Below are 57,671 nucleotides of genomic sequence, written 5' to 3'. Positions count from 1 at the left end.
TACTACGTGAAGGCCATGATGGCGTCATCTTGACATTTGGAACAACAATTCCGATGGCATTGGAAGCCGCCAACATATTATTTGCTAAAGGGATTCATGTAAAAGTCATAAATGCAAGATTCATCAAGCCACTTGATACGGCAATGTTAGATACAATTTTTGCAACAGGAATGCCGATTATAACAGTTGAAGAGGCGGTTCTCGCTGGCGGTTTCGGCAGTGCTGTACTTGAATATGCACATGACACACTTCAGAACGTTGCCCCAATTAGACGGATGGGCATTCCAGATCAGTTCATTGAACATGGGAATGTTGACGAACTACTTGCAGAAATCGGTATGACTGCAGGTCATCTAGTTGAGAATATGGAATCATTTATTAAAATGCAAGCAGTGGAAAGGGAACAAGTATGACAAATCGTATACCGAAAGAGCGGGTAGATGTCCTTCTGGTCGCGCGTGGTCTCTTTGAAACAAGGGAACAAGCAAAGCGCTCCATTATGGCGGGCATCATCTTTACCGCTGAAACAAGGCTCGATAAACCAGGCGAAAAAATTTTTGCGGATGCACCTCTTGTAGTCAAAGGTTCGAAACTGAAGTATGTCAGTCGGGGTGGCCTGAAGCTCGAAAAAGCGCTTGAGCAGTTTGATGCTGACGTTAACGGCAAAATTGTGTTGGATATCGGGTCGTCAACGGGCGGTTTCACAGATTGTGCCCTTCAAAATGGCGCGTCACATTGCTACGCGCTTGATGTTGGGTACAATCAGCTGGCATGGAAAATACGTCAGGATCCGCGCGTAACTGTAATGGAAAGAACAAACTTTAGACACGCTACACCAGAACTTTTCACCGAGGGCATACCTCAATTTGCAACAATAGACGTATCCTTCATCTCATTGACGCTTATCCTACCTGCTTTAAAACGCATTCTTGCAGACGGTGGCGACGTCATGGTCCTTGTAAAGCCTCAATTTGAGGCTGGAAAAGGAAAAGTAGGGAAAAAAGGTGTTGTCCGGGAAAAATCCATTCATCTTGAAGTTTTAAGAAAAATCGCTGATGCATCTATACAAGAAGGTTTCAGTCTTCGCGGAATTTCATATTCTCCTGTCACTGGCGGGGAAGGGAATATTGAGTTTCTATTCCACCTGACTTCGGAAGATCATGCTTTGACATCATTTGACGATGTTTCATTCGACAATCTTGTCGAAGAAGCGTACAAGGAACTGCAATAGCACGCATTAATTTGCGTGCTATTCTTGTTGGATGAAATAATGGGTGGTACAGTATGAAGTAAGATATTATTATGGTATGGGAGTGATTAGTATGAATAAAGGGCATAGGCAAATTCGTATTCGTGATATTATCTCGAATTTTGAAATAGAAACACAAGATCAGCTCGTAGATAGCCTAAAAGCAGCGGGAGTGGACGTGACACAAGCGACCGTTTCACGTGATATAAAAGAAATGCATCTTATTAAGGTCCCTTTGTCTGATGGTAGCTATAAATACAGTTTGCCACCCGTACATAAGTACAATACAGAACAAAAACTTCACCGAATGCTAACTGATGCATTTGTCAGTATTGATGCAGCAGGTCATTTTATTGTTTTGAAAACGCTTCCTGGCAATGCACAAGCTGTCGGTTCTTTAATGGATCATCTCGGATGGGATGAAATTCTTGGAACGATTTGTGGCGATGATACGAGTTTGATTATTTGTCGTGATGAATCACTGACAGGAGTAGTGAAAGAAAAACTGTTGGCGATGCTCTGAAAGAGGTGAAAGCAATTGTTACGTGAAATCTCCATAAAAAACTTTGCAATCATTGAAAACCTTGAAATAACATTTGATGAAGGCCTAACCGTATTAACTGGAGAAACAGGCGCGGGAAAATCTATTATTATCGATGCTGTCCAACTACTTGCGGGTGGAAGAGGATCACAGGAATTTATCCGTCATGGAGCAACAAAAGCCGAACTGGAAGGGCTTTTCACTATTGAAGAAGAATCGCATCCTATTATTGCACAATTAGCTGAATTTGGTATTGATGCACAGGATGGCGTTGTTATATTGCGGCGCGATTTGAATTCAAATGGGAAAACGGTTTGCCGTGTCAATGGAAAGCTTGTGACGATCGCAATTTTGAGAGAAATTGGTTCACAGTTGATTGACATACATGGTCAACACGAAAATCAGGAATTAATGCATGAAAGAAGTCATATTCATTTACTCGATCATTTTGCGGGTGAAAAACTAGAGCATGCCTATGAAAACTATTTCGAGCTGTATGAAAGCTATCGAAAACTGAAACGGAAGCTTGAGAAGGCAGACGATAATGAGCAACAAGTTGCACAACGTATCGATTTGTATTCATTCCAGCTAAAAGAGATTAATGCAGCTGGACTCGTTATTGGTGAAGAGGACCAACTCGAAGCAGAAAAACAAAAGCTTCAAAACTTCAATCGCTTATTTGAGCGATTGAATACCGCATATGTGTCAATCAGTGGAGATACACATGCGCTTGACTGGGTCGGTTCTGCGATGAGTGATATGGAGGATGCAGCGTCGGTCGATAAAAGCTTGAAACTGCATGCTGAAACGATTGCAACAAGTTTCTATGCCTTACAAGATACTGCACACGAGCTCAAAAGTATACTTGATGATATGGAATTTGATCCTGCAAGACTCGAAGTAGTTGAAGAGCGCCTAGCACTCCACATCTCCTTGAAAAGGAAGTATGGCAAAACGATTGAAGACATTCTTTTGTATCGTGATAAAATCACAGAGGAACTTGAAAACTTAGTAAGTAGGGATGAACGTCTTTTTGCCGAGCAGGAAAAACTTGCGCAACTTCTCCAAGATCTTGAAATCGAAGCAGAAGAGTTATCAATTATCCGCCAAAATTCGTCTATTCAATTAGAAAATGCAATTATGGAACAACTGGAGCAACTTCATATGGGAAAAGCTTCTTTTAAAGTGGAAATTACTCGAAAAGCAGCAGGTACTTTCGATTCAAATGGATATGACGATGTGAACTTCTTGATCTCGACAAACGTTGGGGAACCGTTGAAACCACTTGTAAAAGTAGCGTCGGGCGGTGAAATTTCCCGTATAATGTTAGCGATAAAGACAATATTCTCTAAACATCAAGGAGTTACTTCACTTATTTTTGACGAAGTGGATACGGGTGTAAGCGGAAGAGTTGCACAAGCAATTGCGGAAAAAATAGCAATAATTGCAACAGATTCTCAGGTGCTTTGTATTTCTCATTTACCGCAAGTCGCCGCAATGGCGGATCACCATTACCTCATTAAAAAAAATGTAATAAGTGATAGGACGATGACGGAAATTCATGATGTCATCGAATCAGACAGGACTGAAGAATTGTCCAGGATGTTGTCTGGAGCTGAAACTACGCCATTAACATTAAAGCATGCGGAAGAATTGTTGAAATTGGCCGCAGAACGTAAGAAATCGTTTAGATAATCACTTAACGTGCATACTACATTATGCACGTTTTTTTATTTTTTTACTCATCGGTTACAAAATGCAATGAAATTAATGTACGTTCCACTTTTGCTTTATTTACCCTTTCATAACATTCCCCTGAACGGACATACCAACAGTATCTTATTAAGGGAGGTGAAATATGGGATGGAGTAGACAGTTTAAGTTGGCCGTTTCGTTTTCTGTGCTTTTACTTGTCATGCCATTCACTACAAATGCAGCATTTGCTAAAGATGGAACGCTGATACCGATGGGACAATCGATTGGTATTAAAATGGATTTGTCGGGAGTCTACATCACAAATGATGTCATGATCAGTAAAGATAACTGGTTGAAGGCAGGTGATCTAATCGGACAATTAGACGATGTAGCAGTCAGTACCCTTCATGAGTACGAAAAAGTATCATCCTCAATGCGAGACAAAAAAGAAATCGTATTGCACGTCATCAGAAACGAGGAAAGCAGTCAAATCCTAGCAGATGGCGAAGCGATGAAACGTCTCCTTCCATTCCTGAAAGATCGAACAGAAGGGACAGGTACCTTGACGTATGTCGATCCGGACAAAGGGACATACGGAGCGCTCGGTCATCAGATCATCGACAGTGCACTGAAATCACCACCTTCGTTTAAAACAGGAGCGATTTATCTTTCAGAAATCGATCAAATTAAAAAAAGCGTGCCCGGAATTCCAGGTTATAAAATTTCAACGATTGTCGATGATGATGATTTTTTAGGGACGATTCGAATAAACGGTCTTTATGGCATCTTCGGGTCGTGGAACAGCGACTATAAGGAAGTGTTAACCGAACCTTTAACGATTATGCAGCCAGCAGAAGTAAAAGAAGGCGCTGCTGAAATTTACACAACGATTAAAGGGACAAAAGTTGAATCCTTTTCAATTCGAATTATAGAAGTAGAACAAGACCAGTTCCATTTCGTTTTAACAGATCCCGAATTGCTCAAAGCAACCGGAGGAATTTTGCAAGGGATGAGTGGAAGTCCCGTTATCCAAAACGGGCAATTTGCAGGCGCGGTAACGCATATGTTTGTCGATGATCCTAAAAAAGGTGCAGCCCTATTTTTGGAGAAAATGCGTAGCGGGGAAAATTAATAAAAGGGCCAACTCGTATAATGAGTTGGCCCTTTTGTCCTGTCGTGTTAAGCTTAGCGAGAACGATTCGACAAACGTTGAGAAAAGAATAGAATTAGTCGAAGTTTAGGGAAACCATATGTCAGAAGTTTCATTTTTGCTAAATAAAAGAGGGTTACTCCACTATTCGTCGAAATTTCCCTTGTGTAGTTAAGAGAATGTTGCTAATGTTTAGGGAAAGAAGTCGTCATAAACGTACAAGGGGGAAATGGGAATGGATAAACTGAAAGTCGCGATTGCTGACGATAACAAGGAACTAGTGAGGACTATGATGACATATTTTGAAAGACATCCTGAAATCGAAGTCATTTGGACGGCGCATAACGGAAAAGTATGTCTGTCGATGTTGGAAGAAAAAAAGCCAGATGTCTTATTACTTGATATCATCATGCCACATCTTGATGGAATTGCGGTTTTGGAAACGTTGAGTGGAAATGCACAAACTGCCGATGTTCATATAATTATGTTGACGGCATTTGGGCAGGAAGATGTTATGACACAAGCGGCGAGTCTAGGAGCTTCCTATTTCATGCTTAAACCGTTTGAATTCGACCGACTTGCAAACCAGATATTCCAAGTAGCAGGAACAAGAAAACCAATAGTTCCGATAGCCCAAGCTAGCGGAGAGTATGCGCCAGGAACAGTAAGCCAAAAAGTGCTAGATACTACAATTACAGCAATTATTAAAGAGATTGGTGTACCCGCTCATATTAAAGGCTATGCGTTCATTCGTGAAGCGATTCAAATGGTTTATACGGACGTCGATTTGCTTGGTTCAGTGACGAAAGTACTTTATCCGGAGATCGCAAAAAAATACAATACGACAGCATCCCGTGTAGAGCGTGCAATTCGCCACGCAATCGAAGTCGCATGGAACCGTGGAAATTACGATGTCATTTCCAAAATGTTTGGCTACACTGTGCACCATTTGAAAAGCAAACCCACGAATTCTGAATTCATCGCGATGATCGCAGATAAAATCCGTCTTGAGCATATGGCGAGCTAATCGTTGCTATGAAAGCGTTTTATGTTATTTGAAACAGTGAATGGGCACTTTTATTATTATTAAACCGGTCATCATTCCTATGAAATTTACGTAATCTTTGCAACAAATTACCGAACCGTACGTGCCCGTAGTGTAGCACATATTTCTGCGGAATCGAAAATTGACCTATCGGCGTAAATGCGGACAGGTCGATTTTTACGTTTACAGGCATTACGACGCTGTTCTGACGACTCTAATCGATTTTAGATACTAGTGGTTGATAGGTATCCTGAACTGCCATGACATCGAGTCACCTGGCTCCAGGATTCTTAAAAGGAGGAAAAGGTAAACGATCCAGTAAAAGGCGAAAACTTCGTAACCGAGATGATTTTTCGCGAATTAGTGGAAGCAGTCGCAAAGAGGTTTGTGTTCCAAGTGTAAGAGATTGGCAAAAAACAACGTATTCTGACGTACTGGAACTTGGACAAAGTAACAGGTCCTTTGTATAGGGACATATAAATATTGAGGATATAACAGTTCAATTATAAGGCAGCTTAATAGAATAATCGGATATAGTGATGTCGTAGATTATAAAAATGTTATATAAAGATATATTAAGAAGTAATCACCAAGGCTTGCTAGTTATTTGTGACAAAGACCCTCATTATAACTTAGAGCAAGTTGAATAAATAAAAATAACTTAGAGCAAGTTGAACAAATAAAAAAAGAAAACTACTTTTTACATTGAGCTAATTCTAGGGGCAAACCATTCCTTAGAAAAAGTAGAAATTGACACATTGACCTCAATTTCTACTTTAACGAAAGTGATAGAAAAAATGAAACTCATAATATAAGTACATTTGGGCTAACTAAATGTTTAAAAATAAGAATTGAATCACTGTTTTTATATGGACTGAAAAAATAGTGAAAAAACAACCTATTTACTTTGGTACTAAATTATAAACAGAGAAGAGCCATAAGAGAAGATACAACAACTCATGAGAAATTATCCCATAGGTAGGTTCCTATATGCTTAATCGAGTGATAAACTAAGGTTGAAAATGACGATGCACCTGCATTCATAAATTAATATATCGTTGTCAGTGAGAGCATGAAAAGCCTATCAATTCCAACTTGAACATATGGCTAGCTGATTGAAAAACACCTAGTTATGGTAATAGCTACGCCTACTCTCCGAATCTATTTTCGTGTGGTAGGCTTTTTTAAACTAGAGATTAATTAATCTGACAAATAGGTTGAGGATGTTATATAATGGATAAAAGGGAAAGGATGAAGCGGCAGTGTTAGTTCAAAATGAGTTTTTCGATCTTTTAGTACAAGAGGAAAAAGTGATCTTGCGCACTAAGAAGAATGGTTTTCCACTTAAATCATTCGATTCAATTACGCGTGAACATCCACGATTAAAAATCAGTTCATTCCCGATATTAAGGAAAGCGCTTACTGAACTAGAGGCAGAACATATAATAGGCAATTGGATTCCAACTATAGAAATAGCTATTGCTGCTGATAAAATGATTGCTCAACTTTACATAAACGTGTCAACCAAGGAATTTGAAGAAAATAGACAATCAATCCTAAATCAGGCTGATAAAGTGCTTGATGATGCCGGAGTGATTTACGGCAGAACAACTTTGCAAGATGAGCCGTTTAAACCGGGTGAATCGATTATCGCAGCTGTAGGGAGAAAGCCACAAAAAGGTAAAGATGCAGTCGTATCATATATAGAAATACCTGAAAGAAGGCCGATGATCCGTGAAGACGGTTCTGCTGATTATTTTGAAATGAATTTCGTTACGCCTATCAAGCAAGGTGATTGGCTTGGCGAGAAAACATCGGCACAAGAGGGCATTGATGGTAAGGATGTTTTAGGTAACGATCTTCCTGCGCGGCGAGGGGATGATGTGAAACTTTACTTTGACAGGAAATCAGTGTCTGATGAACAAGAAGCGGACAAAGTAGTTCTGAGGGCGTCACACGGTGGGGCTTTGGAAAGCATTGACGGTATCATTAGTGTAGGGAAGCAGTTAATTGTCAGCGGGGATGTAGGACCTGAAACTGGCTCGATTAAATTTGACGGATCAGTTGTTGTATTAGGAACAGTCATTGCAGGATTTTCAGTAAATGCGACTGGAGATATTTCTGTAGAAGGTAATGAAGGTATCATAAATGCGAAGGAGATACAGTCATCTGAGGGAGACATCTACATAAAAGGTGGGATTTTCGGCGGTGGATTGACGATTGTCGAAGCGCGAGGTAATATTTTTGTTAAACACGCGAACAATTGCAAACTGTATGGAAAAGAAGTACATGTCGGTTTATATTTACTCGGCGCAGAAATTATCGCAGAATCTGTATTTATTGATAAAAACAAAGGTAAAATTATTGGTGGGAAAATTGAGGCACTTTATAAAATTGAATGTGCATTTGCGGGTAACAGTCATGAACGGAAGACAATCCTTAGTGCAAAAGGGATTGACAAGGAAGTAATGTATATGGAAATTCAAGAAATGGCTAAAAGTTTGAAAGAACGCCAAGGAATCATCGAAAAGCTTGAGCAACACGCTCTCCCATTTAGGAATAGTGGAAGTCTTCTGAAGGGGCCACAGGCAGAAGCCTTTGAAAAAATGTTGGAAACGATTGAATCGAATAGAGATGCCATAGTTGAACTAGATAAAGAAATTCAACTTGGGTTGCGTAAAATTAAGCAAGCAGTTCCCGCTCAAATTGAAGTGACAAGAGAAGCTTATCCAGGTACAATCATTCAAATTGGATTGAAATCGTCTACGCTTCATGTAGGTGCAAAAGGCATTTTTGAAATCGTAGATGGCGTCTTAAATGTCTAATCCTACAGTTTTTGCACATCGAGGCGCTTCTGGCATCTGCTTTGAAAATACAATGAAAGCATTTGAGAAGGCTGTCGATCAAGGTGCTGGCGGCATCGAGCTAGATGTCCAATTGACAGAAGATGGAGTGCCGTTTGTCATCCACGATCCAGGATTATCTAGGCTTGCTGGCATTCGGAAAATGATTTCATCCATGACAAGTACAGAGCTCATGAGAATTCGAGTGGGAAGAAGATATAGACGTTTATTCTGTGGTCATAGCATTCCGACATTGATAGAAGCGGTGTCATTTTGCGAAATGCATGATTTAGCACTTAATGTTGAATTGAAAGAAACGGTTTCGGATCGCCCTGAATTGATCAAAATGATTGTTGATATTGTTTCTGTTATGGGCAATGTTCATATTTCCTCATTTGATTATCGCTTACTTGAAGTGGTCAAAGAGGAAAGCGAACGAATGGAAACAGCCTTTCTTATTGGAAAGAAAAGCGTAGATTGGACTAATCTTAAACAGTATTCATGTGCAGATGGATTCCATTTTCACAAACGGTTGTTGAAAGAGCCCTTTTTGACCAATCTCCTTCAAACCGGGAAAAAGATTCGGGTTTATGGAATGACTGGAACAGAACCAATCACTCTTAATCCGCCTCCTTATATAGATGGCTGGATAACGGATTATCCAAATCGATTCAATAAATAAGCAAAAGGACCAAGACTGTTCAGTCTTGGTCCTTTTGCAATTCGCTCAAATAGATTGTAGACGATTGCTCTCAGTTACGATATACACTGTTACTTTTGTTTAAACCGTTCTTGCACGCGTCCTTTTCGTCGATCGCGACGTAATAAAAAGCCCGCAAAAAACCATAGACCTCCCGCGAACAATAATAAGCCTACAACGAATTGAAGCCAAATGAACGGAAATGGGTTAAATAATACGCCAAATATCGAATCTCGCATTAATTTTATACCGCCGGCCGCAAAAAGTCCGGGGATTAGCAAGACCATAAATGCTGCTAGACGTGCCATATACGACAACTCCTTACCGAATCTAATTTTACCTACTCTAATTTGATTGTCAAGAACAGCGCTTTCATGTATGATGAAATTGTAATTGCAAAAGATTGCATGGTTCAAAAAAGGAGAATGAACATCCTTGCAAAACGTTCTCATTGTCGGGGCGGGGACAGGCGGATCGATAATACTGGACCTTCTCCAAAATTTAGAATTCATGAATGTAAACGCAATCATTGATACTGATGAACATGCACCGGGAATAATACGTGCAAAAAAACAGGGCATCGCATATGGGATGGATTGGACAAGTTACCTGACCGACGATTTGCATATTATTTTCGATGTGACCGGTGACAAGTCTGTATTCGCTGAGCTATTAAAAGCGAGGCCTGCCCATACCGTACTTATACCTGGTTCCGTCGCAAATCTCCTTGTAAGGCTGCTTGAGGAGAACGATACATACATTAAGCGCATTCATATAGAAATGCATAAGCAGCGAATGATCTTTGATTCAATTGAAGAGGGCATGGTTGGAATCGACGAAGAAGGAACTGTTGATTTCTTCAATAAAAGTGCCTCTAAGATGATTGGTTTCCCAATTGAAGAGGCTTTTGGTCGGATGATTACGGATGTAATTCCGACGACAGAGCTTCCAAGGGTATTCGATTCAGGCGTGGCGGAATTGAATGAGGAACAGATTCTTGGAAATGGCTTGAAAATAGTTACTTCTCGTTATCCACTCTTTGATTCCGCCGGGAAAAAAGTCGGTGCATTCGCGGTGTTTAAAGATATTACGGAAGTAGTTGCGCTAGCGGAGGAAATCACAGATTTGAAAAAAGTGAAGACAATGCTGGAAGCAATCATACATTCGAGTGACGATGCCATCTCAGTCGTTGATGATAAGGGGAATGGTATCCTTGTCAATCCAGCCTATACACGGATTACGGGCCTTACTGAAGATGAAATAATAGGTAAGCCCGCGAATGCGGACATCAACGAAGGTGAAAGTATTCATATGAGAGTACTTAAGTCGAGAAAGCCGGTTCGTGGCGTCAATATGCGTATAGGTGAAAATAACAGGGAAGTAATTGTCAATGTTGCACCAATCATTGTCGATCACCAAGTGAAGGGTAGTGTTGGTGTCATTCATGACATCACTGAAATGCGCAACTTGATGAAAGAACTTGACCAGGCACGGACAATTATTAGGAAACTTGAATCAACCTATACATTCGATGATATCTTCGGCGGTTCGTCTGATATTGAAATTTCAATCGAGCAGGCCAAGTTAGCTGCCAAATCTGACATTCCAGTCCTTCTTCGAGGAGAAGCGGGAACTGGGAAAGAATTGTTTGCGCATGCCATTCACAGTGGCTCCGAACGACGGTTTAATAAGTTTATCCGTGTGAATTGTTCGGCAATGCATTCATCTAAATTGGAAGCGGAGCTATTTGGACAAGAATCTGAGGTTTCTCAAAGTGGGAATGGTAGCACTCAAGGCCTTTTTCAAGAGTCTGCACAGGGAACGTTATTCCTTGACGAAGTGGCTGACTTGCCGCTTGTGGTTCAGGCGAGGCTGCTTAACTATTTAAAAAGCGGAACAATCTTCAAAAATGGGGGGACCTATCCCGTTCATTTGTCCGTTCGTGTCATTGCAGCGTCTACGAAAAACTTAGAAAAGGCAATGCACGAAGGAGCGTTTATTGAAGAACTTTATTATGTGTTAAACCGACTCTCAATCCAAATTGCGCCGCTACGATCTCGGAAAAAAGATATTCCATCCATTATTGGGCACCTACTAGTAAGGTTAAATCAGGAATTCGGGATGAATATTGAGAAAATTACCGATGAAGCGCAAGAGCGTCTTAAGCAATATGACTGGCCAGGAAATGTACGTGAACTTGAAAATGTACTTAGCCGCGCCATGATTTACATGGAGTCGGGAGATGCCGTTATCGAATTGATAGATGTGGTTAAATCCCTATCATCTAGGGAAAACAAGGAAGAGGAACAGATTCTTCCTGAAAAAAGCACACTTACTTCGATTATGGATGAATACGAAAAAACCATACTTGAAACGGCTCTCCGTGAAAATACTGGTAACAAATCATTAACTGCCAATAGGCTTGGTATTTCACTGCGCTCACTTTATTATAAACTTGAGAAATTCAGCCTCATTTAATCGTCATGTAGTCAAAGGAGGAGAGACAATGGTTACACTTGACTCACTCATCAGTCTGGCCGCATCGAAGAACGGTCCGGTTGTTGCTGTCGCATCTGCAGCAGATCGAGAAGTGCTTGAAGCGGTTAGTATTGCTAGTGAAAAAGGCATTGCTTCATTCATGCTTTTCGCTGATGAAAGTCGTATCAGCGAGATGATTCAAACAAATTTCCCTTGGTTACTAGATAATGAAAAAATTAGTATCCATCATGCTGAAGACGATAGCTACGCAGCTGCACTCTCAGTGAAAGCGGTTTCAAGTGGACAAGCACATGTCCTGATGAAAGGGAACTTAGCAACATCTACCATCCTTAAGGCGGTGTTGAATGGCGACTATGGTTTACGCACAGGGAAAATACTGTCGCATGTCGCAGCGTTCGAAGTTGCCGGTTATGACCGTTTACTTTTCGTGACGGACGCGGCAATGAACATCGCACCTGACCTAGAAGCAAAAGCACAAATCATTCGTAATGCAGTTGCTACTGCGCATGCGTGTGGTGTGCTTGAACCAATCGTCGCTCCCTTGGCTGCTGTCGAAACGGTGAATCCGGCAATGACACCAACGACAGATGCCGCGTCGCTAGTAGTAATGAATCGACGTGGTCAAATCACTGGTTGCATTGTTGACGGTCCACTTGCCCTTGATAATGCAGTATCAGAGAAGGCTGCTGCGCAAAAAGGAATTACAGGGGAAACAGCTGGTAAAGCCGATATTCTTGTCGTTCCGAATATCGAAGCAGGCAATATTCTCTACAAATCACTTATGTACTTCGCCAACGCGAAAGTCGGTGCGATTATCCAAGGCGCCAAAGCACCAATCGTCCTTACATCAAGGGCGGACAGTGCCGAAAGTAAACTTTACTCACTAGCACTAGCAATTCTTTCGATAAAGTAAAAAACAAAAGCGTAAGCGCCTGTTCAGAGGCGACAGACATAAGACGGGCTGGCGAAGCGGCGTTCTTTGCCGCACAGCTTGACCAACTTATGACCCGAGTCTCTAGGCGCTGGAGTCTAGAAGTGAACACTCTATTGAATAAATTATCCACAGTACGAGATTTTTAGTTTCTTAAAAATAAAAATGAACGATACCCTTAGGAGGAATTTACAATGGAAATTTTCAAATATATGGAACATCAGGATTATGAACAACTTGTTATTTGTCAGGATAAAGCTTCAGGACTAAAAGCGATCATCGCTATTCATGATACGACACTCGGCCCGGCGCTTGGTGGAACACGTATGTGGACGTATGCAAGTGAAGAAGAAGCAATTGAAGACGCACTTCGCCTTGCGCGCGGTATGACTTACAAAAACGCGGCTGCTGGATTGAATCTTGGTGGCGGAAAAACAGTTATTATAGGGAATCCAAAAACAGACAAAAACGATGAAATGTTCCGTGCTTTCGGTCGTTATATTGAAGGATTGAACGGTCGTTATATCACTGCAGAAGATGTAGGAACAACTGAAGCGGATATGGACTTAATTAATCTTGAAACAGATTATGTTACAGGTACTTCTGCTGGAGCGGGTTCATCTGGTAATCCTTCGCCTGTTACTGCTTATGGTATTTATTACGGTATGAAGGCAGCAGCAAAAGAAGCATTTGGAGACGACTCGCTAGCGGGCAAAACAGTAGCGGTACAAGGTGTCGGAAACGTTGCTTACGCACTTTGTGAGTATTTGCACGAAGAAGGTGCAAAACTAATCATCACGGATATCAACGAAGAAGCAGTTCAGCGTGCAGTTGATGCATTCGGTGCAACAGCAGTCGGCATCAATGAAATTTACTCTCAAGAAGCAGATATCTTCGCACCATGTGCACTAGGTGCAATCATAAACGATGAGACGATTCCACAATTGAAAGCAAAAGTTATTGCAGGATCTGCTAACAATCAATTGAAAGAAACGCGTCACGGCGATTTAATCCATGAAATGGGTATTGTTTACGCACCTGACTACGTTATCAACTCGGGCGGCGTTATCAACGTTGCAGATGAGCTTGATGGTTATAACCGTGAACGTGCACTTAAACGCGTAGAAGGAATCTATGACGTAATCGGGAAAATTTTCGCAATCTCAAAACGTGATAATATCCCAACGTATGTTGCAGCTGACCGCATGGCGGAAGAGCGTATTGCACGTGTTGCTAATACAAGAAGCACTTTCCTACAAAACGAAAAAAGCGTACTTTCAAGACGCTAATAAAGAAAAGCGAAAGCGACCTGTTTAGACGCGACAGGCATAAGATAGACCGGCGAAACGACGTTCTTTGTCGTGCACAGGAGGGATGCAATTCAATCCCTCCCAGATAGCTTATGACCCGAGCGTCTGGTCGCAGTAGCTAGACATAAAGAAAAGAAAAGGCTGCATTGATATGGAAGGAGGACCTATTGTGCATGAGAATCACCATAGGATCCTAGTTATTAACCCAGGATCTACATCAACAAAAATAGGTGTCTTTGAAGGCGAAAGTCAACTGATGGAAAGTACGTTGAGGCATAGTTCAGAAGAAATTGCACAGTACCCTTCCATCATCGATCAATACAGTTTTCGTAAAGAGGCAATCCTTGAGTCACTTGAAAAAGAAGGCATTAACATCACTACACTAGCTGCCATTTGCGGTCGGGGCGGGCTTCTCCGTCCGATCGAAGGTGGTACTTACCCTGTTAACGAAGCGATGATACAAGACTTGAAAACAGGTTATTCAGGTCAACATGCATCGAACCTCGGGGGCATAATTGCGCATGAAATCGCAACCAGCCTAAACCTTCCCGCTTTCATCGTCGACCCCGTCGTCGTCGATGAACTTGCACCAATCGCGCGAATTTCTGGATTTTCGGCCATTAATCGAAAATCCATATTCCATGCGCTGAACCAAAAAGCGGTTGCAAGACGCTACGCAAAACAAGTCGGTAAAAAATACGACACACTCCGGTTGATTATCACCCATATGGGCGGGGGTATAACTGTCGGTGTACATGAATTCGGCAAAGTAATTGATGTAAACAATGGACTTCACGGAGATGGACCATTCAGCCCTGAACGTGCGGGAACCGTACCTGCGGGGGATCTCATCGAACTATGTTTTTCTGGAGAGTACTTCCGTCACGAAGTAATGAAAAAACTTGTTGGTCAAGGTGGTCTCGTTGGCTATCTCGGAACGAACGATGCTGTTCGCGTTGAACAACGAATTGAAGATGGTGATGAAAAAGCAAAACTAGTTTACGAGGCAATGGCCTACCAAGTTGCTAAGGAAATTGGTAGTGCGGCTGCTGTCCTTCACGGCCAAGTGGATGCGATTATCCTTACGGGTGGCCTTGCTTACGGCAAAGGATTTGTGAAGGATATTACATCCAGAATCGACTGGATAGCGGATATAGTTGTGTATGCTGGAGAAGATGAACTACAAGCACTTGCAGAAGGCGCACTCCGCGTTCTAACTGGTGAAGAAATAGCTAAAATCTACCCGTCTTGACGGGTCGTTGTGAGGGAGGCCATCTATAATGGCGAGGGAATATGATGTAGTTATTTTAGGAGGCGGAACGGGTGGCTATGTCGCTGCGATTCGCGCCGCTCAATTGGGACTGAAAACAGCACTTGTTGAAAAAGGGAAACTAGGCGGCACATGCTTGCACAAAGGGTGTATCCCGAGTAAAGCATTGTTAAAAAGTGCTGAAGTATTCGATACGGCAAAAAATCAGGCTGCAGAGTTTGGGGTAAATACAAAAGACGTATCACTGGATTTCAGTCGTGTACAAGCACGAAAAGACGGTATCGTTAAACAGCTACATGCTGGCGTGACTGCCCTAATGAAAAAAGGGAAAATCGACGTATTTGATGGACTTGGCAGAATGCTTGGACCATCAATCTTTTCGCCAATGCCGGGTACTATTTCGGTTGAAATGAACAATGGTGACGAAAACGAAATGCTCATCTTGAAAAACCTGATTATCGCAACAGGATCTAGACCACGTACATTACCCGGTTTGGAAATTGATGAAAATCAAGTCATGTCTTCTGATGGGGCGCTTTCTATGGAAGCACTTCCTAAGTCGATTATCATCGTTGGTGGTGGAGTCATCGGTATAGAATGGGCTTCTATGCTCAATGATTTCGGTGTCGAAGTCACTGTTCTCGAATATGCAGATCGAATTATTCCGACTGAAGACGATGACATCTCGAAAGAAATGAAAAAGCTATTGACGAAAAAAGGAATCACTTTTGTGACAAGTGCGAAAGTTCTCCCAGAAACCCTCGTTAAAAAAGAAGGAACTGTCACAATTTCTGCGGAAATGAATGGCGAAACGACGGCGTTCACAGCTGAAAAAATGCTTGTTTCTGTCGGTCGTCAAGCAAATGTCGAAGGAATTGGTCTGGACAATACGGAAATTGAAATCATCAATGGTTATATTAAAACAAGACCAACATTTCAAACAAAAGAACATCATATTTATGCAATTGGTGATGTTATTGGCGGGCTGCAACTAGCGCATGTTGCTTCTCACGAAGGAATTGCGGCTGTTGAACATATTGCAGGTCTAAAAAATGAAGCGATTGATTATACAAAAATATCGCGTTGCATTTATTCTAGTCCCGAAGCGTCAAGCGTCGGCATAACAGAGAAGCAAGCGAAAGAACAGGGCTTTGATGTCAAAGTCGGGAAATTCCCGTTTATGGCCATCGGAAAAGCACTTGTCAATGGAAATTCGGATGGTTTTGTAAAAATCATTGCCGATAAAAAGACAGACGATATTCTAGGTGTTCATATGATAGGTGCACACGTGACTGATTTGATATCCGAAGCAGGACTCGCGATGGTGCTCGATGCGACGCCGTGGGAAGTGGCAAGCACGATTCATCCACATCCATCGCTTTCTGAAGTAATGGGCGAAGCCGCTTTAGCCGTAGATGGCAAAGCAATTCATATGTAAAAAAGAGTCTCAATTAGTCTAAGACACAAGACTGCGAACCATAGAAGGGGGATTTTAGAAATGGCAAAAACGCGTCATGAAGAACTAGGTTTAACAAATGAAGATGCACTGCAAATTTTTGAAACGATGTTAATGGCTCGTCGTATTGATGAACGTATGTGGCTCCTTAACCGTGCAGGAAAGATTCCATTCGTTATTTCATGTCAGGGGCAGGAAGCAGCACAAGTTGGAGCAGCTTTCGCTCTTGATAAAGATAAAGACTGGATTGCACCATACTATCGGGATATGGGCGTTGTTCTACATTTTGGAATGACTCCGCAAGATTTGATGCTGTCCGCATTCGCAAAAGCAGAAGATCCGAACTCAGGTGGTCGTCAAATGCCTGGTCACTTCGGTCAGCGCAAAAATCGTATTTTGACAGGATCATCTCCTGTTACGACGCAACTACCGCACGCAGTTGGGGTAGCTCTTGCGGCGAAGATGAAGAAGGAAGATTTCATTACTTTCGTTACACTTGGGGAAGGTTCATCTAACCAAGGAGATTTCCACGAAGGCATGAACTTTGCAGGTGTCCATAAATTACCGACTGTTATCATGGTTGAAAATAATAAATATGCAATTTCAGTTCCTGTTGAAAAACAACTTGGCTGTGTTAATGTTTCCGACCGTGCAATCGGTTACGGAATGCCGGGTGTTACAGTTGATGGAACAGACCCACTTGAAGTATACAAAGTGGTCAAAGAAGCAGCAGATCGTGCACGACGTGGAGAAGGTCCAAGTCTTGTAGAGACAATCTGTTACCGATTGACGGCTCACTCATCAGACGATGATCAACGTCAATACCGTGATGCAGAAGAGCTTGAAAATGAAAAGAAACTTGACCCGATTCCAATGTTCGCAGCTTATTTGAAAGAAGTAGGCGCACTAACTGATGAACTTGAAAAAGAAATGGAAGAACGCATCATGAAAGAAGTGAACGAAGCGACCGATTATGCGGAAAGCGCTGCGTACGCTGAACCTGAATCTGCGATGCTCCATGTGTATGCTGAAGATGGGGGGAACGAATAATGGCTGTTATGTCTTATATCGATGCAATCACACTTGCAATGAAAGAAGAAATGGAACGAGACGACCGCGTTTTCGTTCTCGGAGAAGACGTTGGACGTAAAGGTGGAGTCTTTAAGGCTACGGCAGGTCTTTACGATCAATTCGGAGAATACCGCGCACTTGATACACCGCTTGCGGAATCTGCAATTGCAGGTGTCGGAATTGGTGCAGCAATGTACGGGTTACGTCCAATTGCTGAAATGCAGTTTGCTGATTTCATCATGCCGGCTGTGAACCAAATTGTTTCGGAAGCAGCAAAAATACGTTACCGTTCGAATAACGACTGGTCTTGTCCAATTGTTATTCGTGCACCATTCGGAGGCGGTATCCACGGGGCGCTGTATCACTCGCAGTCTGTCGAATCGATGTTCGCAAGCACACCGGGATTAAAAATCGTTATACCGTCAACGCCATATGATGCAAAAGGGCTTCTTAAAGCGGCAATCCGCGATGAAGATCCAGTATTATTCTTTGAACATAAACGCGCTTATCGTTTAATTAAAGGCGAAGTGCCTTTAGATGACTACGTATTGCCAATTGGCAAAGCAGATGTTAAACGTGAGGGCGATGATATTACAATCATCACTTACGGACTATGTGTCCATTTTGCATTGCAAGCCGCTGAACGTCTTGCAGAAGATGGAATTTCTACTCATATCCTTGACCTTCGGACTGTCTATCCACTTGACCAAGAAGCAATCATTGAAGCAGCTTCGAAAACAGGGAAAGTCCTCTTAGTTACTGAAGATAATAAAGAAGGAAGCATTATGGGAGAAGTTGCAGCAATAATTGCTGAAAACTGCCTGTTTGAACTTGATGCGCCAATTAAACGTCTTGCTGGACCAGATATTCCAGCGATGCCATATGCACCGACAATGGAGAAATTCTTCATGGTCAATCCAGACAAAGTAGAGAAGGCAGCGCGTGAACTCGCAGAATTTTAATCGGGAAGGAGGTCAATCAATTGGCTATTGAAAATATTTTAATGCCCCAACTCGGTGAAAGTGTGACAGAAGGCACAATCGAGAAATGGCTTGTCAAACCGGGCGATACAGTTAACAAATATGATTCACTTGCAGAAGTTAATACAGACAAAGTAACAGCAGAAGTACCTTCTTCATTTACAGGTGTCATCAAGGAATTGATCGCACAGGAGGGAGAGACGCTTGCAGTTGGAGCACTTGTTTGTACGATTGAAACTGAAGGTGGAGGAGTTGCGGAAGTCGTAGTAGAAGCGGTACCAGCTAAGGCAGAACCTGCAAAAGAAATGCCTGCTGCAGGTTCTCAAAAACCGGCTTCATCTTTGAATCGTGAAAAAGGAACGGCAGCAGGACGCTATTCTCCTGCAGTACTTCGTCTATCACAGGATAACGGCATTGATTTGTCACTTGTGGAAGGTTCAGGGAAAGAAGGACGCATCACGCGTAAAGATTTGCTTGCTATAATCGAGAGTGGCAACATTCCGACAGCAGCAGTAACTACTGAAGCGCCTGTTGTAGAAACAGCAGCTCCAACGTCGGTTACACAGGCGGCACCTGCACCGAAAGCAGCGGAGCCAGCCAATGTACCTGTTGCAGTAGGCGATATCGAAATCCCTGTTACAGGCGTGCGTCGTGCCATTGCTAGCAATATGCTGCGCTCAAAACACGAAGCGCCACACGCATGGATGATGATTGAAGTCGATGTTACGAGTCTTGTTCAATACCGCGATTCCTTGAAAAATGATTTCAAAAAGAAGGAAGGCTTCAACCTGACATACTTCGCATTCTTCGTGAAAGCAGTATCTCAAGCATTGAAAGAATTCCCTATGATGAACTCAATGTGGGCCGGCGACAAAATCATTCAGAAAAAAGATATCAATATTTCCATCGCAGTGGCGACGGAAGATTCCCTTTACGTTCCAGTCATCAATAATGCTGATGAAAAAACAATCAAAGGCATTGGGCGTGATATTCAGGAGCTTGCAGGTAAAGTGCGTTCAGGTAAACTGAAATCATCCGAAATGCAAGGTGGTACATTCACAGTGAATAATACCGGCTCATTCGGTTCTGTTCAGTCAATGGGTATCATCAACCACCCGCAAGCAGCAATACTACAAGTCGAATCAATCGTTAAACGTCCTGTTGTGATGGACGGCGGCATGATCGGTGTGCGTGATATGGTGAACTTATGTCTATCACTCGATCACCGCGTTCTTGACGGTCTTGTTTGCGGACAATTCCTCGCACGAGTGAAAGCGATACTCGAAAACGTAACTGCAGAAAATACATCCATTTACTGATCAAAATTGTAAACCCCAGTGCCGTAAAATATAGCGCTGGGGTTTATTTTATCTTTCAACAAAAGCGTTACTCGGGTAAACTAGTAATAGATTGATTATTTTGAGGAGGGAAGCGCAAAATATGACCATACATAACATGCAAACAACAACATTCGATAAAGCGGGATTTGAACAATGGAAAGAAGTCGCTGTCCAGTCATTGAAAGGAAAGCCTTTCGATTCGCTTATCACGAAAACGATTGAAGGGATTGACCTTCAGCCATTATATACGCAGGAAAGTCTTGCGAAACGTGCACAGCTAATTCGTGCGGCAAAAAAAGAGACAGGCTGGATTGTTGCACAGCAACAATATGCTACGGATGGACAACAGTTCGTCGCTGACCTGAAAAGTTCGATTGAACGTGGCAATGAAGCGATTGTTTGCGATGGGGCAAAAACACTTCACTGGGAAGAGTCTTCTCTCGCTGAAATCGCCCAACTTATGAAGCAATATCCGATTTTCATTACAAATATGAAGCATGATAACTCATTTCTGAAAGCGTTTTCCCTTGTCCCAGAAATGGATCGTTCCTCCGTTAACGGGGCAATTTCGGTCTCTGGTTGGACTCTTCCAGCAGGATACACAAACGTCCGGACAGCTAGCGCGGATATATGGGTTGCACATCACAAAGGCGCGGATGCAGTGACTGAACTTGCATTAGTCCTCGCATATGCAGCGGATCAAGCTTCAAAAGTGGACAATTTTAGTGATTTTGCCGATGACTTTTTTGTTCGATTTGCAGTTGATACGCATTTCTTTATGGAAATTTCAAAGTTCCGTGCGTTTCGTGTTCTTTGGCAAGCATTCAGTTCTGCGTATGGGGTAGCTGAAGCTCCATATGTACCAATCATTGCAACAACATCGTTGCGTTCTTACTCAAAACTAGATCCGTATGTCAACGTCTTGCGTGCAGGCAATGAAACATTTGCCGCAGTTCTTGGCGGCGCTGACGTTATTACAGTTCATCCACACAATATTATTACTGGACCGACAAGCAGTTCTGTACGTATGGCACGTAATATCCAACTTGTTATTAAAGAAGAAACTCATTCCGATAAAGTAATTGATCCTGCAGGCGGTTCTTATTTCATGGAAACCTTGACGTCTGAACTTGTTGATAAATCATGGACACTCTTTTTGGAAATACAGTCTACAGGCGGCTATGATGCATTCATTGCCAGTGACAAGTTCGGGAAATTACTTGAGCAACGTAGGGGCGATGTTTCGAAAGGGAAACAGTCGTTGATTGGTACAAATGTTTACGCTGAATTGACGGATACGAACTTTACTGATTGGGATGGCATTCAATTTGAAGGACGTCTTGCAGAACCTTTCGAAAAACTAGCTGCACTGCAAAAAGATAGTGCAACGCGAATTGCATTGCTGACGTTCGGCGAGTTAAAAGATTTCAAACCACGTGCAGATTTTGTCGGCGGCTTTTTAGCGACAGGCGGTATGCGCGCTGAATGGAGTCCAACATTCGATAATGCAGAACAAGCTGTTTCATGGCTTGCGGATGATAAGCCGGATTATGCAATTGTTTGTGCAACATCCAGCCTAACTGAAACGATAATGGAACAATTGCTAGCAGGACGCCCAGAAGGACTTGTCTTGGATGTGGCAGGAAAGTACGATTCTGCACTGTCAGAAACATGGCTTAATGCCGGTCTAAATGGCTTCATCTATGCGGGTCAAGATAAAGTAGGAAAACTAATAGCTATCAACGACAAATTGGAAGGGGCTGCGTCTGATGAACAAGCCTGATTTCAACAAAGTAGACTTGCGGCAGATTGCTAGCAGTTCGGCAAAAACAGTAACCCAGTCAGGGCAACTTTTTAGAACAAATGAAGGTATCGATGTTAAAACGCTCTATACCGGTAAAGACACGGAGAACCTATCCCATTTGACTGATTTACCTGGCATCGCACCAAATACTAGGGGTCCCTATCCGACAATGTTCGTTTCTAGACCGTGGACAGTCCGTCAATACGCCGGATTCTCAACTGCTGAGGAAAGCAATGCCTTTTACCGCCGAAATTTGGCAATGGGGCAAAAAGGATTATCTGTCGCATTCGACCTTGCGACTCACCGCGGCTATGACTCTGATCATCCACGTGTGACTGGGGATGTCGGAAAAGCAGGCGTTGCTATTGATTCGGTAGAGGATATGAAAATCCTATTTGATGGTATTCCGCTCGATCAGATGTCAGTATCTATGACAATGAACGGCGCGGTATTGCCAATTATGGCGTTTTATATCGTTGCGGCTGAAGAACAGGGAGTGTCACCTGAAAAACTTGCTGGTACCATCCAAAATGATATATTGAAGGAGTATATGGTGAGAAATACGTATATTTTCCCGCCAGAAATGTCGATGAAAATCATTGCGGATATTTTTGATTACACATCCACTAAAATGCCGAAATTTAACTCGATTTCAATTTCTGGCTATCATATGCAAGAAGCGGGCGCAACGGCGGATATCGAGCTTGCCTATACACTTGCGGATGGTCTTGAATATGTCAGGACAGGTTTGAAAGCAGGCATTGATATCGATTCATTCGCACCTAGACTATCGTTTTTCTGGGCGGTAGGCATGAATTACTTCATGGAAGTTGCCAAAATGCGCGCGGCACGGAAAATGTGGGCGCAAATGATGCAGACGTTTGAACCGAAAAATCCAAAGTCACTTGCGCTACGTACACATTCACAAACGTCAGGCTGGAGTTTGACGGAACAAGATCCGTTCAACAATATAACGCGAACATTAATAGAAGCAAATGCTGCAGCGATGGGGCATACACAGTCACTCCATACCAATGCGCTTGACGAAGCAATTGCATTGCCGACAGATTTCTCAGCACGGATTGCTCGGAATACGCAATTGTTCCTGCAAGAAGAGACGATGATGACCAAAGTGATTGATCCATGGGGCGGCTCATACTATGTTGAAAAATTGACAGATGAGTTGATGGATAAAGCTTGGGAATTAATCACAGAAATCGAGGAACTCGGCGGAATGGCGAAAGCGATTGAAACCGGCCTTCCCAAAATGAAAATCGAAGAAGCGGCCGCAAAACGTCAGGCTCAAATCGACTCCCGTGCAGAATCAATTATCGGTGTAAATAAATACCGTTTAGATACTGAAGATCCAATCGATATTTTGGACATTGACAATACGCTAGTACGCCAGAAACAAATCGATCGTATCAATCAGATGAAAGCAGACAGAGACGAAGCGAAAGTAACGACTATCTTAGCCGAGTTGACTGAAATTGCACGTAGTGGCGACGGTAATCTTTTAGCATGTGCCGTTAATGCAGCACGTGCACGCGCAACCATCGGTGAAATATCAGATGCGATTGAAAGTGTATCAGGTAGACATAAGGCGGTGATTCGTTCGGTGAGTGGCGTTTACAGTTCGAATTTCTCGAACACAGAAGAAATTGACGAAGTAAAAATGATGGCAGAAGATTTCCTTGGAAATGAAGGGCGTCGTCCACGTATCCTTATCGCAAAAATGGGACAAGACGGTCATGATCGCGGTGCAAAAGTAATCGCTTCCTCATTTGCAGATCTTGGTTTTGATGTAGACATCGGGCCATTATTTCAAACGCCAGAAGAAACGGCACTACAAGCCGCTGAAAATGATGTCCACGTCATCGGTGTAAGTTCACTTGCTGCGGGTCATAAAACGCTTGTTCCGACACTACGAGAAGAGCTTGCCAAAATTGGTCGAGAAGATATTCTTATTGTCGTCGGTGGGGTTATACCTGCGCAAGATTATGCATTCCTACGTGAAAATGGTGCTGCGGCAATTTTCGGTCCAGGAACCGTCATTCCGGTTGCAGCGCAAAAAGTCATTGAAGAAATCTATCGTAGGCTTGGCTATGAGGAAGTGGCGGATTGAAAGACAACAACCGTTTAACTGATGACAGTGCATTGAATGTGATGGGTGGGATTACTTCCTCACATGATGGTATGGCAGCAACGGCGCGGAAACGTTTTGTGAAAAAGGGCCGCGAAATCCCGGTTGAAGAGTTGTCGGAAAAGATATCAAATGGCTCCCGGCTTCATCTTGCAAAAGGGATTACGCTTCTCGAAAGTATTATTCTAGATGATAAAGTTGCCGGGCAGCAGCTGTTGCTCAATTTGCTTCCTAAAACGGGCAATAGCATCCGGATTGGCATCACCGGAGTTCCAGGTGCAGGGAAAAGCACGTTTATTGAAGCATTCGGCTTAATGCTAGCTAATGCAGGCCACAAAGTTGCCGTGCTTGCTATAGATCCAAGCTCAACTGTAACAGGCGGTAGTATCCTTGGTGATAAAACGCGGATGGAAGAACTTGCAAGGCATCCGAACGCGTTCATTCGCCCCTCACCGTCTGCAGGTACACTTGGTGGTGTTCACAAAAAATCGCGCGAGACGATGTTACTTTGTGAAGCGGCAGGTTATGACGTTATTTTAATAGAAACGGTCGGAGTCGGGCAAAGTGAAACGGTTGTCCGTGGAATGGTCGATTATTTCATGCTGCTGGTACTAACTGGTGCCGGAGATGAACTGCAAGGGATGAAAAAAGGGATTATGGAACTGGCAGACGGGGTTGTTGTTCACAAAGCTGACGGTGATAATTTAAGGTTGGCGAAGAAGACAGTACGGGAATACCGTCAGCTTCTTCACTTCCTCCAACCTGCATCACCCGGTTGGACTTCGACTGCACTTCCTGTTTCATCAATTAAAAATACAGGTCTTGAAGAAGTTTGGGAAATGATAGTATCATTTAAAGAGACAATGGATGGTAGCGGATTCTGGGAAGGGCGCAGGCAATCACAGACGAAAGATTGGTTCCGTTCCATGATTAATGATCGACTTATCGATAGTTTTTTTGCACAACCTGGGAAGAAAGAGGAAGTCGTAAAACTAGAGAAGGGGCTACTTGAGGGAAATCTTACTGTGACGGGCGCAGTCGATCGTTTGTTTGGATAAAGCTACAAGATATAAGAAGGACGTTTAATGGCATGAGATATTTTCGCTGTTCAAGTGGATGCCAAATAAAACGAATAAACGAACACGATACTATCCTATAAATAAACTACAATTGTATAATAATAAAATAAAGATCAGACATTTACACAAATGTCTGATCTTTTTTGTATATAAATGAATGGTTTGCGTTTATTCTTGCACTTCATACTAAAGTTTCGCTTCACGGTGAAAGTAGAACAATGTATTATCACATAAATCCCTCAACTATTTCATGAATTTTTTCGGGTTTTAAAAGTGTAGAGACAGATTCCTCAGTTTGCTGGGTAAGTGCAGAACCTGCAAGCCCCAATTGACAAGCCCGCAATAGTGATTCTTCGTTCATAAGCCCATATATTGCGCATGAAGAAAATGCATCACTAGCCCCTGTGACATCTACAACTTCAGTTTTGAAAGGGGATAAATGCCCAGATTCTTGTGGTGAAGAATAATAAACTCCATGATCATTAAGCGTGATAATAACTTTTTGTACGCCGCGTAGTCTAATCTTTTCACAGACAGTTTGGCAATCCTCAAACGAAGTAATTTTCAACTCAGCAAGTATTTCTGCTTCTTCTTGATTGAGGAGCAATAGTTCTACTCCTTCAAGTTGAAAAGGAAGTTTTTGCGCCTTGGCTGAAGATATAGGATCAATGTACAAGGGAATATTTTCATCCCTGCAACGTTTAATTAAATAACTTATGCAATCCTTAGAAATATTAGTATCCAAAAAAACGGCTTGTGAGGCCACTATATAGGACCATTTCTCTTCGATCATAGAAATCGTTATTTTTTCGTAGATGTTCATATCGGCCATAGAGACAATCATTTCACCATTAACATCCAATAAAGTGGTATAAGTACCTGTTCGTTCTGTCTGCAATACCCATACTTGACTGACATCTACTCCTTGGCTTTTCGTTTCCCTCAGTATCCAGTTACCTTCCTTGTCGTCTCCCACAGAAGTCATAAGAGAAGTGTTATACCCAAGCCGACTTAAATTTTCGGCAAAGTTTCGTGCCACACCACCACAAACTTCAGTTGTTTCAACAGGATTGGATGAATACAAATGCACTTTTTGATTCGATCGCGCTTTCCGGTCTGTGTTTGCTCCACCGATACACACGATGGAAGATTCCTCTTGGAGAATATAAGCACGCCCTTTGATTTCACCGCGTTTTGTCAGTGTAGCAATATAGTTAGCAACCGCTGAACGTGATAAACCGACTTTATTTGATAGTTCTTGCTGTGAAATAAAAGGGTTTATTCTAATATGATGTAATATTTGATGTTCTTTAGACATTAAAATAACCTCGCTTTTAATTAGACAATAGTTTACAATGTAAACTATTGTCTGTAATGCTGATTTGAAATAAGGGAAAGTAATTCATGGGTGTTAAGAATCTCGTTCATAACCTGAAAATTACGCATTAAGTATAAAAAGATCCTTTATTTAGGAATTGGTACGCTTGTCCAAATCCATTATAAAGGAAACCTGATACGACAATCATACATCAATCTTATCGTTTGGTAAATGCACTACATCCATATATATACAAAACAATTGGAGGAAATAATACAATGAAAATGTGGTTATACCCTTTGTTAGTAGTTTTAGCAGCTAGTAGTTATGGTTTAGTGTCAACTATCATTAAACTTGCAATACAAGGTGGTTTTTCGGTCTCAGAAGCAATTACAAGCCAATTTTTTATAGGGTTTTGTATAGCGGTATGTATTTTTCTTCTAACAAATAGAGAAAAAATAAGCTTTAAAGGGATTAAAATTCTTATTTTAGCAGGAGTATTAACAGGATTGACGAATATTTTTTATGGTCGCTCTTTAATCTATTTACCTGCTTCTTTAGCGGTGGTACTTCTGTTTCAATTTACGTGGATAGGTATGTTGATTTCTTGTATAGCAAAACGGCAACTCCCAAGTCGAATCGAGTTTATTTCGTTAATCGTTTTGTTTGCAGGAACTATACCAGCTGCAGGTTTGATTGATGTAGATTTATCTCAAATACCTATTCAAGGTTGGTTATGGGGTTTAACTGCAGCTCTTTGTTTTTCTTTATTTTTATTTGTTAATAGCAAGCCAATTAAGAGTATGAATACATCTAACCGATTACTATTGGTTTCCTTTTTTGCTTTTATGACAACAGCTACTTTTCAGTCTCCAGAAATCATTTGGAATGGAACCCTGTTTGGTGAGGGACTCTGGGTATATGGTTTGGCATTAGGATTGTTCGGTATGATCATACCGGTTTATTTATTTACCATCGCAGTTCCTAAAGTAGGATTGGGTATGTCGTCAATATTGAGTGCTTTTGAATTGCCGATTGCGGTGTTGGTATCAGTTATATTATTAAGTGAAATCGTTACTCCACTACAAATAGTAGGTATAGTAATCATTATTATGGGTATCATTTTACCAACAGTCTTAAAAAAGGATAAATTGTAGATTCAAAAATTTTTAAAGCATTATAAACGTAATCGTAAATAGACAAGTCCTCATCCAATTTGATAAAAAGGGTGGGGCATTTTTTTTTAGAGTAGATTTTCAGAAGGGTTATTTTAGTTATATATATTCGATTACTGGTTCTGAATCAGGAATAATTACAAGTTCTATTGTTGAGGTTATCGCTTAACAGAGAAGATGTATTGGAATGAGTCCTTTTTATTTTAAAAGATAAGAATAAGTTTTTCTAATTGGATCAGTGTTTAGACACTTGGCGTTAGCTATGTGGCAAAGAGAGTTATGTTGCTGGATCGGCTTTTGTCTGTAACGTCTAGCGGGAGCATTACTCTTTTCTCATCTTGTTGAGACAATAGTGGAAATAGAGCAATTTATTATTGACAATTTATAAAAAAGTCGTATACTAAACATATGTTTACAATATAAACTTTTGTTTCAAGGATGAGGGGGTGTGAAAAAATCGCTAATGAAAATGAGGATTTAATTTTAGGTATGATTAAAGAAAGACCACTTATTTCTCAACACGAATTGTCGGAACTAACAGGTTTACCAAATTCTTCAATTGCTGAAATTATTTCCGGGCTAATCAAGAATGAGCATATTTCCGGGAATGCTTATGTTTTAAATGAGAACTCACCTATTATTTGTATAGGTGGAGCTAATGTAGATAGAAAACTCTATGCAAAGTTTGAGATATCTAATGGAACGTCTAATCCAGTAAAATCTTCTCGAACGATTGGAGGAGTAGCAAGGAATATTGCTGAAAATCTAGGTAGACTGGGTGAGCAAGTTGTATTAATCTCAGCAAGTGGTAACGATTTAGAATGGAAAGAGATTTATGATATGTCTTCTCCATTTATGAATTTAGAGCATGTTACTCAATTTGAAAATGCATCAACAGGTTCCTATACCGCGGTATTGGATAAGAGCGGTGATTTATCAATTGCATTAGCAGATATGGATATTTTCGAAGAAATTACTCCTGAATTATTGGAAAAAGACAGCAATATTCTTAAATGCGCTAAATGTATTGTAGTTGATTTGAATTGTCCGGTTGAAACGGTTGAATTTCTTTGTTCTTTCGCAACTGAGCATACTATTCCACTAGTTATCATTCCTGTTTCGTCTCCAAAAATGAATCGACTGCCCAAAACACTGGATGCGGTTAGTTGGCTCATCGTAAATAAAGATGAAACAGAAACTTTTATGAATATAAAAATTAATGATGATAAAGATTGGGAAAAATCAGTTGAGAGATGGTTAGAATTAGGAGTTAAAAATGTTATTGTAACTAACGGATCAAAAGGTGTGCTTACAGGTAGTGAAAATGGCGAGATTCGTTATTTTCCAGCTATCGAAGAACCAGTAGTTGTGGATGTTACAGGTGCGGGGGATTCATTTTGTTCGGGAGTTATTTATTCCTGGTTACAAAAGAAAGACTTTGATTACATTATTAAGTCCGGTTTGGTCAATGCCCAAAAAACAATTTTGTCAAAGCATACAGTTAGACAAGAATTATCTCAAAAACAATTTAAACTAGATATGGAGGAAATTTAAAATGAAAAAGTATATTGAATTATCAAAAGAGGTTCAACAGGCAAAAGAGGAAGGGAAAGCAATTGTGGCATTAGAGTCTACAATTATTTCTCACGGGATGCCTTATCCCCAAAACGTAAAAATGGCTCGAGAGGTTGAACAAATTGTTCGCGATAACGGGGCTGTTCCAGCAACAATTGCTATTATTGATGGGAAAATCAAAATCGGTTTAACAGATGAAGAGTTGGAGTTATTCGGTAAAAGTTCAGATGTTGCTAAAGTGTCAAGACGCGACTTACCACAAATTATTGCTACAAAAAAACTAGGTGCAACAACTGTGGCAACTACAATGATTTGTGCTGAATTAGTGGACATCAAAATCTTTGTAACAGGCGGTATTGGTGGCGTTCATAAAGGTGCAGAAACTACAATGGATGTTTCAGCTGACCTTGAAGAATTAGCTCAGACGGACGTAGCGGTAATTTGTGCAGGAGCTAAATCAATCCTAGATCTAGCGCTTACGATGGAATACCTTGAAACAAAAGGGGTTCCTGTGCTTGGCTATGAAACGGAGTGCCTACCAGCATTCTATACAAGAAATAGTGAATTTAAATTAAACTTCTCTACGGATTCAATTGATGTAATTGCTGATGTATTGAAAACTAAATGGGAATTAAATCTTAAAGGTGGGGTAGTAATTGCTAACCCAATCCCTGAAGAATTTGCTATGGATGAAGACTATATCAATGGAATTATTGACCAAGCAATCAAAGAAGCAGAAGAAAATAATATTATTGGTAAAGATACTACACCGTTCTTACTTGGTAAAATTAAAGAATTAACAGATGGTAAAAGCCTTGATGTAAATATTGAATTAGTAAAACACAATGCTAAAGTAGGAGCTCAAATTGCAGTTAATTTAAACAGCAAAACAAACGAACAATAAAACTATTACTTAAGATAAGCTGATCTTTACTACTATAAATTCACTCATCTAGTTCCTTTTCGTATTTTTACAAAAATATGAAAAGGAACTAGTATTATCAATTAATTGAAAGCGCTAACATAAAAGGGGATGATTTACATGAAATTTCTATTCTTAATAACAGGGATATTACTTGTTTTTTTTATTGCGTTTATATTTAGTAATGATAGAAAAAAGATAAAATATAAACGTATTCTGATTATGTTAGCTGTACAAATCGTTGTAGTTTATTTCATGATGAATACTAGTATAGGTCTTATTGCTATTACCAGTGTTGGTAAGTTTTTTGAGAAACTGTTAGCTATTGCTGATACAGGAATTCAATTTGTATTTGGTGGTATCGTGAATGAAGGTGAAATATCTTTTATATTTGTAGCGTTATTACCTCTAGTATTCTTATCGGTCCTAATAGGTATACTAAACTATATCAAATTATTACCTTACATTATCAAATATCTAGGTTTATTTTTAAGTAAAATAACTGGAATGGGTAAACTTGAAAGCTATTTTGCAGTATCTACTGCAATACTTGGACAACCAGAAGTATTTTTGACAATTATTAGACAAATACCTCATTTATCTTCAAAAAGACTTTATACAATTTGTACTTCCGCGATGAGTGCAGTAAGTATGGCAATGGTTGGAGCTTATATGACGATGTTAGAGCCGAAATATGTTGTAACTGCTGTTGTTTTAAATATTTTTAGTGCACTCATAATTGCAAATATTATTAATCCGTATGATTTAGAAAGTGATGATGAATTAATTCAAGTGGATGAAGATGAGAGAGTTCCTTTCTTCCAAATGGTTGGAGATAGCGTAATGGATGGTTTTAAACTCGTAGTTACCGTTGCTGCTATGCTATTAGGGTTTATTGCTTTGATGGAATTAATTAATGTGATTTTTCTCGGCGTATTTCAAGTCTCATTCCAAACAGTTATTGGTTATATCTTTGCACCAATCGCTTTCTTGATGGGTGTGCCATGGGCAGAAGCTGTACAAGCGGGTGGAATTATGGCTACAAAACTTGTTACTAATGAATTTGTTGCAATGTTGAGTTTTGGTGAAATTTCTTCAAATCTTTCTGATAAAACAGTGGCAATTGTATCGGTTTATTTGGTTAGTTTTGCAAACTTTGGAACTGTTGGTATTGTTGCTGGCTCAATCAAATCAATTAGTGAAAAACAAGGTCATTATGTTTCGAAATTTGCTTTAAAACTGTTATTAGGTGCAACACTAGCCTCTGTAATTTCGGCTACTATCATTGGTATTGTTTTGTGATTATATAAAAGGGAATATGTGTGCATTGATGGATTCCTATGGTTTTAAAATTCGTCAACTATTGTCATTTCCAAATAGACAGAAGAAAGGGAGGAAGAATTCAGCTGTATAATGTGGTTGATTTCTTTTTTTATAATTCTGCTCTTTGCTTTTAAAAGAGGGGGGATTTAGTATTTAGATTAATGCTTACACAAAAAGCATAAGTGGCCTAATGGCTAATCAAAAAGACGACTGCGCATTCAAAATTCGAATGTACAGTCGTCTTTTTTCGAAAGTCATTAAAAACACTGAAACAATCTAAACGTGTTTTTGATCATTAATAATCTCGTCCACAGTGGATTCTACTTCTGTACGTGACATTTTTTCTTTACCATTTTTTAATGTTTTTAAAGTGCTTTTTGCTAAGGCAAGTGGAATTTTACAGAACAACAAAATGTTTTTTGTGTCAATCGATTCTATATATTCATCTGCTTTATTCAAATTCGCTGTTGCATAGGCAAACATATCGTTTCTATCCCAACCATCGGGTATAAAACGGACGCCGCGATCAGCATCTTCATCTTGATTGCGTAGCATATTGACAGCTTGCAAGCCTCGGCCATAGCCAATCGCTAAGTCTCGATCCGTTATCGTACCGTCATACAACTCCCATATATCAGATAACATAATGCCAACTAAGCCAGCTACATAATATGTATACTCATCTAAATCTTCTTTCGTTTTTACAACCCAGTCTTTTTCTACCCAACGGGCCATACCATCGGCCATAATACTTGTTGACTCTTTAACCTTGTCAATAATACTTTCCGGGCATACGGAAAGCCAATCACCCAGTCTTAACGTAACCTCTGGTAAAAGATTCTCGTAGGGCTTTAAGAGTTGTTGATAGGCTACGTCATCAAAATCTGTCTGTAAAAGTTTACTAGTAGAACGCAACAAGTGCTGCTTAGTTTCAGCTTCTAAGTCCTCGTGATCTTCAATTTCATCAATCGCACGCATACATAAATAGGCAGAGCCGACCGTCTTTCTTAATGTCGGATTGAGCAGCTTAATTGGAATATAAAAGGTTCTACTTGTTAGCTTTAGTACATGCATAGCTTCTTTTTGTAATTTAGCTTCATTACTCATTGAGATTATCCCCCTTCAACCTATGGCAGTGTTAGTAGATTAATTAGCATGTTTACGCTTTTTGTTGACTTGTCATTATAACTTTGAACGCAGGCTGAATAACTGAAACTCAAGGTACCTACAGTGTTAACTAGTTAGATGAAAAAAACTGATTTTTAAGGGAACGTTAAATAACAATCCTAGAACGTTCCAAATATACCCTATTTCTAGGAGCAGCTGAAAATAATAGTTATACTTCATTTAATCATAATTAGCTGAAAAACGGAAGTCACTAAAGTCACTAAAGCCACTTAATATGAGATAATGGGTGAAAAATTATTGTGTTGTAGTGATTAATTTAATAACGCGCCAAACTGTTGCGAGAATATAATATTTGAAAAAGAGGAGTCATCGTTAATAACAGGATTATATGAATTACATTAACCAGTAAGTGACCTGAAAAATCCAATTTTATTTTATCGGAAATTAGGGTTAGAGATAGCATATAAACAAGGGGAATTAGCGCATTTCTGGATTGACACTGGAGAAAGCTGGCTTGGTTAATGGGAAAGTGACAAAGTTGAGGTATCTTATCACCGTTCTATACGACATATCGCATTTCGCGTAGACAAAGAGGATACTATACAAGAACTGGTTGAATGAAAAAGGAATAGCTATTCGTAATGCATTTGGATTTAATGAACAACGTCAACCACTAGTATCCTTATGCACATGCTGCAATCTATTTTGATGATCCAGATGTTAATTCTTTCGAGTTAATCTCTTCAAAGTAAATGCAATTAATAGAGGGGAATACTGTTTTTTGTTGAAGTTAGGTATGATTAGCTTGGGAGTGCAACCTATGCAAGAATTTATATAACCTATGGTTTGTTGAGGGGGAGAAAAGTAATGATAATTAGAGAAATAAAAACTTCAGATGCAGAAAAGTTTGTCTATCTTACTCAGCAAGTCGAGGGAAGTTCTGAATATATGCTCTGGGAAGCAGGAGAAAGAAATATTCAACCCGAACAACAAGAAAAAATCATTGAGAGTATCGAGGAAAACGAGACTTCTACTATATTTGTTGCTGAAACTGACAATGTGTTAGTGGGGTACTTGATGGCTATTGGCAGTAATGCAAGAAGAAAACACTCTGCCTATATTGTTATTGGAATAGTTGAGAATTATAGAGGACAAGGAGTGGGAAGAAAGTTATTTAAAGAGTTGGAACAATGGGCATCTAACCATAATATACATCGTTTAGAACTGACAGTAGTGGCTAGGAATGAAGCAGGTTTAGCATTATATAAAAAAATAGGATTTGAAATAGAGGGAACAAAAAAACATTCTTTATTTATTGAAGATGAATTTGTTGATGAATTCTATATGGCAAAACTATTATAATGCTCTCCCTTGTGCGGCCAGGCCTAGGTCGTATCATATAGCGGGTGGGATTCCCATCGAGAAAGAACTAGCCATTCACTCGTAGCGAGTCTTGGAGGGCTTCTGGTTACAGTAGCCCTTAAGCGTAGACAGTTAGGTGTTTAACTTGTGTCCAACAATCGGTCCATTTAAAGGAATATATTTATGTGTAATGGAAGACTCAGAAGGGGGACAATAAATGAACATCAAAAATAAGGAAATATATCCTGATTGTCTGTCCATCACAAGAACGGTAGAAGTGGGTGGTCTTACTAAATCGCAACTAATGCAGAAAATGCAACAACATTCTATTTTGATGAATGAATTAGGAGAAAAGCTATTCACAGATGATTATTTTACCACTTCTGCTAAAACGTTCTCTTTAGAGACAGTTGAGCTCACTATACGTGACCTTGGTTTACCGAAGGGAGACACTTTAACCAAAATCTACGAAAGAGCAAATCACCTTGGTTTAGAATTGTGTCCGTTAGAGCTTGGACCTTATCTGAGACTCGGATATCTGGATCAACCTGAAGGCAAATCTTCTCAGCAACACCAAGCCCCTAACGGATCCATCACAGTATCCTCGGAGACACTTAACAATGAAGAAAATTTCCCTAAAGGGTTCTATCTCAGACGCATTAAAGGAGACCTATGGTTGCGTGGATACATTGCTGATGAGCAGCACGTATGGGACCCAGATGATCACTTTGTCTTTGTTAAACAATCGGGTGCGATTGTTTAACATGCGTCTCTTTTTTTTCTTGTTCAACTCCCATAAGAATTATAAAACGCTCAAAAACTATGAAATTGTATAACAAAAGAAACTCTGAAAAAGCTTTTATTAAAAATGGCTGAGCCTTCAGAATGATTATATTGAGATGGTAGGAAATCAGGATTCAACCCCATTCTTCCTGGGATAAAGGCATGGCTGGTGTAATAACCAGAGTGGGGTTAATCTCCCATAAGGGTTACTCGGTGTGAATGCGACATTATGTAATGCACCATGGTTGTTGGGGTCAGATTAACGGATGGGCTCAATGGTACGATAGTAAATCGACCTTATTCGTCAGACGTAGTATCCAATACCTGTTCTACCCACATATTCATCCTCTCAGGTGTACCGCTGATTTTGCACTACATGTATGGCTAACGGGGCATGGTAGAGAAGTATTTAAATTTAATATTGTAGTGGAGGAATGTTTTAATGAACCAAATAATAGGGGGAATTGCTATTGTTACGGGTGTAAGCCGCCTAAAAGGGATTGGAGCGGCTATTTGTAAAGAGCTAGCTGAAGCGGGCTATCATATATTTTTTACCTATTGGACAGACTATGACAAAAAAATGCCTTGGAGTATTGATTTAAATGAGCCAATGATATTAAAAGAAGAATTAATAAAAAAAGGTGTTAAGGTATCAAGTATGGAGTTGGATTTAACTCAATATGATGCACCTGAACAACTTTTAAGTAGAGTTTCTGAACAACTTGGTTATCCCGATATCTTGATAAATAACGCAGCATATTCAACTAATAACGATTTTTCTAATATAACTGGCGAAGAATTAGATAAACATTATATGGTAAATGTTCGTGCGACGACACTATTAAGTAGTAAATTTGCCCAAAAATTTGATAAGAAATCTGGTGGAAGGATAGTCAATATTACTTCAGGTCAATTTCAAGGACCGATGCCTGGTGAATTAGCATATGCAACAACAAAGGGAGCCGTCGATGCTTTAACTATCACATTGTCGGCCGAACTAGCCCCTTTGGGAATAACGGTCAATGCAATAAATCCAGGTCCAACTGATACAGGGTGGATGACAGAGGAGATAAAAAGTGAATTAACACCGATGTTCCCTTTTGGTAGAATTGGTGAACCGAAAGATGTAGCAAAAATGATTAAATTTCTAGTGAGCGACGAAGCAGATTGGATTACAGGTCAGATTATACACTCGGAAGGTGGATTTAAAAGGTAATTAAACTAAAAGCTTTGATTCTAGAACCATATTACTGTATTTAATTTCAATGTATATCAAATTAAGTACTATTCATTAATTGGTGCTTTATTGGAAGATCGTTGAGTTGCAATGCTACTCTTTTTTCTTGTTCAACTAAAGGTCGAGTTTATTTTAATAAGTTATTACTTTTTCATATTAATATTAATCTTTATCTGAAAAATGTGATGAATGTTAGAGAGGATTCACATTAAATAAATAATTAATGATATCATTGTCGTAAAGATTGAATATTTTATATATAGAGAGAAGGAATTGAATGATTTATGAATTAAGTAATGATTTGAGAAAAAAGTTAATCCCAATGTTCGATGGTATGGATAGCACTATTATTCTTTCATGTCTTCAAGGGCATATGGGAACCGCGTGGGTTGACGATCTTGAAAATCCTACAGTTGCTCAAGTAACAGTGGGGATTTTTGTTTTTTTTGCTGGAAATCCTTATACAAAGATAGCGGAAGAACTTCTATATAATCTGTCGGAGTATAGTCTTGCTATTGTTAATACTGAAGAATGGAAAAATCGTATCGAAACAATACATAAAGGTTCAATAGAGAAGTTTCAACGGTATAAATTTAACAAAAACCCAGAACACCTTGATAAAACTCACATACAGAAATTATTAACTCCATTACCAGAGGGATATGAACTGAAAAAAATAGATGCGACGATAGCAAAAGAACCATCTTTGCATGAGCTATCAGAAGACTTTATAGCTCAGTTTAATTCGATAGATGATTTTATAGACCGAGGTGTAGGTTTTGCTATTTTGAAGGAGGGACAAGTGGTATGTGGAGCAACATCATTTAGCATTTATAATGATGGAATTGAGATTGAAATTGCTACACATCCACAACATAGGAGAAAAGGCTTGGCAATAATAACAGCCTCTGCGTTGATATTAGACTGTCTAGAGAGAGGAATATATCCAAGTTGGGATGGAGCCAATAATGAATCTGTTAAATTAGCTGAAAAACTTGGATCCATTTTTAAAGAGTCATATGATACGTACTTTATTGATTATATAAAGTAACCCCGATCATTTTTTATATGGATTTTAAAACCATAAAATTTAAAGATCCAATTTAGTCCATGGGCTCAATACCATTGTGCAGGATAATACTTAAACTAACTAATGCGTTTCTACAATAAGTAGAGGCGTACTTTTATAGTTGTAGAAGGAGATAAGGTTAGTTCCGTTAAAATATAGTAAACCTAATATGGACCCACTAATAGGAAGGAAAGATTCAAAGTGAATATTGAGTACACGCGATATCGAGTGAAACAAGGTAAAACAGAAAATGTAAATGAGTGATTAGCTTTTTTGAACGAACATCTTGAAGATGTACAGGTTACCCTTGAAGACGAGAAAATGTACATTTTTAAATTCGGCAATTAAGTTGTGGGGCTGTTAATTGCCCAAAGTGTTTATCGTTAAAATTACGACTAATTCAAGCTTGGATAAAATTTTCTTGCAAAACGTTTCGCAAGAATGGGCTCGGTTTACCTACACTGTATAGCTGTAAAAAATGCATAGCCCTGGTGCAGGCTGTGTAAAAAACTCTACGCAGGGTCTCATCACCATATACTAGCTCAGATGCGTCATAAATGATGACAGCGTCGAATTCGATACCTTTGGATAAATACGACGGTATGACAATAACTCCTTTTTCATATTCAATGGAGCCGTTCTTCAAGAGCATAATTTCATTAATGTTAGACAGGGCTTCATATGCACTTTAACTATCCTTAGCTGATTTGCATATTATGGCAATACTATTATAGCCAAGATCTCGTAAATCCACGACTTTTGATGCGATGTTGCGGTGGAGTTCTGTGTGATCGAGCAATTGTGTCAGCGCGGGTAGCTCGCCGTCGCGTTCGAAAGGGATAATCCGTTAGCCGTTAGGTACTAGTCTGCGTGTAAATTCGATAATTTGTTTTGTGGATTGGTAGTTGCGTGTGATGTAAATCACTTCCGTTTCAATCTGTCCGTATAAGCTCATAAGTGTGTGGAAATCATCCATTTATTATTAAAAGAAATTGTGCTAAAATTAAATCATCTAAGGATTTTGAAAGCTAATTCAAGAGTAGATATTATGACTAATAACAAAAAATACTAAGAGGTATACGTCTAAAAAAAATTATTTTATTGCGTTACCTGACACTTGAAAGGGGAAAAACATTTGAATCAAGCAGTGTTAATTATTGATGCTCAACAAGAATTAATTGATGGGAATCAAGTAGAAAGTGCAGTTTTTAATAAAGAGCAACTTATTAGGAATATAAATTTTCTGATCGAAAAAGCATGGGAATCTGATGTTCCAGTTGTCTTTGTTAGGGATTTAGATGTTGCTGAAGGTAAAGGTAAAGGGTTTCAAGTTCACGATGAAATTAATGTGCCTACTGATACAAAGTTTTTCGATAAGACTGCAACTAACTCCTTCTATGGGACAGGACTTCTCAATCATTTAAGATTGCAAGAGGTTGAACATATTGTTATTATGGGTTGTAAAACACAACACTGTATAGATAGTGCAGTCAGAACAGCAACTATTAATGGTTTTGATGTTACATTAGTTGGTGATGCCCATTCAACAATAGACAGTGGTTTTTTAAGTGCAGAACAAATAATAAAGCACCATAATGAAACACTTCATGGTCATTACAATGTTGAACACTTTTCAATTGTGAGAAATGCAAAGGAAGACTTGTTTCATCCAAGTCATGATTCATATAGATAATTTAAGAGTGCAATAAGGAAATGTTTGCCAGTAATTGAAAATATTGAGATTAATATCCCGATTCCTTGGCATAGTAACTAAGGAATCGGGATATTTTAATGAAAATGAGTTTGAAACAAATTGTAACTTCTAAGTGAATTCAACTAAGTATGTGAATTGGTGCACTTAAACTAATGAGTGCATTACTCGGACAATTATACTGTATCTTTACTTCTTCCAGTAAAGATACAGTATAATTAAATGTGGGATTAGAAGGGGATTTCATTTTATATTAAAACTAGTGCCCAAATAATTATAATAGAAATATATTAAACTTGGATGATAATAAATTCAACTTAAATAGAATAAGTCTTTATTAAGGATAATAATATTGAACGGAGGAAGTAAATTGGAATATGTTTTAGATCATGTTGGAATAGCTGTTAGAAGTATTGATGATGCTCTTCCCTTTTATCTTAATGTGTTAAATGGATTAGTAGAGGACCGTTATACAAGTGATACACCTGGCGTTGAAGTGCACGTTGCTGTTGTCAGAACTAATGATAAAGTAATTGAATTACTCGCACCAACCAACAAGAACTCTCCAATGGCTAGGTTTATAAAGCAACGGGGAAAAGGAGTGCATCATATTGCATATCGAGTTGACGATTTGGACAAAGCAATACTCGAGGCAAGTGAAAATGGAGTTCGTTTTCTAGAGGACACATTACGTACTAATGCACGTGGAAGAAGACTCATTTATATTAATCCCGCCTCAACTGATGGAACATTAATTGAACTTTGTAGCTATTCTACGAAAACTTAATTAGTAGAAACAATATCTAATGATTTGTATGTTCCATCTAAAGTGATGGATATTTGGTGGACGAGGAGTATATTTTTGTTAAACAAATAGTATTAGTTGCGGGATTATAGATAGCCACCTAAAATTCCTTCTATTGATGAGCAGATCTTATTTCATAAATATTATTGATACAGAAGTAGGACTATTCAAGATGTGAAATCATGGCTTTTAATCCTGATCAAAGACATTCAAGAATTTTGAGACAAAGGAGATGTAAAATGGACCTATGGATTATAATTAAACAAAGTTATGTATTTATTTCTATTTTTATAATCATAATGCTTCTAAGCTTATTAATAATAGGTTCCATTTGGAAAAAACGTGTCAACATCCCTAAATCGTTAGCTGCACTAACAATAATAATTTTCGGATTATTAATAATCTTTTCGTTATTTTCATTGATTTTTATAATTTCTTTTGGATATAATTCTTAATAAAAAATACTTCAGCAGCTCCCATAACGGATGTGATGTCTACTATTACACGAATGTAGCATTTAAGCTTAAAAGGTCGATTGCTTATCAGGGAAGTCGATCTTTCTGATTTGGTTATCTTGTACTCAAGCATCTTTTTCAATTGGTGCAAACATACTTAATATTTATTACCTAATCTACTGTTTCATAGTCTGGCCTTCTAGCACAACCTCGAAAAATCATTACAAGAATGATTCAACTTTCTGATGTCAATCCCCTTTAAGCACTCAAAACCAGTTCCACTAACAGTTCAATAATGATCTTGAACAGTTACATAAGAGTAGTACTTGTAGAAAATTAATTACAATACCTTCTAATAAATAGTCTCTTATCGCCTTTAGATTTATTGGTAAATCTTCGATGTTTTTTTTGATTTTTGACGAGAATAGTATATGAACAATCTCGTCCCGCAACCAACCGATCATATAACACTGGGACCAATCATACCCCGTAGCCAACCGATCATATAACGCCGGGACCGATCATACCTCGCAGCCAACCGATCATATAACGCCGGGACCGATCATACCTCGCAGCCAACCGATCATATAACACTGGGACCAATCATACCTCGCAGCTGACCGATCATATAACGCCGGGACCGATCATACCTCGTAGCCAACCGATCATATAACGCCGGGACCAATCATGCCCCACAGCTAACCGATCATATATCACTGGGACCAATCATACCCCGTAGCCAACAGATCATATAACATCCAGGACCAATCATATCCCGCAAATAAGAATAAGAAGAACATTATTGCATACCTGGGTCATTCTAATTGTCAAATAGGTGGGAAAAATAGGTATATTATATTAGTAGCAATCATAAAATAAATTTAATTGTTTAAAATCAACAATAGAAATGGAGGATTGAATAATTTTAATACAAGCTGTGCGCAAAGGGGGGAATTGTTCAGATATTATTTTAATAATGGTTAATTACTCCTGAAACTTCGGTACTGTTTAAAGAAGTGTAGGGATATTTTAATAAAGAGTAAATGAAATGCGGAATTAATTAACAATTAATGGAGTTAGATGTACGATTTAGGGACTACTGATATTAGGAGGGTTATATTGGTTAATTTAAAGAAAATTGGTATTGTATTAAGCTCTTCTGCTTTATCTTTTGGAATGTTTGCGTCTGTTGCCGGTGCTTCAACCACAGTGGGTGGGCAGCCTGGAAAAGTACAAATTCAGGTTGCTTCAACAGAAACAGTTTTCACAAAAGACGATTTAATAAAGAGGTTTAATGAGTTTTTTCCTAATCGGTTTGACTTCTTAACGAAAAGTGATTTTCAAATGGGTGGCAGTCACTTTTATCCTAATGACGATAAGTTACGTTATGATTTAGTGTTCACTAAGACAATTAATGGTAAGCAGTTATATGGTAGTGTTGTATTTGTTGGAGAGGAATTAGAAATTGAGCAATTTTACTATCAACCGTCTAATGAAGCAGAAGCGTTATTTCCCGCAAAGACCTCAAAGGAAGAGGCTAGAAAAATAGCAGTTGATTTTGTTGGGGAATTTATTGATGGAGAGAATTATCAATTAGAAACAGATCCCTTCAACTACTTTCCACAACAAATATTAACAGAACCAATTCGGTACTCATTCTCATTTTCTCGTACTAAAAATCAAATATCCATTTCTGATCAAAGAATAGAAGTATCTGTTCTTGGAAATGGTGAAGTCGTTAATTTTTACAGAGATTCTAAGAAGTTGGACTCATCAACTTATGATGATATAAAACAAATAAAAGATAAAAATGAAACTTTAGAGAAAGTAAAAGGAAATCTTTCAGTCGATTTGCAATATCAAATTAATCATGATTATCAAACGGGTGATCGCAGTGTTCAACTTGTTTACCAACCAACAACAAAGTTGCGTGGAGTTCATGCTTCTTCAGGTAAGTGGTTAACTGCAAACGGGTACTCAGCAGATTTACCTGAGGAGACAAAGATTGTAAAGGTTATAGCTAACCCACTACCGCCAAAACAAGATGGAATGACTTTAGAGGGTGCAAAGAAAATTGCAGAGCAATTCCTTAAAATTAATTCTGAAAAGGTTAAATTAAGTATTCAATCTATCGATGAGATAGAAAACTATAATGGACAGGCAGTAATTAGTATTCAGTACATGTATAATTATGAGAATGGCGGACACGGAACAAGTATGGAAATAAGTAAAAATACCGGAGAAATTATTCAATATAATGATATAACAAGCCAGATTTTAGAGCAAATTGGAGAGAAACCTAAAAAGGACTCACTTTCTAGTAAGGAAGCCCTTGCGCAAGCAGTAAAATATGTGAAAGAATGGGCTCCTTCCTCTCTGCACAACTATGCTATGCCTGTAGAAGAACCCTATTTTGAAGAGAGACTAGGTGCCTATCAATTCAATTTCCCTAGAATTAAGAATGGCATTGTTGTGATAGGTGATCAAATTAATGTTGGCATAGCAGCTGATGGCTCCTTAAATAGCATTAATGTCAATTATCAAGAAGTTGAACAATGGCCAACGATTAATAAAGTGATTTCTGAGGAAGAAGCAATAGTTCTATTGAAAAAGGCACTTAGTCTAAAACTTACCTATATGAAACAAGAGAAAAGTGAAGACGAAAATCATTATGATTTAGTATATTTACCTGTATTTAACGAAAATCCGTTTAGTTATTTAAATGCCAACACGGGAGAATGGAATAGTCTGTTTGGTGAGAAAAATTCATCTGTTATTTCACATCCTTGGGCAGAAGAGGAACTTAATTATCTTATCAATGCTAAAGTCTTAGAGATAAAAGATAGTAAAGATTTTAATGGGGATGCCTCAGTATCAAAAGGAGAAGCACTAAAAGTCATCATGAATTCACTCACTTATATTTATTACGGTGGTTATTATTCTGAAAAAGAAAACAAAAACCAAACTTTTGAGAATATAGACCCGAAACATCCGTTATATCAATCGATTGAACGAGCAGTTGAAATGGGCATTATTAAGCCGGATAGTCAAAGTTTTTCACTTGATTCTCCAATCAAAAGGGATGAATTAGCAGCTTGGTATATACGCGTTCTAGGACTTGAACAAGCAGCTAAAGATAATAGTATTTATAAACTTAGTTTTGCTGATGCAAATAAAGTCCAAACAGAATACATTGGTCATGTTGCCTTGGCGAACTCATTAGGGTTGTTAAAGACAGAACAAAATCAATTTAATCCTGATAGAGAAGCGACATACGCAGAATTGGCAGTTTCAATTATTCGTCTTGCTCACAAAATGACTGAAAAAGGCAGAGGCTTGGGTTATTAAAATATAGCCATCTAGGCCTCGCAATGTGATTTTTTATAACCCCTTTACCATTGGAGTTCTCAAATGGTAAAGGGGTTTAGTTTGTGCTAGAAGTTTACTTGAGTAAATATTCATATAAGTGTAATGAACAATGGGGTAATCCAAGAGTCTTCTCGTTATCAAGGACGAAAAACACAGTTCTGACATGGTTATTTAGAATAACCACGCCAGCGCTGTGTTTTTTATTATGATAGCTAGATCATATTTGATATACTGAACACTAGCGCAAGGAGGCTTTTTAATGAAACAGTATTTAGAATTATGTAAACACGTTCTTGAAACAGGTGAAAAAAAAGAAGATCGCACAGGGACAGGGACAATCAGTGTCTTTGGTTATCAGATGCGCTTCGATTTAAATGAAGGATTTCCCCTTATGACAACGAAAAAAACGGCTTTCCGTCTTATTTCATCTGAATTGTTATGGTTCTTAAAAGGCGATACGAATGTCAAAACGCTTATTGAAGATCGAAATCCTATCTGGGATGAATGGGCTTTTGAACAATGGGTGACAAGTTCCGAATATAGTGGTCCAGATATGAGAGACTTCGGACGTCGCGCTGCAAAAGAACCAGAATTTGCGGCTGTCTATAAAGTTGAAATGGATGCATTCAAAAAACGCGTAGTGGAAGATGAAGAATTTGCTGCGACATACGCAGATCTTGGACCGGTATATGGTAAACAGTGGCGATCATGGTCAAATGGAGAACAATCGATTGATCAAATTGCCAATTTAATTGAAGGCATCAAAAACAATCCCGATTCCCGCAGGCATATTGTTACTGCATGGAACCCTTCTGAAGTCGAAGATATGGCTTTGCCACCGTGTCATGCGTTGTTCCAATTTTATGTAGCAGATGGAAAGCTATCATGCCAGCTTTACCAGCGAAGTGCGGACATCTTCCTTGGCGTACCATTTAATATTGCATCCTATGCACTTCTGGTTCATTTGATTGCACATGAATGCGAACTTGGTGTTGGCGAATTCGTCCATACATTGGGGGATGCTCATATTTACGCGAATCATGTCAATCAAGTGAATGAGCAATTGACTCGGGAACCGCGAACTCTTCCGACATTAAAATTGAATATTGAAGGCAAATCGATTTTTGAATTAGAAACGCAAGACATCGAACTTGAAAATTATGAACCACATCCAAAAATCAAAGCACCAATTGCTGTCTAAAGAAAGGTGGATTTCCATGATTTCACTACTTGTAGCCCATGATCCGAACCGGGTCATTGGTATGAACAACGATTTGCCTTGGCATATTCCAGAGGACCTTGCTTACTTTAAAAAGGTGTCTATGGGAAAAGCGATGGTAATGGGACGTAAAACGTTTGAGTCAATCGGTAGACCTTTACCTGGGCGGCTTAGCATTATCGTTACACGAAATGAAGCATATACAGCTGAGGGTGCTGTTGTCGTACACAATCTAAATGATGCGATTGCAAGAGCAGAAGAGTATGCAGATGAAGTGATGATTATCGGTGGTGCGGAAATATTCCATGCGGCACTAGTAATAGCGGATCGCCTCTACATTACGTATATTCAAAAACAATACGAAGGGGATACTTTTTTTCCTTCATATGGCCCTGAATGGAAGCTCATATCGTCTACGCAAGAACACAGTACAGAAGATGAAATTCCGTATTCATTTCTCATGTACGAAAAGGAATAACTAAAGCGGATGCGACTAGAGGTTTTGCACTGGAGTCAAGACAAATAAAAAACGTCCTCATGTATATAAGAGGACGCAGAAATACATTGAGGCACTGCCCGCAATAACAAACACATGCCAAATTGCATGGTTGTACGGGATCTTTCTCCACGCATAGAAAATCGAACCAAACGTATACAATAGACCGCCTATAACGAGTAGCGCGAATCCAGCGAGTGTTAAATGGGTGTATAATGGTTTGATGGCTATTAGTATAAGCCAGCCCATAACAATGTAAAAGATAAGCGAAACAAATTCAAAACGATGAATGAAAAAAACTTTGAATAGAATACCTGCAATGGCCAGACCCCAGACGATACTGAGCAGTGTCCAGCCTAGTACTCCTTTTACAGTGACAAGGAGAAACGGCGTATAGGTTCCTGCAATCAGAATATAGATGGCTGAGTGATCCAGTATGGAAAACAAGTGTTTGAATTTTATTGGCATGCTATGCAACAGTGTGCTCATAAGGAATAAGAGAAGCATAGAAAAACCGAAAATGGTGTAGCTGACCACATGCATCGCTGTGCCATGCCGAACAGCGTCAAGTACTAAAAACACAAGGGCGGGTATACTGAGAAGTAGTGCGATACCGTGTGTGATCGCATTCCACAACTCTTCTCGTCCATTTTTAAAATCAAATGCAACAGTCATGATTTTAACCTCCTTACCTTTTACTATACTAAAATTTATTGAGAACTGCTACTAATCGAGGGGAGTGCGCATTATGAAAAAAGTCCATATCGTCACGGATTCAACTGCCGATTTAAAAGAAGAGGACATTCTAAAATATGCCCTACATGTTGTTCCACTAACCATCCAAATTGATGGCAAAACGTATATCGATGGTGTAGATATACAACCCGAAGAATTTCTAACTATGATGAGAAGTTCTGAGGAATTGCCTAAAAGCTCCCAACCGGCAGCAGGTGTTTTCAAGGAGTTATATGACAAGCTGGGTGAGGATGGCAGTGAAATCATCTCCATACATATGACTGGTGGCATGAGTGGTACTGTGAAATCTGCCCAGGCAGCCGCTGAAATGACGGATTCCAAAGTTACTGTCATTGATTCGATGTTCATCTCACATGCGTTGATGTTTCAGGTAATGGAAGCGGCGAAATTGGCCGAGCAAGGAAAGTCAGTTACTGAGATCGTTGAACGGTTGAACTCAATCCGTAATAATACAACGCTTTTCGTTGTTGTCGATTCACTTGATAATCTGGTGAAAGGCGGCCGTATCGGAAAAGGGAAAGCAATGATTGGTTCCTTGTTGAATATAAAACCGATTGCGACTTTGCAGGATGGCGTCTATACACCCGTCGCAAAAGCACGCAGTCACAAACAAGTTGTAGCCCATCTATTCAAAGTTTTCAAAGAAGAGACTGCTGGCAAGATTATTCGAGGAGTCGGCATTTCACACGCCAATGGTTTAAAAATGGGTGAACCATTGAAGAAAATGATACAAGACTCGGGCATAAAAGATGTGAAACTTACATTTACTGCTCCAATCATCAGTACGCATACTGGTGAGGGAGCGATAGGTTTTATGTATTACGCAGATTAATAAATGATTCTTTATTGAAGAAAAGGGGAACTCTACGTATGAGAAGAGTATTTCTGATTGTGGTCGCCTTCTCATTATTTTTGTCCGGCTGTCAACAAACGCTAATCGAAAAAACAGGTGCATTTTCTGATCGACAAGAGATTGCATTTACTGAGTGGGCAATCCCAGGGTACTTCATTCCAAAAAATATCCATGTGATTGGTTTAGGTGATTCACTGACCCAGGGTGTCGGGGATGAGCTGAAAAAAGAAGGTTATTTTGGCCGAGTAACTAACAAGATGGATGAATGGAAAGGGGTTAAGGATGTCGATGCGGCCAATTTGGCAAAGCGGGGTCGAAGAAGTGACCAGCTCATCGACAAACTGGTAGACCCTGAAGTTCAATCTTCTGTGAAAACGGCAGATTTAATCTTTTTGACAATTGGCGGAAATGATATTATGAAAGTCGTTAAGTCCAATCTATTCAATTTGCAGACGGAACCATTTTACGTTGAACTCGGTAAGTTTGAAAACAGGCTCGATGAATTATTTAGTATTATCCGAGACTTGAACGGCGATGCGATCATTATTGTAGCAGGTCTTTATAATCCGTTTTCAATTGTGACGGATGAAACAAATGAATTTGAAGATATTATTACTGACTGGAATGAAGCGATTGAAGTTCGTGCCATGATGGACGGAAGGTCGTGCTTTGTACCAGTTGTAGACTTGTTCGATTCAAATACGGACATGGTGTACCACACCGATTTCTTTCATCCGAATGCAAAGGGCTATGACTCAATGGCGGAACGTTACCTTGAAAAGCTGAAAGAATGTGACTTGCAAAAATTATCGGACGGGGAATTGGAAATGTAGGAGCTGATCGCATGAATCGATGGAAAATTAGTTTTTTTGTACTTGCAGGACTTATTGCGGCAGCATTTGCAGCTGTTATAGTACTTATTGGATCTTCCGCCGAGTCGGTTCCGCTTCCTGAAATGAAAGTTTCGAATCAAGCGGACCATGTTTTAACAGTGAGGGCGACAAAAGAAGATTTTGAAGGTATTGCAAACACATTTATACGAAAAGCAGTAAAAGGTGAGCCGCTTCCGGTTACGATGAAAGTTGAAGATGATGTGGTCTTGTTTTCAGAAATGACGGTGTTTTCCTATACATTGCCGGTTATTATGCATTTTGACCCAATTGTTAGAGAAGACGGTAATCTAATATTAAAACAATCGTCGATGGAAATCGGACAATTGAACATCCCGCCTGCGACTGTTTTAAAAGTACTAAGGGATTCTGTGAAGCTTCCCCCTTGGATGATTGTTCGTCCTAAGGAGGAAGAACTGTTCATCGATCTCTCTGCAATCCCGTTATCAGGTGATTTACAAGTAAAAGCAAAAACATTTAACTTGGCGGATGATGAGATTATCTTGGAAATTATAATTCCAAAAGAATAGGGAGGTTTTACAATGGCGAAAGCATTGGCCACATTTGCAGGAGGTTGTTTTTGGTGTATGGTGAAACCGTTTGACCGATATGAAGGTGTCCATTCAGTCATTTCTGGCTATACGGGCGGCGATGTCGAAAATCCGTCTTATGAACTGGTTTGTACGAATGCGACCGGTCATCGTGAAGCAATTCAAATTACTTTTGAAGATGAAGTTATTTCTTATCGCGAACTGATTGACATCTTTTGGAGACAGATTGACCCAACTGATTCGGGTGGCCAGTTTTTTGACCGGGGTGAATCCTATCAGACAGCCATTTTTTATCATACACCTGAACAACTACAACTCGCTGAGCAAACAAAGGCTGAACTAGATGCTTCTGGGAAGTTTGACAAACCCATCGCAACGGATATTATACCTGCGAAGCCATTTTACGCGGCTGAAGAAGGACATCAAGATTATTACATGAAAAACCCGACACATTATAATAGATATGCAACTGGCTCTGGCCGTGAACGATTCAAATCTGACAACTGGGGTGAAGAATCATGACAGAAGAATTGAAGAAGAAATTAACTGAAATACAGTACCACGTCACACAGGAAAATGGGACTGAACCACCGTTTCGAAATGAATTTGACAGCCATTATGAAGATGGGATTTATGTCGATATCGTTTCAGGAAAACCACTTTTTAGTTCAAAAGATAAATATGATGCTGGTTGTGGATGGCCAAGCTTTACGAAACCGATTGAATCAATGGAAGTAATAGAAAAAACAGACATAACCCACGGCATGAAACGAGTAGAAGTGCGCAGTAAAACCGCGGATTCACATCTCGGTCATGTATTTCCGGATGGACCGGGTGAAGACGGATTGCGTTATTGCATAAATTCAGCTGCACTCCGCTTTGTATCCATTGACAACCTTGAAAAAGAAGGCTTCGGAGAGTACTCGAAACTATTTTAATTGATTGAAGCTGAGAAGGGAGATGAACGGATGGATCGGTCCTTTTATCGATTCGCCCTATCCTTCCGTGGTGGGGCGATGGATGATTTAAAATCAACGTTTGCGGAATATATGTTTAAGGATTCGAGTTTTCCAAAAGAAGAAAAATCTTTTGACCCATTATCGCGATATATCGAAGAAAAGGCGGATGCTAAAATGCCATCCGTCGTTTTCGATGAATTGTTTCTATTATATGAAGAGAGATTTTTATAAGTTGCACCTGCATCTTCTTTGCATAATGGATTAGTTGAATGTATGATTAAAAAAGAAAATTTGAAAGCGAGGCTATTTAGTATGAGTATACATATCAATGCAAAAAAAGGTGACATCGCGGATACGATTTTACTTCCAGGCGACCCGCTTCGTGCAAAATACATTGCCGAAACATTTCTGGAAGATGTAACACTATATAACGAAGTCCGGAATATGTTCGGCTATACGGGAACATACAAAGGAAAACGAATTTCTGTTCAAGGGACAGGTATGGGTGTTCCATCCATTTCTATTTATGTAACGGAATTGATGCAAGAATACGACGTGCAAAAACTAATCCGTGTCGGAACTTGTGGTGCGATTCAGAAAGACGTTCATGTACGTGACGTTATTCTCGCACAAAGTGCTTCGACCGATTCTAAAATGAACGAAATCATATTCAATGGTATCAGCTATGCACCGACTGCAAACTTCGATCTTCTTTTGAAATCGTATAATGCTGGGCTTAAAAAGGGGCTTGATTTGAAGGTCGGAAATGTATTTACAGAAGACGTTTTCTATAATGAATATGCACAACATGAAAAATGGGCTCAGTATGGCGTCCTAGCTGTTGAAATGGAAGCTGCAGCTTTGTATACACTTGCTGCGAAATTTGGCCGCCAAGCACTGGCAATTCTTACTGTGAGCGATCACCTCTTAACAGGTGAGGCGACATCATCAGAAGAGCGCCAAACAACATTCAACGACATGATTGAAGTGGCGCTCGAAGCAGCAATTCAGGAATAAGCGTGAAGTAGGACCGCCCACTATACAGCGGTCCTTTTTTAGCAGGTAAGAAAGTATACGTTTTTTTGACTTAGAATAGTATCTAGCTCCAGGCGTTAGCCGCTCGGAGGTCCATAGGATGTTGGGCCACTAAGCCATTACTGCTGGATAAGATTGAATTGAATTTTGTATTAATAGTAGAGAGTGGGGAATGGGATGGAAGAGAATAATGGCCACAGACAAGAAATTGAACCAAATAGTCAACCGCCGGCAAACCGATATATAAAATTAAAACCGTTCTCTTTTGTCATGCTTGTATTCGGACTTGTACTGGCCACTGCCGCCATAACGTTTTTCGTGTTAACAACAGGTGATGATAAAGTTGTCGAAGTTGTGAGTCCACAAAAGCAATCGCTAAAGGACCGAAAAGAATTTGAAAAGTTATATAATGCCTATGATGAAATGAAAGGGAATTACTTCGAAGATATCGATGAAACAGCTGTCATCGATGGTGCCATCAATGGGATGATTGATGCACTAGGAGATCCGTATTCCGATTATTTAAATCAGAAGGAAGCTCGACAATTAAACGAGAGTATTTCGTCAAGTTTCGAAGGAATTGGTGCTGAAATTCAAGAGAAAAACGGATACATCAACGTTGTTTCTCCAATCAAAAATTCACCCGCAGAACGCGCAGGGATATTACCGAACGATACCATCATTGCGGTCGATGGTGAAAGTATACAGGGAATGTCATCATCAGAAGCGGTTCTTCTAATTAGAGGAGAAAAAGGGACAACTGTCACTTTAAGCATTAAACGTGGAGAAGCAGTTGAGCCAGTAGACGTAAAAATCAAACGTGACGTTATACCGATTGAAACAGTCTATGCTGAAATGCTTGACGATGGAATTGCACATATTCACCTCACAAGCTTCTCGGAAGGAACATACGATGAGTTGCTTGTTGCCCTTGATGAGATGGAAGCTAAAGGAATGAAAGGGTTAGTTGTCGATGTACGCCAAAATCCAGGCGGTAGACTCGACATAGCCATCAAAATATCCGATCTGTTTTTGGAAAATGGAAAGAACATTTTCCAGTATAAAGAAAAAGGTATACAACCAGAAATTTTTACAGCCTCTGGAAAAAGAAAAATAGGAGTTCCGGTTACGCTCGTCATCGATGACGGTAGTGCCTCGGCATCAGAAATACTGGCAGGTGCGTTAAAAGAATCTGCCAATGTGCCACTTATTGGTGTGAAAACATTCGGTAAAGGAACAGTTCAATCACCTAAAAATCTTCCTGACGGCTCGAATTTAAAATTAACTACAGCAAAATGGCTGACGCCTGATGGCAATTGGGTTCATAAAGAAGGAATTAAGCCCGATATTGAAGTGCCGTATCCATCTTATGCAATGCTTCCGTTTCTTGATCCAACAATAGAAATGAAAGTGGGCATGCTTTCACCTTCCATTAAATCAGCGGAAGAAATGCTTAAAGCCGTTGGGTATGAACCAGGTGAAATTGATGGCATGTTTGATGAAAAAACAACTCAGGCTGTCAAAAAGTTGCAAAAAGATTTAGCGCTGGACACGAACGGTATTCTCTTAGGAGAAACAACTTACGGTCTGATGGAAAAACTTCGGACGAAAATTCAAGAAGACGATCCACAGCTGATGAAAGCAAAAGAAGTTCTGCTTGAAAAAGTAGGGAAATAACTAAAAAGCGTCCAGTCCTAATCCGGCCGGACGCTTTTTTAAATGTCTATACAAGCTGAACGAAGGGTGTTTCATGGGGAGCCCAGCCCTAAGATAGCGCTAATCTAGCTAGTTTTAGGGCGAGAGACACCCCCTAGCGCTGAAGCGGATTCAAGGGAATTCTTTATTTCAACCCATCTAGTCCATCGTGTTCTAATCCGATAGGATGCTATGACTTTTTCTAATAAAATGAAAAGAGGCGTACATATGATTGATGTTTACTTATTTAGTGGTTTTCTAGGAAGCGGTAAAACGTCACTGTTACTTCATACAATTGCACAATTGAAAGAACAAGGAAAAAAACCGGCTGTATTAATGAATGAATTTGGAGCATTGCCTTTCGATTCAAATACTGTAGAAGGGGGAGCTGAAGTTCCGCTTAAAGAACTGCTAGATGGATGTATCTGTTGTACAGGTTCAGAGAAAACAGAGGCACAGCTTCAGGGACTGCTTGAAGAAAACGATGATATCGATGTCATCTTAATAGAAACAACGGGTGCTGCACACCCAGTGGAAGCACTCGACGCTATTTACTCACCTTTATTCGCAGACCGGCTTAACATAAAAGGAATTGTAACGGTTGCCGATTCGAAGCGTTGGCTGGAACGCGATAAGCTATCTCCGCAAGTACGCGCTTTATTCATGGAGCAAATTCGGCATGCTCATTTACTACTGGCGAATAAAGTCGATCTTCTAACTGAAGAGGAAGTAGCGAAAGTAACATTTGAACTATCGAGTTTCAATGAATCTGCTCCAATTATACAAACGGTGGGCGCAAAAGTTGCATTCTCCTTCATTGAGAAAACCTTAAGTTCATCGAAAAAAGGGACTGATAAGCAAATCATATCAGGAAAAGGCTTACCGCTTTCTTCAAAACTCCTTACATTCACTGAGAGTGTTACTAAAGAAGATTTCGAGAATTGGGTGAAATCCCTTCCTGATACAGTTTATCGGATGAAAGGTTATGTACCTATTAGCGGTTATAAAAATCCGTTTTTATTTCAATATGCGTATGGGATGGTCAACTGGCTCCCCGAATATGTCAAGATGGAAGCCCGTATTGTAATCATCGGGGAAGGGATCGAAACGTTGAATTATAAGGCCGTCAACCCCTTTTTAGATGAAAATTAATGATAGTTGACCAGACTTATCCATTTCCATAGAATATGAGGTCCTTTGCTAGGGTATTTATTTAAGAACTGGATGAACTGGAAAAGAAACCCGATATTCTAAATCTCCCACGCGTTATGATAGATTGCGAAGGGAGGAGTAATGAGATGAAAAAATCGATTGCAGTACTCATGCTCGGTTCGGCGCTCTTACTGCCGAACAACAATAATGTAGAAGCTTCACAATTGGACAACAATGTACAGGTGCAAAAAGCACAACAGTACATTCAAAGTTACATAGGGGGGGACAAACAACCCGATATGTACAAGGTATTGCTTGAAAAAAATATTAATTTTGAGCAACTTTACAGTTTAGCGAAGTCTTATACAAAAAATACAGTGGTTGTTGACAAACAGGTAAATAAGCCAGTTACAGTCAAGCCAATCAAGAAGCCGGTGAATAAGCCAGTTACAGTCAAGCCGGTAGAAAAACCAGCTACGACTAATCCAGTACCAACACCGGAAGCAACTACACCGGTTAAGCCAGCACCGGAAAAACCTGCTGAAGTAGCACCAGTTAAACCTGTTGAAACAGCATCAGATGCATCTGTTTCTGCGATTGAAAAAGCAGTACTTGACCTTACAAATGTTGAAAGACAAAAAGCTGGTCTTCAACCGTTACAAACAGATGCGAAGTTGATGAACTCTGCACGACAAAAATCAACAGATATGGCTTCAAAAGGATACTTTTCACATACAAGCCCGACATACGGCTCACCGTTTGATCAAATGAAGTCTAATGGTATAACGTATAAATCGGCAGCGGAAAATATTGCTATGGGGCAACGTACGGCTGAGGAAGTTGTAAAAGGATGGATGGAATCGCCAGGACATAGACAAAATATCTTAACGCCTGGATTCACACACATCGGCATCGGCTATGACAAAAACGGCAACTACTGGACACAACAGTTCATTCAAAAATAAGAGAAGTTAAAAGCTATCCTCCAGACTGATACTAATTCGGTTTGGAAGATAGCTTTTTTTTTGCTATTTTTTCGTGTACATACTGTCTTAAACCGTCGTACTTATAAACGGATTTCTCCAAGTAAATGTTTAAAAGTTTTCTGGCATGCTCAAACTCTTCTTAGGAGGTGAGCATGATGGGGGACATTGTATCGACTGACAGTTTGATTTTATACATAAAAAAGGTATTTCATAATTCTTCCGATTTATATGTTGAAGAAATGGAGTGGCAGAATGGTCCAGCTGTCATTTGTTATTTCACTACAATGACTGAAGGGGCAGAAGTGAACCGACAGCTTGAACTAATCAGGAAAAGGGCAGCGGACGGACTTGCCGATTGGGGAAAAACTGCAATCTCGTCTGTTCATGCTTTTTCCGTTTCTATGCTTACCCATAGTATTAGTTCAGGTTTCGTAGCCGTTATTTTTCCTGAAACAAATTTGTTATTGCAAATCATGATGCCGAAGTTTACTGTTCGCAGCCCTAACGAACCGGAAAATGAACATGTTATCCGCGGTCCACATGAAGGATTCGTCGAAGGATTTGATGCGAATATGTCTTTGATTCGCAAACGGCTTGCGATTCCAGATCTCGTTGTCCATACACTGAGGCTCGGGAATGATACTCAAACCCTTGTTAATTATATATATATTGACTCAATAGCGGATGAAAATGTCGTTGCCGATGTGAAAAGACGATTGGAGAACATTAAGTCGGATAAAGTTATTAGTACAGGTCAAGTAGAGGATTACTTAGAAGATTCCGTTTGGTCGCCGTTTCCACAATTTCTCAATACGGAACGACCTGATCGTGTTGTTGCAAATTTGCTGGAAGGGAAAATAGCGATTTTTACGAACAATTCTCCAACCGCACTGATAGCACCGGTCAATTTTTTTTCCTTTTATGAGTCTCCAGATGATTATAATGCACGTGTTCTAGTGGGTTCATTTTATCGGATTCTCCGCATATTAAGTTTTGTGACGGCCATTTTTTTACCTGCATTTTATATAGCGGTCATCGGTTTTCATTCTGAAATCATTCCACTGGAATTAGGTAAACAAGTGAAGCTAGCGGTGAATGCAATTCCGTATCGACCTATTTTTGAAGCGCTCATTCTAGAATTGTTTATCGAGCTCATACGGGAGTCAGCTATCCGTCTCCCCACGCCAATTGGTCAAACGATAGGGATTGTCGGTGGTCTCGTTATTGGTAATGCAATTGTTGATGCCGGTCTCGTATCGAATTTCATGGTGATCGTCGTGGCGATGACAGCCATTTCGAGTTTTGTCATTCCCTCTTGGGAAATGAATATGACAATCCGAATTATTCGTTTTCCATTTATGCTTGCTGCTTCGCTGTTCGGCTTCTTCGGCATAGCAATTGGTACACTTGTGCTTTTCATCCATCTGATGAATGTATCATCATTGAAACAGCCCTATTTTACGCCTATCGTTCCTTTTGATCCGTCGAAATTTAAAGATGTTTTCTTCAGGTCACCATATGTTCGTTTTAAAAAACAACAGAAATCGTTTACGCATGGTGCAAATAAAGAAGGTGGGGACCGTTGACGTTTAAATTGTCAAGAACCCAGTTTTTTTTATTTCTGTTCGTTATACAAACAGGCACTGTTTTTCTATCCTTTCAAACGCCATTCATCAATGTAACAGGGCGTGATGCATGGCTTATTTTCATTGGAGTAGGCATTTTTCATTATGTTTTATTGCTGTTATATGAAAGGAATTATAAATACTTCACGCCAGGGCCGATTGTATCTTGGCTCTATAAAGGCTATTGGCTCCTTATCATCGTCTCCTTCATTTCTTATATAGATTATACACTTGCGGTATGGGCATTCCCTGAAACGCCCCAGATTGTCGTCATTTCAATCATGGTAGGCGTATCGTTGTATGCAAACTTAAGTCGTTCCGAAACCGTCATTAATCTAACAGTCATCCTCGTCCCGCTGATACCGATCTTTTACTTTGTCTTGTTACTCGCATGGCCTGAATTCGTATGGACGAATTTATTCCCTGTAGCTAAGATAGACGGTTCAGATTTGTTAAAAGGGATTCTCGCTTCGCAGTTTACATTCATTGGTATTGAACTATTTTTATTTTTTAGGAAGCATGTAGATAGCACACAAAAAATTAAAGGCTTACCACTGTTCATATATCAAATGCTATGGATGTTCTTTTTTTTCAGTACGGTCTTGATCACCCTTCTCTATTTCCCACTAAAGGAAATAGAAAGGATTCCTGAGCCAATCATGTATATTTTGAAATCGCAAACTTTCTCGTTTGTAGAACGGCTTGATTTATTTTTCATTTATATGTGGATGATGTGGAGTATCATCACGATATCCCTTTTTGCCTTTACTACAATGTACGTGCATCAGCTGCATGCGAAAGGTCACCGGAAAAGAAATACGATTATTTTTCATATCCTGCTCGTCATATTACCGCTGTTCTTAAATTCGAAAGAACGTGTTGATATGATTCAAGATTCACTCGTCTATTTCCATTTGTTTTTCATAATTGTTGTTCCAACTGTAGTCATACTCGTGAACAGGAGGAAAAGGAAATGAAGAGATTACTAATCCTATTGGTCTGTTCATTGTTATTAAGCGGCTGCTGGGATGAAAAACATTATAAGGATGTAACCAATGTATCTCTTTTTGGGGTTGAAGGTCAGCCGGGGAAGATCAAGGCGCAATTTGCGTTTCCAATATTTGAAGATGGGTCTATAAGTTATACAACAATCACAGGAAGTGGTGCCACTGTTCTTGACGCGAAAAACGACACGAATACGACGGAAGGGCTCGATATAGCTGAACTTCAAGTGTTGCTTATAACGGAGGAATCAGCCAAATCTGACTTATATAAGTATATCGATGCGTTATACAGAGCTCCACGCAATCGACTTAGCGCTCATTTGGCAATTGTCGAAGGGGAACTGGCTCCCTATTTTGAACAGCACGAGAGTCTAGGGAATGATATTTCAACGTATTACTCAGAACTAATCGATACGGCGGTCCGATATACATTAGTCCCGAAAGTTGATATTCAACAAGTATGTAGACTACTTTTTGAAAAAGATATATCTCTAGCACTTCCCTATATTAAAATTGGGAAAGAAAGCGGTATACCCGAAATTGCCGGTACTGCGTTGTTTAATAAAAGGGAATTTACTGGGGAAACTTTAGATAAAGAGGAATCGGTCCTTTTCAATTTACTAAGTAAGAAACAAGGCAGGTATACACGGCTTTCTTATATGTGGAAAAGTGGTAAGGCAGAGAGTCCACTTACAGTTGAGGTGATTAGAATTAATAAGGACTGGGAAATTTCAGATAACAAGATCGATGCGACCTATGAATTAAAAATTTCCGTTGAGGAATTTCCGCATGACAGTCTAGATGAAAAGAAAACAATAAAGGAAGTTGAGGATTTCTTATCAAAGGAATTAACAAAGGATTTTACTAAAGTGATTAAAAAACTACAAGCAGCTAAAAGTGATGCTATAGGGTTCGGACGACCAGTTCGTGCATTCCATCCCGCGCTTTGGGAAAAGGGGGATTGGAATGACACATTTTCCGAACTGCCCATTAGTGTCAAGGTGAAAACTGAGATTTTAAGAACCGGTATATTAAATTAGTGAAAACCCGCAATGCATACTGCATTGCGGGTTTTAGTGTTTATATAAATTTCTTTTTTTGAATATAGATTA

50 protein-coding genes and 1 pseudogene (2 of these 51 only partly in view) are annotated in these 57,671 nt (G+C 39.6%); 45 read left to right on the top strand and 6 right to left on the bottom strand.

The window, feature by feature from the left end:
• From dxs to ACGLYD_RS09340, 8 genes are all read left to right on the top strand, one after another.
• Window positions 1-413, top strand: partial view of a 1-deoxy-D-xylulose-5-phosphate synthase gene (dxs, locus tag ACGLYD_RS09375; protein WP_067213960.1) — the 3' portion only. The gene continues 1,489 nt to the left of window position 1, outside the view; 413 of the gene's 1,902 nt are visible here — the last part of the coding sequence; the start codon falls outside the window, past its left edge; the stop codon is at window positions 411-413.
• Window positions 410-1,231, top strand: coding sequence for a TlyA family RNA methyltransferase (locus ACGLYD_RS09370; protein WP_067209882.1), 822 nt, complete (start codon window positions 410-412; stop codon window positions 1,229-1,231). Before dxs ends, ACGLYD_RS09370 begins: the two co-directional genes overlap by 4 nt.
• Window positions 1,232-1,322: 91 nt before the next feature.
• Window positions 1,323-1,772, top strand: coding sequence for a transcriptional regulator AhrC/ArgR (gene ahrC, locus ACGLYD_RS09365; protein ID WP_067209880.1), 450 nt, complete (start codon window positions 1,323-1,325; stop codon window positions 1,770-1,772).
• Between the two features lie 15 nt (window positions 1,773-1,787).
• Window positions 1,788-3,485 (top strand): DNA repair protein RecN, encoded by a 1,698-nt coding sequence (recN, locus tag ACGLYD_RS09360; protein WP_067209878.1) that lies wholly within the window; start codon window positions 1,788-1,790, stop codon window positions 3,483-3,485.
• Between the two features lie 163 nt (window positions 3,486-3,648).
• On the top strand, window positions 3,649-4,617 hold the full coding sequence (locus tag ACGLYD_RS09355) for a SpoIVB peptidase S55 domain-containing protein (RefSeq protein WP_067209875.1): 969 nt from the start codon (window positions 3,649-3,651) through the stop codon (window positions 4,615-4,617).
• Window positions 4,618-4,870: 253 nt separating this feature from the next.
• Entirely contained in the window at window positions 4,871-5,662 is a 792-nt protein-coding gene (spo0A, locus tag ACGLYD_RS09350; RefSeq protein ID WP_067209873.1) for a sporulation transcription factor Spo0A, read from the top strand.
• A 1,280-nt stretch (window positions 5,663-6,942) separates the two neighbouring features.
• Window positions 6,943-8,505 carry a DUF342 domain-containing protein gene (locus ACGLYD_RS09345; protein ID WP_399632586.1) on the top strand — a complete coding sequence of 521 codons (1,563 nt, stop codon included), beginning with the start codon at window positions 6,943-6,945 and terminating at the stop codon, window positions 8,503-8,505.
• Window positions 8,498-9,205: a glycerophosphodiester phosphodiesterase family protein gene (locus tag ACGLYD_RS09340; protein ID WP_187044993.1), complete on the top strand. Its 708-nt coding sequence runs from the start codon at window positions 8,498-8,500 to the stop codon at window positions 9,203-9,205. The genes ACGLYD_RS09345 and ACGLYD_RS09340 overlap by 8 nt, the downstream gene beginning before the upstream one ends.
• Window positions 9,206-9,294: 89 nt before the next feature.
• On the opposite strand, the gene ACGLYD_RS09335 is transcribed toward ACGLYD_RS09340, so the two are convergent.
• Window positions 9,295-9,531 (bottom strand): DUF2627 domain-containing protein, encoded by a 237-nt coding sequence (locus tag ACGLYD_RS09335; protein ID WP_067209866.1) that lies wholly within the window; start codon window positions 9,529-9,531, stop codon window positions 9,295-9,297.
• A gap of 127 nt (window positions 9,532-9,658) precedes the next feature.
• Between ACGLYD_RS09335 and ACGLYD_RS09330 the strand changes: the two genes are divergently transcribed.
• From ACGLYD_RS09330 to meaB, 11 genes are all read left to right on the top strand, one after another.
• Window positions 9,659-11,701, top strand: a complete 2,043-nt coding sequence (locus ACGLYD_RS09330) for a sigma 54-interacting transcriptional regulator (protein WP_338656477.1) — start codon at window positions 9,659-9,661, stop codon at window positions 11,699-11,701.
• A 28-nt stretch (window positions 11,702-11,729) separates the two neighbouring features.
• Entirely contained in the window at window positions 11,730-12,635 is a 906-nt protein-coding gene (yqiS, locus tag ACGLYD_RS09325; protein WP_338656478.1) for a phosphate butyryltransferase, read from the top strand.
• Window positions 12,636-12,847: 212 nt separating this feature from the next.
• Window positions 12,848-13,942, top strand: a complete 1,095-nt coding sequence (locus tag ACGLYD_RS09320) for a Glu/Leu/Phe/Val dehydrogenase (RefSeq protein ID WP_067209859.1) — start codon at window positions 12,848-12,850, stop codon at window positions 13,940-13,942.
• A 172-nt stretch (window positions 13,943-14,114) separates the two neighbouring features.
• Window positions 14,115-15,215: a butyrate kinase gene (gene buk / locus ACGLYD_RS09315; RefSeq protein WP_067209854.1), complete on the top strand. Its 1,101-nt coding sequence runs from the start codon at window positions 14,115-14,117 to the stop codon at window positions 15,213-15,215.
• Between the two features lie 28 nt (window positions 15,216-15,243).
• The gene (gene lpdA, locus ACGLYD_RS09310) at window positions 15,244-16,671 is read left to right on the top strand and encodes a dihydrolipoyl dehydrogenase (RefSeq protein ID WP_187044989.1); all 1,428 of its coding nucleotides are present in this window, start codon (window positions 15,244-15,246) and stop codon (window positions 16,669-16,671) included.
• Between the two features lie 60 nt (window positions 16,672-16,731).
• Window positions 16,732-17,739: a thiamine pyrophosphate-dependent dehydrogenase E1 component subunit alpha gene (locus tag ACGLYD_RS09305; RefSeq protein WP_067209849.1), complete on the top strand. Its 1,008-nt coding sequence runs from the start codon at window positions 16,732-16,734 to the stop codon at window positions 17,737-17,739.
• On the top strand, window positions 17,739-18,722 hold the full coding sequence (locus tag ACGLYD_RS09300; protein WP_067209847.1) for an alpha-ketoacid dehydrogenase subunit beta: 984 nt from the start codon (window positions 17,739-17,741) through the stop codon (window positions 18,720-18,722). The genes ACGLYD_RS09305 and ACGLYD_RS09300 overlap by 1 nt, the downstream gene beginning before the upstream one ends.
• A gap of 20 nt (window positions 18,723-18,742) precedes the next feature.
• On the top strand, window positions 18,743-20,059 hold the full coding sequence (locus ACGLYD_RS09295; protein ID WP_399632579.1) for a dihydrolipoamide acetyltransferase family protein: 1,317 nt from the start codon (window positions 18,743-18,745) through the stop codon (window positions 20,057-20,059).
• 121 nt (window positions 20,060-20,180) lie between these two features.
• Entirely contained in the window at window positions 20,181-21,863 is a 1,683-nt protein-coding gene (locus ACGLYD_RS09290) for a methylmalonyl-CoA mutase family protein (protein ID WP_399632576.1), read from the top strand.
• Window positions 21,850-24,009: a methylmalonyl-CoA mutase gene (gene scpA / locus ACGLYD_RS09285; RefSeq protein WP_067209838.1), complete on the top strand. Its 2,160-nt coding sequence runs from the start codon at window positions 21,850-21,852 to the stop codon at window positions 24,007-24,009. The genes ACGLYD_RS09290 and scpA overlap by 14 nt, the downstream gene beginning before the upstream one ends.
• A gap of 41 nt (window positions 24,010-24,050) precedes the next feature.
• Window positions 24,051-25,085: a methylmalonyl Co-A mutase-associated GTPase MeaB gene (gene meaB, locus ACGLYD_RS09280; RefSeq protein ID WP_399633170.1), complete on the top strand. Its 1,035-nt coding sequence runs from the start codon at window positions 24,051-24,053 to the stop codon at window positions 25,083-25,085.
• Between the two features lie 247 nt (window positions 25,086-25,332).
• Here meaB and ACGLYD_RS09275 read toward each other — a convergent pair whose 3' ends face one another.
• Window positions 25,333-26,424 (bottom strand): carbohydrate kinase, encoded by a 1,092-nt coding sequence (locus ACGLYD_RS09275; protein ID WP_187044985.1) that lies wholly within the window; start codon window positions 26,422-26,424, stop codon window positions 25,333-25,335.
• Window positions 26,425-26,708: 284 nt separating this feature from the next.
• Here ACGLYD_RS09275 and ACGLYD_RS09270 point away from each other — a divergent pair, with 284 nt between their 5' ends.
• The 4 genes from ACGLYD_RS09270 (at window position 26,709) to ACGLYD_RS09255 (ending at window position 31,398) form a co-directional block, all read left to right on the top strand.
• A complete protein-coding gene (locus tag ACGLYD_RS09270) occupies window positions 26,709-27,581 on the top strand; it encodes an EamA family transporter (RefSeq protein WP_187047901.1) in 873 nt (290 codons plus the stop codon).
• A gap of 507 nt (window positions 27,582-28,088) precedes the next feature.
• Entirely contained in the window at window positions 28,089-29,153 is a 1,065-nt protein-coding gene (locus tag ACGLYD_RS09265) for a carbohydrate kinase family protein (RefSeq protein ID WP_399632572.1), read from the top strand.
• Between the two features lies 1 nt (window position 29,154).
• Window positions 29,155-30,078, top strand: a complete 924-nt coding sequence (locus ACGLYD_RS09260; protein WP_187044983.1) for a pseudouridine-5'-phosphate glycosidase — start codon at window positions 29,155-29,157, stop codon at window positions 30,076-30,078.
• Between the two features lie 138 nt (window positions 30,079-30,216).
• The gene (locus ACGLYD_RS09255) at window positions 30,217-31,398 is read left to right on the top strand and encodes a NupC/NupG family nucleoside CNT transporter (RefSeq protein ID WP_399632569.1); all 1,182 of its coding nucleotides are present in this window, start codon (window positions 30,217-30,219) and stop codon (window positions 31,396-31,398) included.
• Between the two features lie 297 nt (window positions 31,399-31,695).
• Here ACGLYD_RS09255 and ACGLYD_RS09250 read toward each other — a convergent pair whose 3' ends face one another.
• A complete protein-coding gene (locus ACGLYD_RS09250; RefSeq protein WP_067209827.1) occupies window positions 31,696-32,526 on the bottom strand; it encodes a squalene/phytoene synthase family protein in 831 nt (276 codons plus the stop codon).
• Window positions 32,527-33,414: 888 nt separating this feature from the next.
• On the opposite strand from ACGLYD_RS09250, the gene ACGLYD_RS09245 reads away from it, so the two are divergent.
• The 4 genes from ACGLYD_RS09245 (at window position 33,415) to ACGLYD_RS09230 (ending at window position 36,980) form a co-directional block, all read left to right on the top strand.
• The gene (locus tag ACGLYD_RS09245; protein WP_399632567.1) at window positions 33,415-33,909 is read left to right on the top strand and encodes a GNAT family N-acetyltransferase; all 495 of its coding nucleotides are present in this window, start codon (window positions 33,415-33,417) and stop codon (window positions 33,907-33,909) included.
• A 217-nt stretch (window positions 33,910-34,126) separates the two neighbouring features.
• Window positions 34,127-34,672, top strand: a complete 546-nt coding sequence (locus ACGLYD_RS09240; protein WP_342538404.1) for a helicase — start codon at window positions 34,127-34,129, stop codon at window positions 34,670-34,672.
• 462 nt (window positions 34,673-35,134) lie between these two features.
• Window positions 35,135-35,908: an SDR family oxidoreductase gene (locus ACGLYD_RS09235; RefSeq protein WP_342538403.1), complete on the top strand. Its 774-nt coding sequence runs from the start codon at window positions 35,135-35,137 to the stop codon at window positions 35,906-35,908.
• A gap of 298 nt (window positions 35,909-36,206) precedes the next feature.
• Complete coding sequence (locus ACGLYD_RS09230; RefSeq protein WP_399632563.1) at window positions 36,207-36,980, top strand: GNAT family N-acetyltransferase; 774 nt, start codon at window positions 36,207-36,209, stop codon at window positions 36,978-36,980.
• 418 nt (window positions 36,981-37,398) lie between these two features.
• On the opposite strand, the pseudogene ACGLYD_RS09225 reads toward ACGLYD_RS09230, so the two are convergent.
• Window positions 37,399-37,968, bottom strand: a pseudogene (locus ACGLYD_RS09225) (ATP-binding domain-containing protein); the annotation flags it as partial.
• A 165-nt stretch (window positions 37,969-38,133) separates the two neighbouring features.
• Here ACGLYD_RS09225 and ACGLYD_RS09220 point away from each other — a divergent pair.
• The 5 genes from ACGLYD_RS09220 to ACGLYD_RS09200 all read left to right on the top strand — a co-directional run bounded on the left by ACGLYD_RS09220 (window position 38,134) and on the right by ACGLYD_RS09200 (window position 45,035).
• The gene (locus tag ACGLYD_RS09220; protein ID WP_399632560.1) at window positions 38,134-38,691 is read left to right on the top strand and encodes a cysteine hydrolase family protein; all 558 of its coding nucleotides are present in this window, start codon (window positions 38,134-38,136) and stop codon (window positions 38,689-38,691) included.
• A 388-nt stretch (window positions 38,692-39,079) separates the two neighbouring features.
• Complete coding sequence (locus ACGLYD_RS09215) at window positions 39,080-39,496, top strand: VOC family protein (protein WP_399632559.1); 417 nt, start codon at window positions 39,080-39,082, stop codon at window positions 39,494-39,496.
• Window positions 39,497-41,088: 1,592 nt separating this feature from the next.
• A complete protein-coding gene (locus tag ACGLYD_RS09210) occupies window positions 41,089-43,317 on the top strand; it encodes a YcdB/YcdC domain-containing protein (RefSeq protein ID WP_342538401.1) in 2,229 nt (742 codons plus the stop codon).
• Between the two features lie 280 nt (window positions 43,318-43,597).
• Window positions 43,598-44,539 carry a thymidylate synthase gene (locus ACGLYD_RS09205; RefSeq protein WP_067209777.1) on the top strand — a complete coding sequence of 314 codons (942 nt, stop codon included), beginning with the start codon at window positions 43,598-43,600 and terminating at the stop codon, window positions 44,537-44,539.
• A 16-nt stretch (window positions 44,540-44,555) separates the two neighbouring features.
• Window positions 44,556-45,035: a dihydrofolate reductase gene (locus tag ACGLYD_RS09200; protein ID WP_067209774.1), complete on the top strand. Its 480-nt coding sequence runs from the start codon at window positions 44,556-44,558 to the stop codon at window positions 45,033-45,035.
• Window positions 45,036-45,092: 57 nt separating this feature from the next.
• Here ACGLYD_RS09200 and ACGLYD_RS09195 read toward each other — a convergent pair whose 3' ends face one another.
• On the bottom strand, window positions 45,093-45,728 hold the full coding sequence (locus tag ACGLYD_RS09195; protein WP_338656500.1) for a hemolysin III family protein: 636 nt from the start codon (window positions 45,726-45,728) through the stop codon (window positions 45,093-45,095).
• A 73-nt stretch (window positions 45,729-45,801) separates the two neighbouring features.
• Between ACGLYD_RS09195 and ACGLYD_RS09190 the strand changes: the two genes are divergently transcribed.
• The 13 genes from ACGLYD_RS09190 (at window position 45,802) to ACGLYD_RS09130 (ending at window position 57,599) form a co-directional block, all read left to right on the top strand.
• On the top strand, window positions 45,802-46,641 hold the full coding sequence (locus ACGLYD_RS09190; RefSeq protein WP_338656501.1) for a DegV family protein: 840 nt from the start codon (window positions 45,802-45,804) through the stop codon (window positions 46,639-46,641).
• 38 nt (window positions 46,642-46,679) lie between these two features.
• Complete coding sequence (locus ACGLYD_RS09185; protein ID WP_342538400.1) at window positions 46,680-47,495, top strand: GDSL-type esterase/lipase family protein; 816 nt, start codon at window positions 46,680-46,682, stop codon at window positions 47,493-47,495.
• An 11-nt stretch (window positions 47,496-47,506) separates the two neighbouring features.
• Entirely contained in the window at window positions 47,507-48,082 is a 576-nt protein-coding gene (locus tag ACGLYD_RS09180) for a YpmS family protein (RefSeq protein WP_067209763.1), read from the top strand.
• A gap of 12 nt (window positions 48,083-48,094) precedes the next feature.
• Window positions 48,095-48,625, top strand: a complete 531-nt coding sequence (msrA, locus tag ACGLYD_RS09175) for a peptide-methionine (S)-S-oxide reductase MsrA (RefSeq protein ID WP_067209761.1) — start codon at window positions 48,095-48,097, stop codon at window positions 48,623-48,625.
• The gene (gene msrB, locus ACGLYD_RS09170; RefSeq protein ID WP_067209758.1) at window positions 48,622-49,041 is read left to right on the top strand and encodes a peptide-methionine (R)-S-oxide reductase MsrB; all 420 of its coding nucleotides are present in this window, start codon (window positions 48,622-48,624) and stop codon (window positions 49,039-49,041) included. The genes msrA and msrB overlap by 4 nt, the downstream gene beginning before the upstream one ends.
• A 30-nt stretch (window positions 49,042-49,071) precedes the next feature.
• Window positions 49,072-49,293, top strand: coding sequence for a YozE family protein (locus tag ACGLYD_RS09165; RefSeq protein WP_067213957.1), 222 nt, complete (start codon window positions 49,072-49,074; stop codon window positions 49,291-49,293).
• An 81-nt stretch (window positions 49,294-49,374) separates the two neighbouring features.
• Window positions 49,375-50,079 (top strand): purine-nucleoside phosphorylase, encoded by a 705-nt coding sequence (deoD, locus tag ACGLYD_RS09160; RefSeq protein WP_067213956.1) that lies wholly within the window; start codon window positions 49,375-49,377, stop codon window positions 50,077-50,079.
• A gap of 195 nt (window positions 50,080-50,274) precedes the next feature.
• Window positions 50,275-51,774 (top strand): S41 family peptidase, encoded by a 1,500-nt coding sequence (locus ACGLYD_RS09155; protein ID WP_399632551.1) that lies wholly within the window; start codon window positions 50,275-50,277, stop codon window positions 51,772-51,774.
• Window positions 51,775-52,020: 246 nt separating this feature from the next.
• On the top strand, window positions 52,021-52,944 hold the full coding sequence (locus tag ACGLYD_RS09150) for a CobW family GTP-binding protein (RefSeq protein WP_067209754.1): 924 nt from the start codon (window positions 52,021-52,023) through the stop codon (window positions 52,942-52,944).
• Between the two features lie 146 nt (window positions 52,945-53,090).
• On the top strand, window positions 53,091-53,909 hold the full coding sequence (locus ACGLYD_RS09145) for a CAP domain-containing protein (RefSeq protein WP_399632548.1): 819 nt from the start codon (window positions 53,091-53,093) through the stop codon (window positions 53,907-53,909).
• A 173-nt stretch (window positions 53,910-54,082) separates the two neighbouring features.
• Window positions 54,083-55,516 (top strand): spore germination protein, encoded by a 1,434-nt coding sequence (locus tag ACGLYD_RS09140; protein ID WP_399632545.1) that lies wholly within the window; start codon window positions 54,083-54,085, stop codon window positions 55,514-55,516.
• Window positions 55,513-56,532 (top strand): GerAB/ArcD/ProY family transporter, encoded by a 1,020-nt coding sequence (locus ACGLYD_RS09135; RefSeq protein WP_399632542.1) that lies wholly within the window; start codon window positions 55,513-55,515, stop codon window positions 56,530-56,532. The genes ACGLYD_RS09140 and ACGLYD_RS09135 overlap by 4 nt, the downstream gene beginning before the upstream one ends.
• Window positions 56,529-57,599 (top strand): Ger(x)C family spore germination protein, encoded by a 1,071-nt coding sequence (locus ACGLYD_RS09130; RefSeq protein WP_067209747.1) that lies wholly within the window; start codon window positions 56,529-56,531, stop codon window positions 57,597-57,599. Before ACGLYD_RS09135 ends, ACGLYD_RS09130 begins: the two co-directional genes overlap by 4 nt.
• Before the next feature lie 40 nt (window positions 57,600-57,639).
• Here the strand turns inward: ACGLYD_RS09130 and ACGLYD_RS09125 are convergent, their stop codons facing one another.
• Window positions 57,640-57,671, bottom strand: the 3' end of a protein-coding gene (locus tag ACGLYD_RS09125) for an MATE family efflux transporter (RefSeq protein ID WP_067209744.1). The gene runs 1,315 nt beyond the window's last position; only the last 32 of its 1,347 coding nucleotides appear in the window; its start codon lies beyond the right edge, outside the window — the gene reads right to left on this strand; the stop codon is at window positions 57,640-57,642.

This window comes from Sporosarcina sp. SG10008, assembly GCF_044569405.1.
In the GTDB taxonomy this organism is placed as follows: Bacteria; Bacillota; Bacilli; order Bacillales_A; family Planococcaceae; genus Sporosarcina; species Sporosarcina psychrophila.
Note: the sequence above shows the minus strand (reverse complement) of the source record. Positions and strands in the feature narration are given on the sequence as shown.

Bases quoted from the DNA above. Each gene is read 5' to 3' on its own strand.
- ACGLYD_RS09185 (WP_342538400.1), top strand. From the start codon at position 46,680: ATGAGAAGAGTATTTCTGATTGTGGTCGCCTTCTCATTATTTTTGTCC.
- ACGLYD_RS09240 (WP_342538404.1), top strand. From the start codon at position 34,127: ATGAACATCAAAAATAAGGAAATATATCCTGATTGTCTGTCCATCACA.
- msrA (WP_067209761.1), top strand. From the start codon at position 48,095: ATGGCGAAAGCATTGGCCACATTTGCAGGAGGTTGTTTTTGGTGTATG.
- ACGLYD_RS09165 (WP_067213957.1), top strand. From the start codon at position 49,072: ATGGATCGGTCCTTTTATCGATTCGCCCTATCCTTCCGTGGTGGGGCG.
- ACGLYD_RS09340 (WP_187044993.1), top strand. From the start codon at position 8,498: ATGTCTAATCCTACAGTTTTTGCACATCGAGGCGCTTCTGGCATCTGC.
- ACGLYD_RS09305 (WP_067209849.1), top strand. From the start codon at position 16,732: ATGGCAAAAACGCGTCATGAAGAACTAGGTTTAACAAATGAAGATGCA.
- ACGLYD_RS09205 (WP_067209777.1), top strand. From the start codon at position 43,598: ATGAAACAGTATTTAGAATTATGTAAACACGTTCTTGAAACAGGTGAA.
- ACGLYD_RS09265 (WP_399632572.1), top strand. From the start codon at position 28,089: ATGATTAAAGAAAGACCACTTATTTCTCAACACGAATTGTCGGAACTA.
- ACGLYD_RS09130 (WP_067209747.1), top strand. From the start codon at position 56,529: ATGAAGAGATTACTAATCCTATTGGTCTGTTCATTGTTATTAAGCGGC.
- ACGLYD_RS09140 (WP_399632545.1), top strand. From the start codon at position 54,083: ATGATGGGGGACATTGTATCGACTGACAGTTTGATTTTATACATAAAA.
- yqiS (WP_338656478.1), top strand. From the start codon at position 11,730: ATGGTTACACTTGACTCACTCATCAGTCTGGCCGCATCGAAGAACGGT.
- ACGLYD_RS09335 (WP_067209866.1), bottom strand. From the start codon at position 9,531: ATGGCACGTCTAGCAGCATTTATGGTCTTGCTAATCCCCGGACTTTTT.
- ACGLYD_RS09245 (WP_399632567.1), top strand. From the start codon at position 33,415: ATGATAATTAGAGAAATAAAAACTTCAGATGCAGAAAAGTTTGTCTAT.
- ACGLYD_RS09155 (WP_399632551.1), top strand. From the start codon at position 50,275: ATGGAAGAGAATAATGGCCACAGACAAGAAATTGAACCAAATAGTCAA.
- ACGLYD_RS09370 (WP_067209882.1), top strand. From the start codon at position 410: ATGACAAATCGTATACCGAAAGAGCGGGTAGATGTCCTTCTGGTCGCG.
- ACGLYD_RS09200 (WP_067209774.1), top strand. From the start codon at position 44,556: ATGATTTCACTACTTGTAGCCCATGATCCGAACCGGGTCATTGGTATG.
- deoD (WP_067213956.1), top strand. From the start codon at position 49,375: ATGAGTATACATATCAATGCAAAAAAAGGTGACATCGCGGATACGATT.
- ahrC (WP_067209880.1), top strand. From the start codon at position 1,323: ATGAATAAAGGGCATAGGCAAATTCGTATTCGTGATATTATCTCGAAT.
- ACGLYD_RS09180 (WP_067209763.1), top strand. From the start codon at position 47,507: ATGAATCGATGGAAAATTAGTTTTTTTGTACTTGCAGGACTTATTGCG.
- msrB (WP_067209758.1), top strand. From the start codon at position 48,622: ATGACAGAAGAATTGAAGAAGAAATTAACTGAAATACAGTACCACGTC.
- scpA (WP_067209838.1), top strand. From the start codon at position 21,850: ATGAACAAGCCTGATTTCAACAAAGTAGACTTGCGGCAGATTGCTAGC.
- meaB (WP_399633170.1), top strand. From the start codon at position 24,051: ATGGGTGGGATTACTTCCTCACATGATGGTATGGCAGCAACGGCGCGG.
- ACGLYD_RS09255 (WP_399632569.1), top strand. From the start codon at position 30,217: ATGAAATTTCTATTCTTAATAACAGGGATATTACTTGTTTTTTTTATT.
- ACGLYD_RS09275 (WP_187044985.1), bottom strand. From the start codon at position 26,424: ATGTCTAAAGAACATCAAATATTACATCATATTAGAATAAACCCTTTT.
- ACGLYD_RS09260 (WP_187044983.1), top strand. From the start codon at position 29,155: ATGAAAAAGTATATTGAATTATCAAAAGAGGTTCAACAGGCAAAAGAG.
- ACGLYD_RS09320 (WP_067209859.1), top strand. From the start codon at position 12,848: ATGGAAATTTTCAAATATATGGAACATCAGGATTATGAACAACTTGTT.
- spo0A (WP_067209873.1), top strand. From the start codon at position 4,871: ATGGATAAACTGAAAGTCGCGATTGCTGACGATAACAAGGAACTAGTG.
- ACGLYD_RS09195 (WP_338656500.1), bottom strand. From the start codon at position 45,728: ATGACTGTTGCATTTGATTTTAAAAATGGACGAGAAGAGTTGTGGAAT.
- ACGLYD_RS09250 (WP_067209827.1), bottom strand. From the start codon at position 32,526: ATGAGTAATGAAGCTAAATTACAAAAAGAAGCTATGCATGTACTAAAG.
- lpdA (WP_187044989.1), top strand. From the start codon at position 15,244: ATGGCGAGGGAATATGATGTAGTTATTTTAGGAGGCGGAACGGGTGGC.
- ACGLYD_RS09190 (WP_338656501.1), top strand. From the start codon at position 45,802: ATGAAAAAAGTCCATATCGTCACGGATTCAACTGCCGATTTAAAAGAA.
- ACGLYD_RS09355 (WP_067209875.1), top strand. From the start codon at position 3,649: ATGGGATGGAGTAGACAGTTTAAGTTGGCCGTTTCGTTTTCTGTGCTT.
- buk (WP_067209854.1), top strand. From the start codon at position 14,115: ATGGAAGGAGGACCTATTGTGCATGAGAATCACCATAGGATCCTAGTT.
- ACGLYD_RS09300 (WP_067209847.1), top strand. From the start codon at position 17,739: ATGGCTGTTATGTCTTATATCGATGCAATCACACTTGCAATGAAAGAA.
- ACGLYD_RS09270 (WP_187047901.1), top strand. From the start codon at position 26,709: ATGTGGTTATACCCTTTGTTAGTAGTTTTAGCAGCTAGTAGTTATGGT.
- ACGLYD_RS09145 (WP_399632548.1), top strand. From the start codon at position 53,091: ATGAAAAAATCGATTGCAGTACTCATGCTCGGTTCGGCGCTCTTACTG.
- ACGLYD_RS09235 (WP_342538403.1), top strand. From the start codon at position 35,135: ATGAACCAAATAATAGGGGGAATTGCTATTGTTACGGGTGTAAGCCGC.
- ACGLYD_RS09150 (WP_067209754.1), top strand. From the start codon at position 52,021: ATGATTGATGTTTACTTATTTAGTGGTTTTCTAGGAAGCGGTAAAACG.
- ACGLYD_RS09290 (WP_399632576.1), top strand. From the start codon at position 20,181: ATGACCATACATAACATGCAAACAACAACATTCGATAAAGCGGGATTT.
- ACGLYD_RS09230 (WP_399632563.1), top strand. From the start codon at position 36,207: ATGATTTATGAATTAAGTAATGATTTGAGAAAAAAGTTAATCCCAATG.